The sequence below is a fragment of the Ruegeria sp. BB7 genome, assembly GCF_056539365.1.
This window is the reverse complement of sequence record NZ_JBQFUV010000007.1, coordinates 1-57,671: the sequence shown is the minus strand read 5'-3', so window position 1 is coordinate 57,671 and position 57,671 is coordinate 1. Positions and strand designations below refer to the sequence as shown.

At 57.3% G+C, this 57,671-nt stretch carries 49 protein-coding genes and 1 tRNA gene (1 of these 50 running past the window's edge); 17 read left to right on the top strand and 33 right to left on the bottom strand.

Annotation, left to right across the window (positions count from 1 at the left end):
- Positions 1-393 carry the 5' portion of a DUF4279 domain-containing protein gene (locus ACR0D7_RS12550; protein ID WP_480679314.1) on the bottom strand. 102 nt of this gene lie to the left of the window's left edge, so 393 of the gene's 495 nt are visible here — the first part of the coding sequence; its start codon is at positions 391-393; its stop codon lies off the left edge, out of view.
- Positions 394-401: 8 nt separating this feature from the next.
- The gene (locus tag ACR0D7_RS12545) at positions 402-1,481 is read right to left on the bottom strand and encodes a hypothetical protein (RefSeq protein ID WP_480679313.1); all 1,080 of its coding nucleotides are present in this window, start codon (positions 1,479-1,481) and stop codon (positions 402-404) included.
- A 271-nt stretch (positions 1,482-1,752) separates the two neighbouring features.
- Between ACR0D7_RS12545 and ACR0D7_RS12540 the strand changes: the two genes are divergently transcribed.
- Positions 1,753-3,228 carry an NAD-dependent succinate-semialdehyde dehydrogenase gene (locus tag ACR0D7_RS12540; protein ID WP_480679312.1) on the top strand — a complete coding sequence of 492 codons (1,476 nt, stop codon included), beginning with the start codon at positions 1,753-1,755 and terminating at the stop codon, positions 3,226-3,228.
- Positions 3,229-3,333: 105 nt separating this feature from the next.
- Positions 3,334-4,116: a methyltransferase domain-containing protein gene (locus tag ACR0D7_RS12535; RefSeq protein ID WP_480679311.1), complete on the top strand. Its 783-nt coding sequence runs from the start codon at positions 3,334-3,336 to the stop codon at positions 4,114-4,116.
- A gap of 103 nt (positions 4,117-4,219) precedes the next feature.
- On the opposite strand, the gene ACR0D7_RS12530 is transcribed toward ACR0D7_RS12535, so the two are convergent.
- The 6 genes from ACR0D7_RS12530 to ACR0D7_RS12505 form a co-directional block, all read right to left on the bottom strand.
- Positions 4,220-4,687: an Hsp20 family protein gene (locus ACR0D7_RS12530; protein WP_480679310.1), complete on the bottom strand. Its 468-nt coding sequence runs from the start codon at positions 4,685-4,687 to the stop codon at positions 4,220-4,222.
- A gap of 122 nt (positions 4,688-4,809) precedes the next feature.
- The gene (locus ACR0D7_RS12525; protein ID WP_480679309.1) at positions 4,810-5,625 is read right to left on the bottom strand and encodes a trypsin-like serine peptidase; all 816 of its coding nucleotides are present in this window, start codon (positions 5,623-5,625) and stop codon (positions 4,810-4,812) included.
- The gene (locus tag ACR0D7_RS12520; protein WP_480679308.1) at positions 5,622-6,413 is read right to left on the bottom strand and encodes a trypsin-like serine peptidase; all 792 of its coding nucleotides are present in this window, start codon (positions 6,411-6,413) and stop codon (positions 5,622-5,624) included. Before ACR0D7_RS12520 ends, ACR0D7_RS12525 begins: the two co-directional genes overlap by 4 nt.
- Before the next feature lie 118 nt (positions 6,414-6,531).
- Positions 6,532-7,854, bottom strand: coding sequence for a glycolate oxidase subunit GlcF (glcF, locus tag ACR0D7_RS12515; RefSeq protein WP_480679307.1), 1,323 nt, complete (start codon positions 7,852-7,854; stop codon positions 6,532-6,534).
- 4 nt (positions 7,855-7,858) lie between these two features.
- The gene (locus tag ACR0D7_RS12510) at positions 7,859-8,959 is read right to left on the bottom strand and encodes an FAD-binding protein (protein ID WP_480679306.1); all 1,101 of its coding nucleotides are present in this window, start codon (positions 8,957-8,959) and stop codon (positions 7,859-7,861) included.
- A gap of 25 nt (positions 8,960-8,984) precedes the next feature.
- The gene (locus tag ACR0D7_RS12505) at positions 8,985-10,433 is read right to left on the bottom strand and encodes an FAD-linked oxidase C-terminal domain-containing protein (protein ID WP_480679305.1); all 1,449 of its coding nucleotides are present in this window, start codon (positions 10,431-10,433) and stop codon (positions 8,985-8,987) included.
- Positions 10,434-10,514: 81 nt separating this feature from the next.
- On the opposite strand from ACR0D7_RS12505, the gene ACR0D7_RS12500 reads away from it, so the two are divergent.
- The gene (locus ACR0D7_RS12500) at positions 10,515-11,225 is read left to right on the top strand and encodes a DUF599 domain-containing protein (protein ID WP_480679304.1); all 711 of its coding nucleotides are present in this window, start codon (positions 10,515-10,517) and stop codon (positions 11,223-11,225) included.
- A 35-nt stretch (positions 11,226-11,260) separates the two neighbouring features.
- A complete protein-coding gene (locus ACR0D7_RS12495) occupies positions 11,261-11,572 on the top strand; it encodes a hypothetical protein (RefSeq protein WP_480679386.1) in 312 nt (103 codons plus the stop codon).
- A gap of 3 nt (positions 11,573-11,575) precedes the next feature.
- Here ACR0D7_RS12495 and ACR0D7_RS12490 read toward each other — a convergent pair whose 3' ends face one another.
- The 4 genes from ACR0D7_RS12490 to ACR0D7_RS12475 all read right to left on the bottom strand — a co-directional run bounded on the left by ACR0D7_RS12490 (position 11,576) and on the right by ACR0D7_RS12475 (position 14,455).
- The gene (locus ACR0D7_RS12490; RefSeq protein ID WP_480679303.1) at positions 11,576-12,061 is read right to left on the bottom strand and encodes a flavodoxin family protein; all 486 of its coding nucleotides are present in this window, start codon (positions 12,059-12,061) and stop codon (positions 11,576-11,578) included.
- A gap of 1 nt (position 12,062) precedes the next feature.
- Positions 12,063-12,533 carry a 23S rRNA (pseudouridine(1915)-N(3))-methyltransferase RlmH gene (gene rlmH, locus ACR0D7_RS12485; RefSeq protein ID WP_480679302.1) on the bottom strand — a complete coding sequence of 157 codons (471 nt, stop codon included), beginning with the start codon at positions 12,531-12,533 and terminating at the stop codon, positions 12,063-12,065.
- 53 nt (positions 12,534-12,586) lie between these two features.
- Positions 12,587-12,937: a ribosome silencing factor gene (gene rsfS, locus ACR0D7_RS12480; RefSeq protein WP_480679301.1), complete on the bottom strand. Its 351-nt coding sequence runs from the start codon at positions 12,935-12,937 to the stop codon at positions 12,587-12,589.
- 165 nt (positions 12,938-13,102) lie between these two features.
- On the bottom strand, positions 13,103-14,455 hold the full coding sequence (locus ACR0D7_RS12475; RefSeq protein WP_480679300.1) for a mechanosensitive ion channel family protein: 1,353 nt from the start codon (positions 14,453-14,455) through the stop codon (positions 13,103-13,105).
- Positions 14,456-14,697: 242 nt separating this feature from the next.
- On the opposite strand from ACR0D7_RS12475, the gene leuC reads away from it, so the two are divergent.
- The 5 genes from leuC (at position 14,698) to ACR0D7_RS12450 (ending at position 19,541) form a co-directional block, all read left to right on the top strand.
- Positions 14,698-16,101: a 3-isopropylmalate dehydratase large subunit gene (gene leuC / locus ACR0D7_RS12470; protein WP_170386693.1), complete on the top strand. Its 1,404-nt coding sequence runs from the start codon at positions 14,698-14,700 to the stop codon at positions 16,099-16,101.
- A gap of 37 nt (positions 16,102-16,138) precedes the next feature.
- On the top strand, positions 16,139-16,693 hold the full coding sequence (locus ACR0D7_RS12465) for an HdeD family acid-resistance protein (RefSeq protein ID WP_170386690.1): 555 nt from the start codon (positions 16,139-16,141) through the stop codon (positions 16,691-16,693).
- 42 nt (positions 16,694-16,735) lie between these two features.
- Positions 16,736-17,341 carry a 3-isopropylmalate dehydratase small subunit gene (gene leuD, locus ACR0D7_RS12460; RefSeq protein WP_480679299.1) on the top strand — a complete coding sequence of 202 codons (606 nt, stop codon included), beginning with the start codon at positions 16,736-16,738 and terminating at the stop codon, positions 17,339-17,341.
- Positions 17,342-17,670: 329 nt separating this feature from the next.
- Positions 17,671-18,501, top strand: coding sequence for a hypothetical protein (locus ACR0D7_RS12455; protein ID WP_480679298.1), 831 nt, complete (start codon positions 17,671-17,673; stop codon positions 18,499-18,501).
- Positions 18,498-19,541, top strand: coding sequence for an endonuclease/exonuclease/phosphatase family protein (locus ACR0D7_RS12450; protein WP_480679297.1), 1,044 nt, complete (start codon positions 18,498-18,500; stop codon positions 19,539-19,541). The genes ACR0D7_RS12455 and ACR0D7_RS12450 overlap by 4 nt, the downstream gene beginning before the upstream one ends.
- Positions 19,542-19,660: 119 nt before the next feature.
- Here the strand turns inward: ACR0D7_RS12450 and ACR0D7_RS12445 are convergent, their stop codons facing one another.
- Positions 19,661-20,188 carry a redoxin domain-containing protein gene (locus ACR0D7_RS12445; RefSeq protein WP_480679296.1) on the bottom strand — a complete coding sequence of 176 codons (528 nt, stop codon included), beginning with the start codon at positions 20,186-20,188 and terminating at the stop codon, positions 19,661-19,663.
- A gap of 91 nt (positions 20,189-20,279) precedes the next feature.
- On the opposite strand from ACR0D7_RS12445, the gene leuB reads away from it, so the two are divergent.
- On the top strand, positions 20,280-21,383 hold the full coding sequence (gene leuB / locus ACR0D7_RS12440) for a 3-isopropylmalate dehydrogenase (protein ID WP_480679295.1): 1,104 nt from the start codon (positions 20,280-20,282) through the stop codon (positions 21,381-21,383).
- 56 nt (positions 21,384-21,439) lie between these two features.
- Here leuB and ACR0D7_RS12435 read toward each other — a convergent pair whose 3' ends face one another.
- On the bottom strand, positions 21,440-23,623 hold the full coding sequence (locus ACR0D7_RS12435) for a transglycosylase domain-containing protein (protein ID WP_480679294.1): 2,184 nt from the start codon (positions 23,621-23,623) through the stop codon (positions 21,440-21,442).
- A 257-nt stretch (positions 23,624-23,880) separates the two neighbouring features.
- Here ACR0D7_RS12435 and ACR0D7_RS12430 point away from each other — a divergent pair, with 257 nt between their 5' ends.
- Positions 23,881-24,219 (top strand): P-II family nitrogen regulator, encoded by a 339-nt coding sequence (locus ACR0D7_RS12430; RefSeq protein WP_170386669.1) that lies wholly within the window; start codon positions 23,881-23,883, stop codon positions 24,217-24,219.
- Positions 24,220-24,253: 34 nt separating this feature from the next.
- Complete coding sequence (locus ACR0D7_RS12425; protein ID WP_480679293.1) at positions 24,254-25,579, top strand: ammonium transporter; 1,326 nt, start codon at positions 24,254-24,256, stop codon at positions 25,577-25,579.
- 68 nt (positions 25,580-25,647) lie between these two features.
- On the opposite strand, the gene ACR0D7_RS12420 is transcribed toward ACR0D7_RS12425, so the two are convergent.
- The 4 genes from ACR0D7_RS12420 to ACR0D7_RS12405 all read right to left on the bottom strand — a co-directional run bounded on the left by ACR0D7_RS12420 (position 25,648) and on the right by ACR0D7_RS12405 (position 28,602).
- Positions 25,648-26,832 (bottom strand): amino acid aminotransferase, encoded by a 1,185-nt coding sequence (locus ACR0D7_RS12420; RefSeq protein WP_480679292.1) that lies wholly within the window; start codon positions 26,830-26,832, stop codon positions 25,648-25,650.
- Positions 26,832-27,686, bottom strand: coding sequence for a 3-mercaptopyruvate sulfurtransferase (gene sseA, locus ACR0D7_RS12415; RefSeq protein WP_480679291.1), 855 nt, complete (start codon positions 27,684-27,686; stop codon positions 26,832-26,834). Before sseA ends, ACR0D7_RS12420 begins: the two co-directional genes overlap by 1 nt.
- A 78-nt stretch (positions 27,687-27,764) precedes the next feature.
- A complete protein-coding gene (locus ACR0D7_RS12410; RefSeq protein WP_480679290.1) occupies positions 27,765-28,061 on the bottom strand; it encodes a CBU_0592 family membrane protein in 297 nt (98 codons plus the stop codon).
- Positions 28,039-28,602 (bottom strand): helix-turn-helix domain-containing protein, encoded by a 564-nt coding sequence (locus ACR0D7_RS12405; RefSeq protein WP_170575397.1) that lies wholly within the window; start codon positions 28,600-28,602, stop codon positions 28,039-28,041. Before ACR0D7_RS12405 ends, ACR0D7_RS12410 begins: the two co-directional genes overlap by 23 nt.
- Positions 28,603-28,709: 107 nt before the next feature.
- Here ACR0D7_RS12405 and ilvD point away from each other — a divergent pair, with 107 nt between their 5' ends.
- The gene (gene ilvD / locus ACR0D7_RS12400; RefSeq protein WP_480679289.1) at positions 28,710-30,542 is read left to right on the top strand and encodes a dihydroxy-acid dehydratase; all 1,833 of its coding nucleotides are present in this window, start codon (positions 28,710-28,712) and stop codon (positions 30,540-30,542) included.
- 196 nt (positions 30,543-30,738) lie between these two features.
- Here the strand turns inward: ilvD and ACR0D7_RS12395 are convergent, their stop codons facing one another.
- Positions 30,739-31,557 (bottom strand): sulfotransferase family protein, encoded by an 819-nt coding sequence (locus ACR0D7_RS12395; RefSeq protein WP_480679288.1) that lies wholly within the window; start codon positions 31,555-31,557, stop codon positions 30,739-30,741.
- Positions 31,558-31,699: 142 nt separating this feature from the next.
- Here ACR0D7_RS12395 and ACR0D7_RS12390 point away from each other — a divergent pair, with 142 nt between their 5' ends.
- Positions 31,700-33,277 carry a DUF5928 domain-containing protein gene (locus tag ACR0D7_RS12390; RefSeq protein ID WP_480679287.1) on the top strand — a complete coding sequence of 526 codons (1,578 nt, stop codon included), beginning with the start codon at positions 31,700-31,702 and terminating at the stop codon, positions 33,275-33,277.
- A 36-nt stretch (positions 33,278-33,313) separates the two neighbouring features.
- On the opposite strand, the gene amaB is transcribed toward ACR0D7_RS12390, so the two are convergent.
- The gene (gene amaB, locus ACR0D7_RS12385) at positions 33,314-34,825 is read right to left on the bottom strand and encodes an L-piperidine-6-carboxylate dehydrogenase (RefSeq protein ID WP_480679286.1); all 1,512 of its coding nucleotides are present in this window, start codon (positions 34,823-34,825) and stop codon (positions 33,314-33,316) included.
- A 3-nt stretch (positions 34,826-34,828) separates the two neighbouring features.
- Positions 34,829-35,935, bottom strand: coding sequence for a saccharopine dehydrogenase family protein (locus ACR0D7_RS12380; RefSeq protein ID WP_480679285.1), 1,107 nt, complete (start codon positions 35,933-35,935; stop codon positions 34,829-34,831).
- Between the two features lie 427 nt (positions 35,936-36,362).
- On the opposite strand from ACR0D7_RS12380, the gene ACR0D7_RS12375 reads away from it, so the two are divergent.
- Complete coding sequence (locus ACR0D7_RS12375) at positions 36,363-39,944, top strand: flavoprotein (protein WP_480679284.1); 3,582 nt, start codon at positions 36,363-36,365, stop codon at positions 39,942-39,944.
- Here ACR0D7_RS12375 and ACR0D7_RS12370 read toward each other — a convergent pair.
- The 7 genes from ACR0D7_RS12370 to ACR0D7_RS12340 form a co-directional block, all read right to left on the bottom strand.
- A complete protein-coding gene (locus tag ACR0D7_RS12370; protein ID WP_480679283.1) occupies positions 39,941-41,104 on the bottom strand; it encodes a hypothetical protein in 1,164 nt (387 codons plus the stop codon). The two genes, ACR0D7_RS12375 and ACR0D7_RS12370, sit on opposite strands and share 4 nt — an antisense overlap.
- Before the next feature lie 16 nt (positions 41,105-41,120).
- Positions 41,121-44,384, bottom strand: coding sequence for an adenylate/guanylate cyclase domain-containing protein (locus ACR0D7_RS12365; RefSeq protein ID WP_480679282.1), 3,264 nt, complete (start codon positions 44,382-44,384; stop codon positions 41,121-41,123).
- Positions 44,385-44,501: 117 nt separating this feature from the next.
- Positions 44,502-46,211: an ABC transporter ATP-binding protein gene (locus tag ACR0D7_RS12360; RefSeq protein ID WP_480679281.1), complete on the bottom strand. Its 1,710-nt coding sequence runs from the start codon at positions 46,209-46,211 to the stop codon at positions 44,502-44,504.
- 4 nt (positions 46,212-46,215) lie between these two features.
- The gene (locus ACR0D7_RS12355; protein WP_170386631.1) at positions 46,216-47,166 is read right to left on the bottom strand and encodes an ABC transporter permease; all 951 of its coding nucleotides are present in this window, start codon (positions 47,164-47,166) and stop codon (positions 46,216-46,218) included.
- Positions 47,163-48,140 carry an ABC transporter permease gene (locus ACR0D7_RS12350; protein ID WP_170575424.1) on the bottom strand — a complete coding sequence of 326 codons (978 nt, stop codon included), beginning with the start codon at positions 48,138-48,140 and terminating at the stop codon, positions 47,163-47,165. The genes ACR0D7_RS12355 and ACR0D7_RS12350 overlap by 4 nt, the downstream gene beginning before the upstream one ends.
- Before the next feature lie 83 nt (positions 48,141-48,223).
- On the bottom strand, positions 48,224-49,789 hold the full coding sequence (locus ACR0D7_RS12345; RefSeq protein ID WP_480679280.1) for an ABC transporter substrate-binding protein: 1,566 nt from the start codon (positions 49,787-49,789) through the stop codon (positions 48,224-48,226).
- A gap of 102 nt (positions 49,790-49,891) precedes the next feature.
- Positions 49,892-51,472 (bottom strand): ABC transporter substrate-binding protein, encoded by a 1,581-nt coding sequence (locus tag ACR0D7_RS12340; protein ID WP_480679279.1) that lies wholly within the window; start codon positions 51,470-51,472, stop codon positions 49,892-49,894.
- Positions 51,473-51,858: 386 nt separating this feature from the next.
- Here ACR0D7_RS12340 and ACR0D7_RS12335 point away from each other — a divergent pair, with 386 nt between their 5' ends.
- Entirely contained in the window at positions 51,859-52,155 is a 297-nt protein-coding gene (locus ACR0D7_RS12335; protein WP_480679278.1) for a hypothetical protein, read from the top strand.
- Positions 52,156-52,272: 117 nt separating this feature from the next.
- Complete coding sequence (locus tag ACR0D7_RS12330) at positions 52,273-53,439, top strand: nucleotide sugar dehydrogenase (RefSeq protein ID WP_480679277.1); 1,167 nt, start codon at positions 52,273-52,275, stop codon at positions 53,437-53,439.
- Between the two features lie 106 nt (positions 53,440-53,545).
- Here the strand turns inward: ACR0D7_RS12330 and ACR0D7_RS12325 are convergent, their stop codons facing one another.
- The 5 genes from ACR0D7_RS12325 to ACR0D7_RS12305 all read right to left on the bottom strand — a co-directional run bounded on the left by ACR0D7_RS12325 (position 53,546) and on the right by ACR0D7_RS12305 (position 57,549).
- Positions 53,546-54,994: a mannose-1-phosphate guanylyltransferase/mannose-6-phosphate isomerase gene (locus tag ACR0D7_RS12325; protein WP_480679276.1), complete on the bottom strand. Its 1,449-nt coding sequence runs from the start codon at positions 54,992-54,994 to the stop codon at positions 53,546-53,548.
- 139 nt (positions 54,995-55,133) lie between these two features.
- Complete coding sequence (locus ACR0D7_RS12320) at positions 55,134-55,331, bottom strand: hypothetical protein (protein ID WP_480679275.1); 198 nt, start codon at positions 55,329-55,331, stop codon at positions 55,134-55,136.
- Between the two features lie 113 nt (positions 55,332-55,444).
- Positions 55,445-55,966, bottom strand: a complete 522-nt coding sequence (locus tag ACR0D7_RS12315; protein WP_480679274.1) for a hypothetical protein — start codon at positions 55,964-55,966, stop codon at positions 55,445-55,447.
- A gap of 181 nt (positions 55,967-56,147) precedes the next feature.
- On the bottom strand, positions 56,148-57,113 hold the full coding sequence (locus tag ACR0D7_RS12310) for a glycosyl transferase family 90 (protein ID WP_480679273.1): 966 nt from the start codon (positions 57,111-57,113) through the stop codon (positions 56,148-56,150).
- A gap of 359 nt (positions 57,114-57,472) precedes the next feature.
- Positions 57,473-57,549, bottom strand: a tRNA-Met gene (locus ACR0D7_RS12305).
- Positions 57,550-57,671: the final 122 nt, after the last annotated feature.

Below are 57,671 nucleotides of genomic sequence, written 5' to 3'. Positions count from 1 at the left end.
TTGCGCCAAGAGCTTTGGCGGCAGCACAAAGCCCGAACTCTGGACGGAGAAGGCTACGCATACAATAGATTGAATGCAGTGTTTCGGAAGCTCTTGCAGGCGCCCGATCACCGGTGCGACGATTTCAACAACGGCTTCAATATGGGCCTCTAAGGGTTCAGATTCAGGCAAACCGCTTTCAATTACCCATCTAGAAAAGCGTCGCGCCAACTCACGGTCGCCTCGAACAACTATTTCACCGGCATTCCAGTATCGACTTGGCTCCAGCGGGATACCACTGACGTAATTTGAAATCGGTTCGTCGGACGTCACCGCAAAGTAGGCATATTGTCGGTCCTGCGTTGAACTCAAAGCAAAATCCTGACACGTAAAGTTTTGTTTTTGTCCGCTCATCAGTGGGATTAACCACCATACAGATTCTTATCATGCTTCTCGACAATCGAGGCAAAGCGACGTGCAAAGCGTTCGTCCGCCTTGGCCTTTTTCTCCAGCACGTCGCGGGCAAAGACCATGTGGTCCTCATGCGCCTCAAGCATGTCGGCCATTTTCTGGTTGGTCGCGGTGCCGATGGCGGCCATCGCCGTCTGCGCCTCTTGGTCGGTCTGCACGCCGATCTCGTTGATACGGTGGGCCACGTCCTGTTGCTGTGCTGTTTTCAGCGATTTGGTCAGGGCGTCATACAGCACCACGCGCTGTTGTGTGTCTGTCTGCAGCTTGTTGATCAGCACCATCTGCGTCGCCGCCTGGTTCTGCAGTGAATCGACCCAGGTTTTGCCCTTTTCGATATAGCGCTCCAACGTCTGCGATTTGGCCAGCTTGACCTGCTCTTCCTGAACCTTGGCGTTATATTGCTTGTTCAGTTCGGCCAGCTCGGTCTCCAGCTGAGTGCGCGCGGCGGCGTCCTGTTCGACGCTGATCTTGTTTTCCAGCGTGATGATCGTCGGGTCCATCCCCTGAATCTCAGCCCGCAGCGCTTCCAGTTCGGCCACAGTGGCCTCACGGTCGTCCAGCGTGCCGGTCAGGTTTTCCTCGACCTTGACGCGCTGTTCTTCCAGCACGGATAGCTGACCCTCCAACAACTTCACGATGACGTCGGATTTGGCGATCAGGTCCTGCAACTTGTCGTCGATATTGGCAGTGCGCATACGCTCTTGCCGCATCGACTCGGATTTGCCTTTCGAGAAGATACCAACAAAGGTTTCCCATCCGGATTTCGAACGCATCTCGTCGAAATCCTTGGAAAACGCGCTGGTGACGTCGTCCAGACCCATGATCAGCTCGGCGATGTTGGCGTTCATCACCTCGGTATGGGCATGCACGTCCTCTAGCGTGGCATTTTCGATGTCAATATCCGCCTCGGCGGTGCCGATCTTGGCGCGCGCGGCGTCGATCCGCGACGTCAGGCTTTCAATTTGTGACTGGCTTTCGCGCACCTTGGTCTGAGTTTCTTCGATCAAGGCATCAAATTGATGGTTCGACATCTCTGCTATCCCCTTTTTTCTTTAATTACCCAATAAGATAGGGAATGTTATGATGATTTACATCCCCTTGGGTCCAATATTCCGCCAAACTTTGGCAAACTCAGCCCGAAAAAGATAGGCGCGAAATTTGCCCAATCCGGGAAGCGAAAATAATTCGCAAATTGGAGAATTTGATCAAATCTGGATTGATCCGACGGCCATTGTGGACATAGACATTCAAGACCCCACCTGATTGGGTGCGATGACTCAAATTCCTGCCGGAGGCTGACCCATGCTGGACGCGACAACTGATCTGAAATCCCTTTTGAAGAACCCCGATCTGCTAGTGACCAAGGCCTATATCGGCGGTCAGTGGGTGGATGGTGATAATGGCACCTTCGCGGTGACCAACCCCGCGCGCGGTGACGTGGTGGCCGAGGTGGCAGATGTCAGCCGTGCGCAGGTGGCCGGAGCGATCGCGCAAGCTGAGGCTGCACAAAAGGAATGGGCCAAATTGACTGGCAAGGAACGCGCAGCGATCCTGCGTCGCTGGTTCGACCTGATGATGGAAAATGCCGAGGATCTGGGCAAGATTCTAACCGCCGAACAAGGAAAACCCTTAGCCGAGGCGGTGGGTGAGGTCGCCTATGGCGCATCCTTCATCGAGTTCTTCGGCGAAGAGGCGAAACGTGTCTATGGTGAGACCATTCCGGGTCACCAGCGTGATAAACGGATTACGGTATTGAAACAGCCGATTGGTGTTGCGGCCTCAATCACCCCTTGGAATTTCCCCAATGCGATGATTACCCGTAAGGCTGCCCCAGCGCTGGCTGCGGGCTGCGCTTTCGTTGCACGTCCGGCCACCGAAACGCCCTTGTCTGCGCTTGTCCTAGCTATGCTGGCCGAGAAGGCTGGCGTGCCCGCAGGTGTATTCAACGTGGTACCATCCACACAGGCCAGCGAGACTGGCAAGGAATTCTGCGAAAACCCTGGCGTACGCAAGCTAACCTTTACCGGATCGACCGAAGTGGGGCGCATTCTGCTGCGTCAGGCTGCGGATCAGGTGATGAAGTGCTCGATGGAGCTGGGCGGCAACGCGCCGTTCATCGTGTTCGACGACGCCGATCTGGATGCAGCCGTCGAAGGTGCGATGCTGTGCAAGTTCCGCAACAACGGGCAGACCTGCGTCTGCGCCAACCGAATCTACGTGCAGGCAGGCGTATACGATGAATTCGCGGCCAAACTGAAAGCCGCCGTTGAAGCGCTGAGTGTCGGCGACGGCCTTTCCGAAGGCACCACCACCGGCCCGCTGATCAACGAAGATGCGGTGGCAAAGGTCAAAGAGCATATCAAGGACGTGACCGACAAGGGCGGCGCGGTTCTGACCGGAGGTCTGCCCCATGATCTGGGCGGTACCTTCTTCCAGCCGACCATCGTCACCGGCGTCACTCAGGACATGATGGTTGCGCAGGACGAAACCTTTGGTCCGCTGGCACCACTGTTCAAGTTCGAAGATGAGGATGACGTGATCGCCATGGCCAACGACACGATCTTTGGTCTGGCTTCATATTTCTATGCCAAGGACCTGAGCCGTGTCTACAAAGTGGCCGAAGCGCTGGAGTATGGCATCGTTGGCGTGAACACCGGCATCATCTCGACCGAGTTGGGCCCGTTTGGCGGCGTCAAACAATCCGGCCTGGGCCGCGAAGGCAGCCATCACGGCATGGAAGATTATTTGGAGATGAAATACGTCTGTATGTCGGTCTGATCACATCTAGCGGCTCCGTCTATTCGGACCGGGGCCGAAGATTTTCGAATTATCTACAAACTGTCGTAAGGTAGGCCTCGCAGAAATCATGTGACGGGGGCCGAAGTGCTTGAATTCGATAGTAACGTTACCCGAATACTCGACACCGCGTATCTGGGTGCCGACATCACACGTAGGCGCCGGGCTTCCTTCGATGCCCTGAATCCGGTGCCCCGAGACGTCATTCTGGATGTCGGGTGTGGGAATGGTCTGCTGACCGCAGAACTGGCCCGTGCTGTCGGACCAGAAGGACGTATCATCGGCGTCGATCAAAGCCGGAATATGCTGGAGCTTGGTGCTGAACGGTGCGCCGAATACCAGTGGGTCGAACTTCTGGATGGGTCCGCTGACAATCTGCCGGTTCCAGATGCCATTGCCGACAAGGCAGTATCGGTTCAGGTATTCGAATACATCAAAGACGTCATACCCGCGATTTCAGAAATGTTGCGCTGTCTGAAACCGGGGGGCCGACTGGTCATCAGCGACCTGCATTTCGGGACTCTGGTGTGGTTCAGCGAAAACACAACCAGAATGGCGAATATGTTGCAGGCATGGGAAGGCCATTTTGCAAGCGGCAATCTGCCCGAACGATTGCCGGGCGTGATACGATCCATAGGGCATCCGGTCGAAGATGTGGCAACTATCACCCTGACGGATCACGTACTTAAACCCGATGGGCTTGCGATCACGATGATGCATTTGATGAAGCAATTCGCAATCGCAAACAACCTGATCGCGCCGGAGATCGTAGAAGCATGGTTTGATGAACAACACGCACTGGCCAATTCGGGAAAGTTCTTCTTTTCGATCACCCAATTTGTCATCGTTGCGCAAAAGGCTCCATCTTAACGAGTTCCGGACCCAAAAAAACAACGCCCCGCGCCTGGAGGTGCGCGGGGCGTGCAGTCTGCGACAGTCCAGAGAGGCGGGACTATCGCCGTGTGTTTTGGCCTCAGTTCACGGCTTTGGCGTCAACCACATCCTTTTCGATGGCCTTGGCCGAAGAAATCTCGATCCGGCGCGGTTTCAAGGCCTCGGGCACCTCGCGCTTAAGGTCGATGTTCAGCATGCCGTTTTCATGGCTCGCGCCAGTGACGCGCACGTGGTCGGCCAGTGCAAAGCGGCGCTCGAACGCGCGGGTGGCGATGCCACGGTGCAGGTAGCTGCGCTCTTTGTCCTCGGCGGCTTTTTTACCGGCAACGATCAGCGCGTTTTCCTTCACTTCGACCGACAGGTCTTCTTCCGAAAAACCAGCGACAGCAACCGAGATGCGATAGGCGTCAACGTCAGTTTTTTCGATGTTGTAAGGCGGATAGCTGGGCTGAGCCACGTCATTGGTCAAAACGCGGTCCATCATGTCTGCGATCTGGTCGAAACCAATGGTGGCGCGGTGCAGCGGTGCAAAATCAAATGTACGCATGTGTCATATCCTCATGTCTGAGCGATCTGTGTTTTGCCCTCCATTTGGACGGGCGGTTCAGTGTGCCGGACCCCGTATTTGGCGACCCGGTAAAGTTCACATGGGGAGCATTTTGATCGAGTTCAAGACCCGCCTGAGGAGATGAATTTCGCGCCAGAACTGGATTTGTCAGTTCCCACCTGCAATCGGCGAATTGACGCTTGCGGCTTGGGCGCATCACGGCGCAGATCAGCCTTTAATTCCTCAATGATACCAGTCAGTTCCATGCCAAAACCGATTTTCCGGCGCCCATCGCTTCCAACCGCGGATACCACCGACAAGATTTGCCAACGCGGGCCGTTTCGAGCCAACAGGGCCGAGCCTGATGACCCAAAGGTAATGTCGCAGTTAAAGGTAATCAGCCCCTGGCGCCGTTGCAGAATACGGCAGGAACGTTCCCGCGTAATCGCCTCGGACCGACCACGCCCGTAAGAGGCAATACTGACCTCATTTCCGGCCACACGTCCGCTGTGAAGGGCAAATGGATCGGCTACGGAATGGGGAATAGGCTGCTCAAGTCGCATCAAAGCCACGTCTGCCCGGACGAAAGCAGCCGACAGGTGCGGGTGGTTGCCATAATCCGAATGCACCGCGATTTGAACAACACTACGGTCAGCCAAAGCCTTACCGTTGCTCAAACCTGCCCGGAAAGTCACTTTACCGGGCGCGAATGGCTTACCCGTTCTCTTGTCTACCGCGCAGTGAGCTGCGGTCAAAACCAGATCCCGGGCAATCAAAGTGCCGGTACAAAAACCCTGGTCGCCTATATCCAGCCGACCGATAGCCTCCCAGCCATAGAGGTCCTCGCGGTCCGTCAATTTGCGCTTGGCGCTTTGGGCATGCGACGTGGTCGACAGAAACAAAAGGCACAAAAGGATGCCCAGAAAGTACCGCGTCATGGCTTGATGAACCTCGCGCCGATGTTTCTGTTGGTCGCACCGCTGGACGGTGCTGCACGGAACCCGCGTCCAGCAGACAATTCTGCGTGCAACAGCTGCAACGACCCTTCAACCGGGGTGCCAACGGCGACGCGCTGTCCGTTAAACTCAGCCTTGGCTGCCACCACAGACACGATGCGCGGGCGGTCTTCGGCGAAAGAAAAGACCGGCGCACCGGATGAGCCGAACTCGACATCGCAAGACATCACCATAACCTCGGACCTACGGGTCATGACCGAGCAGACCTCTTGCAGCGAAGGTGCCTCAGCCCGGTCTTGCGCGTATGACACCACACCAACCTCTTCGCCCCGATGCGGTCGATTGCCTGTGTCAAAAGGAATGATGGCGGTGTTGCGAATGGGTTGCCACAGTTCGATCAAGGCAATGTCATTGCGCAACCGCGCGGCAGAGGTTTCGTGTTCATAGCGATAGTTCGGGTGAATGACGGCCTGACGTGCAGCCCGATAGGCTGACGCACGGCCCAGGCGCCACGCCGCAAGAAACTCGACCTCAGACAGATCAATCCTCTGTCCGGTCGCCTTGTCAAACAGACAGTGTGCAGCGGTCAGGACCAAAGTCGGCGAAATCAGCGTACCGGTACAAAACCCGGCCCCGTTGATGTCCAGACGGCCCACAGCCATCCAGGCGCGCCCGGCATCCGTAGTGTCCAGACTTTTCAGCCCGGTATCCTGCGCCATCGCGGCCATCGGCATGAGAGCCAACGCTAAAGCCCTGATCCAGTTTCGCAAACGGTTCTCCGACGTTGCTTTTGATCTACATTCCTACGGGCTTGGTTGGGCGAAAATAGGGCGGCTGCTCTGAATGCTGTTTCGGTTGGCTAGTGATGCACCACTGCATCAGCGGCGGCTACTTCAGTATCGGCACGTCAGACCCAAACGAATGCCCCGACTGCATTGCGCGGGGTTTGGGCCCGCCGGTGGCCCAGTCCAACAGCTCAACCGTATGCAGGACAGGAATGTCAGTTCCCGATCCGATCTGCATCATACACCCGATATTACCCGCAGCGATCACATCGGGGTTTTTCGCCTCAATCGTTTTGACTTTGCGGCGTTTCAGTTGGTTCGAAATTTCAGGCTGCATCAGGTTATACGTGCCCGCGCTGCCACAGCACAAATGGCTGTCAGCAGGCTCTAACACAGTAAAACCGGCCTTCTTCAACAGGTCCTTGGGGTGGGTTTTGATCTTTTGTCCATGCTGCAGGGAACAGGCCGCGTGATAAGCAACGGTCAAGCCCATGTCGGCGCACTTGGGCAGTTCGAGTTTCATCAACAGCTCACTTACATCCATCGCAATATCTGACACCCGCACCGCGTCTTCGGCGATCGGATCGTTCCGGAACATGTGTCCGTAGTCTTTAACGGTGGTACCGCACCCCGAAGTGTTGATGACAACAGCATCAAGTCCACCACGTTTCATTTCCGAAATCCAGGTTCTGATATTGGCTTTTGCGGCCTTATCACTGTCCTGCGCTTTTCCCATGTGGTGGGTCAGCGCGCCGCAGCACCCAGCCCCCTCCGCGATCACGACCTCACATCCTAAGCGGGTCAGCAGGCGGATCGTCGCGTCGTTGATGTCGGTGTTCAGCGCCTTTTGCGCACATCCCGTCATCAGCGCCACCCGCTTGGTACGCGGTCCCTTGGGTGCAAAACTCTGCGGGTCATCATTGCGACTGACCGGAGGGATGTGTTTCGGCGCCATGTCCAGCATCGCCCGCAGGCGTGCATCAGGCATCAAAAAACGGAACGGGCGCCCCAGCTTGGCGCCTAATAGCGCCCAGCGGAACCTCATCGGATAAGGCAGGATCTGCGCCAACACCCAGCGCAGCACGCGATCCGTGAAAGGGCGCTTGTACTTGGCCTCGATGTATTCCCGCGCGTGGTCGACAAGATGCATGTAATGCACGCCCGAGGGGCAGGTCGTCATGCAGGCCAGACACGACAAACAGCGGTCAATATGCTTGACCGTTTTCGCATCTGGAACCCGTTCATTCTCCAGCATGTCCTTGATCAGATAGATACGGCCACGCGGGCTGTCCAACTCGTCCCCCAGCACTTGATAAGTCGGGCAAGTCGCGGTGCAAAACCCGCAATGGACACAACTGCGCAGGATGTCATTCGAACGCTTGATTGCCGGATCCTGCAGTTGTTCTTCAGTGAATGTCGTTTGCATCGACCTATCCCATCAGCCCCGGATTGAAGATCCCGCGCGGGTCAAAACGCTGTTGAATTCCTTTTGTTAGAGCCTGAACTCTGGCCATCTCAGGCTGAAAGCGACCCAGAGCTTCAGTGGTCTGCACATCAGCCCGCACCAGCGTCGCGTGACCGTCAAACATCCCCAATCGGGCGCGCAGATCGGTGCCGCTGGGAACCCGCACCCAGATCAGGCCTCCGCCCCAATCGAACAAAAGCTGGTCTGCCTGCAACCGCGCGGCGATCGCAGGTGCATCGCTTGGTTTGACCGATACCCGCCAGACATCGCCATCAGTGCCACGAAACGGGCCAACATCGCGCAGTGCCTGCCACAGGCTGGATGGGTTAGGGGCGTCGGTAATCTCTCCAAATCCTGCCAGCGCTGATTTCAACTGTTTGGTTCGATAAGCCACCGATTTCGAAAACCCTTCGACCCGCACATAGGCACAACCGTCCTGCGGGTTGTATGCGGCTCCGCTGACCTCGTACGGAGAGCCCAGCGCCGCAGACATGGCCTGAACCGCTGTCTCGATATCCGCCAACTGAATAGCCAAAGTCGACATCGCCTCGGGCTTGGGCAGCACCTTCAGCGACACTTCGGTCAGAACCCCAAGCGTGCCCCAAGATCCGGCCATCAGCTTGACCAGATCGTAGCCGGTGACGTTCTTCATCACCCGACCGCCATTCTTGATAACCTGCCCCATGCCATCGACATAGCGGACGCCCAGCAGGAAATCTCGGCAGGCCCCGGCCTGAATACGGCGCGGGCCCGAAATGTTGGCGGCCACTACACCGCCAATGGTCGGCGTCCCATTGGTGCCCAGCAGCCCCCGGTAATCCATCGGTTCAAACGCCAGTTGTTGCCCTTCGGCCTCCAAAGCAGCCTCAATCTCGGCCACAGGTGTGCCCGCTTGCGCCACGAGGGTCAGCGCGCCGGGCTCATAGAGGGAAATCCCGCTCAGCCCTGAGGTCTCAAGCACCACCTCCGGCCCATCCACTCCGCGTGTACCGCCACCGGCAATCCGCACCGGTTCCGTCAGCCCCGCCACCATCTCGGCCAGTTCGGCCTCTGTCTCAGGTTTCATCGTCATTCTTCTTTGTTAGAGCCTGCTATTCCGCAGCAACCCGCACTTCCCGACGGGGTTCGGATACATCAAGAGGGAAAACTTTGGCAGGGTTCAGCAACCAGTTCGGATCAAACACATCCTTGACGGCCATCTGCGCCTCAAGGTCCGCGGGCGCGTATTGATGGGACATCAGGTCCCGCTTTTCGATACCCACCCCATGCTCGCCGGTCAGGCAGCCACCCACATCCACGCAGAGCTTCAGAATATCAGCACCAAACGCCTCGCACTTCTCAAGATCGCCGGGTTTGTTGGCATCGAACAGGATCAACGGATGCATGTTGCCGTCGCCTGCGTGGAATACGTTTCCGACAGGCAGGCCATATTCTTCACTCAACTCTCCGATCCGGCGCAGGACTTCGGGAAGCGAAGACACAGGGATCGTTCCGTCCAAACACATATAGTCGTTCATCTGCCCCATCGCGCCAAAGGCTGATTTCCGACCTAACCAGATTTTCGCGCTTTCCTCGGCGGACTGGCTTTCGCGCAGTTCAACCGGATTATGACGCGTGGCAATTTCTATGATCTTCGACAGTTGATCGTCGATTTCAGCCTCCGAGCCTTCGACCTCGACAATCAACAACGCGTGGCAATCCGGATATCCCGCATGGGCAAAGTTCTCGCAGGCCTTGATGCAGAGCGTGTCCATGAACTCGATCGCCACCGGCAGGATGCCCGACTTGATGATGTCGGACACACATTGTCCCGCGACCTCGTTGTCATCGAAACCCATCAGAACGGGCCGCGCCCCTTCGGGCTTGCGCAGAATGCGAAGAGTGGCTTCGGTTACCACGCCCAGCTGCCCTTCGGACCCGCAGATGACACCCAGCAGGTCCAGACCACCCGCATCCAAATGCGCGCCACCAATCTCGACGACGCTGCCATCCATCAGGACCATCTTGACGCCTAGCAGGTTGTTCGTGGTCACACCGTATTTCAGACAGTGGGCCCCGCCCGAGTTCATGGCGATATTGCCCGCAATCGCACAGGCCAGTTGCGAGGACGGGTCGGGGGCGTAGAAGAATTCTTCTTCCTCGACCGCACCGGTGACACTTAGATTGGTACGGCCGGTCTGCACGCGGATGAAGCGGTTGTCATAGTCGGTCTCCAGCACCTCGTTCATCCGAGCGATTCCCAGAATGACGCAATCCGCAGTCGGCAGCGCCCCGCCCGCCAGCGACGTGCCAGACCCGCGCGGAACCACAGGCACGCCTTCTTCATGGCAGATACGCAGCACGTCCGAGACCTGCTGTGTGCTGGACGGCAGGACCGCCAGCATCGGAGGGCAGCGATAGGCCGTTAGTGCGTCGCATTCATAGGCGCGCGTCTCGGCCGGGTCATGAATCACTGCATCTTCCGACAAGACCTGCAACAACCGGCGCAAAACTTCAGCTTTGCGGCGAAGGATGTCAGGGTTTGGTGTTGGCATGTCCATGGCGAGCCCCCCGTTTGGTAAATTATTATTACCAATTTCTCTGTCTGGCAAGTTCTCTCATCCACACGTAGTGTCACGACCATGACCTGGATCGAACGCGCCCTAGTGTTTTCACCGCTCGACTATGCCGCCATTCTGCTGCTGTTCTTTGCCTGGCAGGGGATCGGGTGGCGGATCGACAACCCCTCGCCTAACCGGAAATCCGTTACGATGATGATGGATGATTTCCGTCGCGACTGGATGCGCGAGATGGTGACGCGTCAACCGCGCATGTTCGACGCGCAAATGGTGGCCAGCATGCGGCAGGGCAGCACGTTTTTCGCCTCGACCACAATGATTGCCATTGGCGGCGGGCTGGCTTTGCTGGGTAATACTGAACGTCTGGCCGGGGTGGCGCAGGATCTGGCCATCGGCAGCGCCCCGGCGCTGGTCTGGGAGATTAAGATTCTGGTCGTGCTGGCATTTCTGTCCAATGCGTTTTTGAAATATGTTTGGGCGCATCGCCTGTTCGGCTATTGCGGGGTGCTGATGGCTGCCGTGCCAAACGACCATGACGACCCGCAAGCCTATCCCCGTGCTGCGCAAGCGGCCGAGATCTGTGTCACAGCAGCACGCAGTTTCAATCGCGCCTTACGCGCGACCTATTTCGCATTGGCCTCGGTCACGTGGATTCTAGGGCCTGTCGCACTTATCATCGGCACCCTCGTCACTTTTGGCGTACTGTATCGGCGGGAATTTGCGTCTCACTCACGTTCGGTGTTGCTGACCCTGCCACCCAACACAGAGTCGTGATGACGATGCCCCGCTTCGCCGCCTATGGTCTCTTTATGCGATATCTGATTCTCGGCACCCTGTTAGCCAGCCCCGCTTTTGCCGATCCCGCAGTGATCGAAAATGTCTCTACCCGTCAGAGCGGCGATACATGGCGATTTGATGTGACGATCCGGCACCCTGATACTGGCTGGGATCATTATGCCGATGGTTGGCGCGTGCTGCATCATCCGCATGAAAATGAGCAACCGTTCACCCGTTCGCTAAGTGGCGTTGTGGTCCCCGAGGGCCTCGCGCAGGTTCAAATTCAGGCGCGCTGCAATGTTGATGGCTGGAACGAAGCCACCACGGTTATTGACCTGAACTGAAGCTCAGAACACCCCGAGGCTCAGACCCGCGGCCATCGCAACACCAATCTCGCGGCATTGCTCAAGCTGCTCCTCGGGAATGGTCTTTTTAGCCAGAATCGCTTCGGGTGTCTGGGCATGGGTGCAGATAATCAGAGGCGGCTGGACCTCTTTCAATCGCCAGCCAGTGGCAATCCGCGCGGTTTGGCGGGCGGCGTTTTCTCCGTCTGACCCGGCACAGACCATCTGCGCATAGGGACGTCCTTCGATCTTACCCAAGACAGGGTAATAGCAACGATCGAAAAACTCTTTCATCAGACCCGAAATCGCGGCCAGATTCTCAGGCGCGCAGAAGAGATAGCCATCGGCGGCCAACAGATCCTCGGGCGTGGTCTGATCTGCGGTTTTTAGAACCGTTTCCGCCTCATCCCGTGCTCCTGCAGCTGCAGCCTCGGCCATTTGCCGAGAACCGCCGGTGCGCGAGTGGAAAACGATCAAAAGCTGCGCCATGTCAGACCCGGTGATAAGGACCGCCCGACAGGATGGTGGCAGCCCGATAAAGTTGCTCGGCCAGCATCACACGGACCAGCATATGGGGCCAGACCATCGACCCGAATGAGATGGAAAAATCGGCCTCGGCACGCAGCCTAGGGTCTATTCCGTCCGCGCCGCCGATGATCAGCGCCAAATCCTGCCGCCCGGCGTCGCGCCAGCCCCCTAGCTTTTTCGCGAAATCCGGCGACGACATGACCCGCCCGCGCTCATCCAGCGTGCAGATCATCGCACCTTTGGGCAACGCCTTGCGCAGCAACGCGGCCTCGGCCCCCATGCCCGCGTTTTTCTTGTCTTCGACCTCGATCACATTTGCAGGACCAAGGCCCAGCGCACGGCCGGTCCGGTCAAATCGGGTCAGGTAATCATCAAGCAGGGTCTTCTCCGGTCCGGCACGCAATCGCCCGACCGCACAAATGCTTATACGCATATTTCTCTCGCCTCCGACCTGTTAATGCAGGCCGGGATGGCGCCTCAGTTCGCCTAGGCGCTGCCGCCCTGGGGCAGCCACATCTTTTCCAGCTGGTAGAATTCACGCACTTCGGGGCGGAAGATATGGACGATCACGTCGCCCGTATCGATCAACACCCAGTCGCCGGCATCCTTGCCTTCGACCTTCGAGGTGAAACCGAATTCCTGCTTGATGCGATCCGTCAGCTTTTCCGCCATGGCCGAGACCTGACGGGTCGACCGACCCGAGGCAATCACCATGTGATCCGCAACCGAGGATTTGCCTTGCAGGTTGATCTGCACGACATCTTCGGCCTTGTCATCGGAAAGTGAGGAAAGGATGCGTTCAAGCAGCTTGTCGCTGATTGACTGAGAGTGAGCCATTACACTGGCCCGATCATCGGCGGGCAAACCCGCCTGGGTATGTAGAGACAGAACATAGTCCTCCTTTGCTGCGCGCCGCCAGAACCCCGGCGCCGGGGTATTATTAAGGTAGCAAGGGGATTGCAACAATTCAATGAACAGGCGGTTTCTGGCGGTGACGCAGGCTCACTCTTTGGCGAGTTGTTGCGCGTCTGCTTCGTCGGGCAGTATGCGCACCTCGCGCTGCGGGAAGGGCAACGAGATATCTTCTTCCTGAAACGCGTCCCACAAAGCCAGATAGACATTGCCCCGGATATTGGTCAGCCCCTTGGTCGGATCACTGATCCAGAACCGCAAAACGTAGTCAACACTACTGTCGCCAAAACCGATAATATGACAGACCGGCTCATGTGAGCCTCCGCTCAGCACCCGAGCCACCGTCTTTACGGATCTGACTGCAGTGGCGCGTACCTTGTGGGGGTCATCGCCGTAGCTGGTGCCGAAATTCAGATCAAGCCGAACAAATTTGTCTGAATGCGACCAGTTCACCACCTGGTTGGTGATCAGATCCTCGTTTGGGATCAGATATTCCCTCCCATCCCGCGTGACGACCGAAACATAGCGCGCGCCCAGCGCATTGATCCAACCGAACGTATCACCCAACGAGATCACATCGCCCGGCTTGATCGAACGATCCATCAGAATGATGATCCCTGATATCAGGTTCGATACCACCTTTTGCAGGCCAAACCCGATACCCACACCAATCGCACCAGACAACAGCGCGATACCGGTCAGGTCAAAGCCCAGCGTGCGGATCGCCGCCATGAACACCGCGCCGTAAAGCAGCACCTGAATGCCCTTGGCCAGCAGTACCTGCATCGATGGGGTGATATCGTCATTGTTCTGCAACCCCCGTTCGGCCGCACGGGTGCCGATGCGGGCCAATGTCAGCAAAACACCGATCAGCAAAACCGCCTTGATGATACCCAGCGCCGAGATGTGCAGATCACCTATGGAAATCGCCACCCCGTCCAGAAAACCGGCCACGTCGTCGGTCAGATTCAAGGCAACCAGTGTTGCGTAGATCCACATGACCCACTTGAATATCTTCCGCAGCGTCCGGTTACGCACCAGCCTCGCAACCAACGCAATAGCCAGCCACGCCAGCGCCAGAGTCGCAACCACGCCGATTATGTAGCTGCGTGAAGGCCATGTGATCTGCTGCATCAACAGATACAGTGCCCATGAGATCACCACGAAATAGACCAGCGTCAGTCGCTGCATCAGCTGCACCAGAACGCGCAGCCGCCACTTGGGCCAGCCGGTGCGCGCCCGGGCCCAGGCCTCCCATCGTCCTTGGGTCACCAGATTCAGAACATAGGCCACTGCCCACAGAACCAGAATGATGACAAGCTGGTGTTGTCGCCATCCCGGCGTCACGATCAGCTCGACAAGTTCTGCAAATTGCTCGGAAAAGCTCGCGACCATATTGTCGTAGAGGTCCGACAGCGAGCTGGGGATCAGGTCTTTATTCATATCGCCAACTTGAACACCTGCGTAGGGCGATGCAACCCTGCCGCGGTTTTGAACCTTGATTGACGGCAATGCCCGATATATCTGGTGCGCATGAGACTCACATTGGCCCCTGCACCAACATTGCAAGACCGCACGCGCCTGCGTGAACGGTTCTTTGGGGCCGCCCGCACGGTTCTGGCCCGCCTATAAGGCGCGCCCAGCCACTCGTCAGCTATTTCTCATTTAAATACGGGAGAGGACCAATGTCCCCCAAAACACTCTATGACAAGATCTGGGATGCCCATGTCGCGCATGAAGCCGACGATGGCACCTGCCTGCTGTATATCGACCGCCACCTGGTGCACGAAGTAACCAGCCCGCAGGCGTTCGAAGGCCTGCGCATGGCGGGCCGCAAGGTGCGCGCGCCGGAAAAGACCATCGCCGTGCCGGACCACAACGTGCCGACCACGCCGGATCGTGTGAACGGGATCGAAAACCCGGAATCGCGCATTCAGGTCGAAGCGCTGGACAAGAACGCCAAGGATTTCGGCATTCACTATTACCCGGTGAATGACGTCCGTCAGGGCATCGTGCACATCGTTGGCCCGGAACAGGGCTGGACCCTGCCCGGCATGACCGTTGTCTGCGGCGACAGCCACACCGCGACCCACGGCGCGTTTGGTGCGCTGGCCCATGGCATCGGTACGTCTGAGGTTGAACATGTTCTGGCCACCCAGACGCTGATCCAGAAGAAGTCCAAGAACATGAAGGTCGAGATCACCGGTAAATTGCAGCCGGGCGTGACCGCCAAGGATATCACTCTGGCCGTGATCGGTGAAACTGGGACCGCCGGCGGCACCGGCTATGTCATCGAATATTGCGGCGAAGCGATCCGCGATCTGTCGATGGAAGGTCGCATGACCGTCTGCAACATGGCCATCGAAGGCGGCGCCCGCGCCGGTCTGATCGCACCGGATGAGACCACCTTTGAATATGTCAAAGGCCGCCCGCACGCGCCCAAAGGTGCCCAATGGGAAGCCGCAATGGACTGGTGGAAAACACTCTACACCGACGAAGGCGCGCATTACGACAAGGTCATTACCCTGCGTGGTGAAGACATCGCGCCGGTCGTGACCTGGGGCACCAGCCCCGAGGACGTGCTGCCGATCACTGCCTCCGTACCGCATCCCGAGGATTTCGAAGGCGGCAAGGTCGACGCGGCCCGCCGTTCGATCGAATACATGGGTCTGGAAGCCGGTCAAAAGCTGAGCGATGTGGAAATCGACACTGTCTTTATCGGTTCGTGCACCAACGGCCGTATCGAAGACCTGCGTGCCGCGGCCGAGATCCTGAAAGGTAAGAAGATCAAGGACGGGATGCGCGCCATGGTCGTGCCGGGCTCGGGTCTTGTTCGCGCTCAGGCCGAAGAAGAAGGTCTGGCCGACATCTTCAAAGAGGCCGGGTTCGAATGGCGTCTGGCCGGATGTTCGATGTGCCTGGCGATGAACCCCGACCAGTTGCAGCCGGGCGAGCGCTGTGCCGCGACCTCGAACCGCAACTTCGAAGGCCGTCAGGGTCGCGGTGGGCGGACCCACCTTCTCAGCCCCGCCATGGCTGCCGCAGCGGCACTCACAGGACGGCTGACAGACGTTCGTGAATTGATGTAAGGTGCCCTCATATCTAGATATTTGAGGGATTGAAGACATGAGTGACTGGATCAAATGGCTCCTGCTGGGGCTTCTGTCCATAGCGTTTGGTATCTTTGTACTGGGCGCACCGGCGGTGGCATCGATTGCCGTGACGGTGGTAACCGGTGTGTTGCTGCTGATCTCGGGCGCGTTGCAAGTTGTTGGCGGTTTCACCATCGAGGGAACCGGTAACAAGATTCTGTCGCTCATCATGGGCGTTGTCATGCTGTTCCTCGGTTGGTCCTTTCTGGATCACCCGCTGCAGGGAACGGTCACATTGGCTACCGTATGTCTGATCCTGTTCATGGCAGGCGGCATCGCTCGGGTGATCCTGTCGTTCCAGATGCGTGGAACACAGTATTTCTGGGCGACGCTGATCTCGGGCATCATGTCGATCGTTCTGGCGATCCTGATCTGGCGTTTTGCCGCCGCAGAACCGGCTGTGCTGCTGCAATTGCTGGGCATCCTGCTGGGCATCGAGATGATCTTCAACGGGCTCGGCCTGGTCTTCATGGCGTTCTTCGTCAAGGACGCCCCCAAAGACGAAACTACAGAAGCGAAACAAGCTTAAACGCGGGGCATGGGCGCGGCCCTCTCCCGCAGGAGTGTGAACATGGAAAAGTTTGAAAAAGTCCACGGGGTGGCCGCCCCAATGCCACTGATCAATATCGACACAGATATGATCATCCCAAAAGTGCACCTGAAAACCATCAAACGGTCCGGCCTTGGCGTCGTGCTGTTTGATGAGATGCGCTATCACGACGACGGGCAGGAAAACGAAGAGTTTGTCCTGAACAAACCCGCCTATCGCCAAACCGAGATTCTGGTTGCAGGCGACAACTTCGGCTGCGGCTCGTCACGCGAACATGCACCTTGGGCGATCAAGGATTTCGGCATCAAGGTCGTGATCTCAACCAGCTTTGCGGACATCTTCTTCAACAACTGCTTCAAGAACGGCATCCTGCCCATCGTGGTCGAGGAAGAGCATCATGCGATCCTGATGGATGACGCCCATAAGGGCGAAAACGCCCGCATGACCGTGCATCTGGAAGATCAAAAGATCACCACATCGGATGGTGTCGAGATCGAATTCGACATAGACCCGCACCGCAAGCACTGCCTGCTGAACGGTCTGGACGATATCGGCCTGACGATGGAAAAAGACCACCACATCGACAAATTCGAGGATCACGCCAGCCAAGCCCGTCCCTGGGTGTGATTCTGGGAAAAAGTTTTGAATTACTCAACCTAATGGGGTCGCAAATGCGGCCCCATTCTCTTTCTTGGGTGATGGAACCACCAAACCACAACATATAGGCATCACATTGGGATACACGTCGGATTTGCGTCAGAAATGATGCAATACCGCACCAGTTGCGCCATCTTTTTGCCCTAAATGGCGTGTTTTCTGCGCCTTGGCTTGAGCAAAATGCCGCTTATCGTCAATGTTGGCAATAAAGAGGCAACCGTCAAAAACAAACGCGGCGGGCACAAGTTGGAACTAGGTCGGCAAAGATCGACTAATCCGGTTTGGAAAGGGTTCGGATAGTGATTGCGCGCACAACTGGGGCGACGATTCGTGGAATATTGGTCGCACTGATGGTGCTGACACCCGCGTTGTACCTGCCCGTATCGTCAACGAATGGCACCGAGATCGTCGTCTTTCTCGCCATTCTCGCATTCTTTCTGACCTTCGCTGAATATAACTCAGCCTTCCCCAGCTTTATCGAATTCCGCGATGCACCGCCTGTGAACCGGCTCCGCTTTGTCGGGCTGATGACCATGGTCACGTTCCTGACGCTGATCTGTAAAAACATATATGCACCGACCGATCTGACCGCTGCGATTTACGCCATAGGGCTGGGAGTCGCCAACATAGTCGATTTCCCCTATTCACCGGTCCGGCTGATCATCCTGATGCTGCCATCAGATGCCAGCCCGTCTCTGATTGAACTGGTCCGTATCTCAGCCAGCGCGGCCTATGTAGCGGCGCTGGTGACGATTGTCAGCTTTGCCTACGCGGTAAAGATACGCGGTTGGCCCACTGGCAACGGCGCCTTTAATGTCTGGACGAACCTGCCGTTGTTCGATCCGACCAATGGTGGTGACGTCGTTAATCGCCTGCAGCGTGACGGGCGCTTGAACATCTCGATCGGGGTGTTGCTGCCATTCCTGATCCCGGCACTGATCAAACTGATGACGATTTACGCAAACCCGATCTCGCTGAGTAATCCTCAAACCCTGATCTGGACCTTAAGCGCTTGGGCCTTTCTGCCCGCCAGCATGATCATGCGCGGTATGGCGACATTGCGCATCGCAAATCTGATCGTCGAAAAACGCCGCGCTTATTCCACGGCTGAGTCTACACAGGTCGCATGATCCGCATCCTTCTGCTGTTATTGCTGCCGGTCATAGCGCAGGCAGAAACAGTTCGTATCGCCACCTATAACACGGAACTCAGCCGCGATGGGCCGGGCCTTTTGCTGCGCGACATTCGGCGTGGTGATGCTCAGGTGCAGGCGGTCGTTGATGTGTTAGTGGGCGCGCATCCTGATATCCTCGCACTGCAGGGCATCGACTGGGATATGGATGGTTTGGCCGTGACGGCTCTGGTCAGGCGGTTGCAAGCGGCTGGGTTGGATTACCCTTACCACTTTTCCGCCCAGCCCAATGCTGGTCTTGAAACGCCGCTGGACTTGAATGGAGACGGGCGAGTTTACGGCCCGGCCGACGCACAGGGCTGGGGCCGCTTCACCGGCCAAGGCGGGCTTGCGGTGCTGTCGCGTTACCCAATTCACGCCGCCGACGTGCAGGACTTCACCGGGTTACTCTGGCGTGAGCTTCCGGGCGCACAATTGCCAGCCACCGAGGACGGACCATTCCCTTCGGAGGAAGCCCAGCGCATTCAGCGCCTGTCCGCTTTGTCCCATTGGATCGTGCCTGTAGACACGCCTATCGGCGTTTTAAGCCTTATGACATTTCATGCCGCGCCACCGGTATTTGACGGGCCGGAAGATCGCAACGGACTGCGCAACCGCGATGAAATCCGCCTCTGGTCTTTGGTTCTGGACGGCAAACTGGGGCGCAGGCCCACCGCCCCGTTTGTGATCGCAGGGGACGCAAATCTGGACCCTGAGCGCGGAGAAGGACGTAGAGAAGCAATTCAGACCCTGCTGGCCGATCCACGCCTGCAGGACCCGATGCCCGCTGATTCCTTAGGTGCGCTAACCACAGTGGACTGGAAAGCTGTGGGGGAAATGCGGGTGGACTATGTTTTGCCTTCTGTCGGGCTGCAGATCACGGATGCAGGCATATTTTGGCCCGAACAGGGCTCATCCATGCACACGGCAGCTTCGCAGGCCAGCAGACATCGGTTGGTTTGGGTCGATGTGGCCGTACCCGACAGACCTTTGAATTGACCCTTCAGACCTCAACGCCAATTGCCTCCGGTCTGACTGACCACTCCGCACCCTTTGCGTCAGACCCGTTGCATGCGCTGGGTCTGACATTTGTTAAACTAAGGGCTGAAAGATGGCCCTCAAAGCGCGCCAGTATATGTCCCGCGTGGCGGATAATTGTTGCCCAAAGTGAACTTCAGGCCGCCGACAATGTCGGACATTGCGGGCCGGGCAAAGGGGGTTGTCTGTTGCCACGCGTAGTACAACGTCCGCTCGGGAGAAATGAAGAAATGCCCGGGTTCGGCAAACAGGGCGGGCTCGGCACTGCCTTCGCGCGCAGTCGAGATAAGCAGCCCCCAATCCTCGCGCGCTGTCGCCAGTGGCAAACTATGGCCAACGCGCAACCGCGCTACCCCGGCCTTTTCGACCGTTTCTGCAGCGCGGTCTGCCGTATCGGTGGTAACCATGATCACTTCGATCCCCAGCTCTGCGAAATCGTCCAGCGCCGCTTCGACCTCTTTCATCTGCCGGATACAGATCGGGCAGTGCAGACCACGGTACTGAATCACCAGCGTGCCGTTCTCGCCCTTGTCAGCGTCAAGATCGAACGTTCCATGGCCCACGGTTTCGATTTTTAGCGCAGGGACAGGATTTCCCGGTATCAACATGTGTTTTCCTCGTGAATTGGCGGGTTCGTCTCATTGACCCGATGCGGCGCAGACGCTAGGGCCTTTGCGACGAAACGCAAGGAGACCGTTCATGTCCAACCCCTCGCTCCTCATCCTGCCCGGAGACGGAATTGGCCCGGAAGTCATGGCAGAAGTGCGCAGAATCATCGACTGGTTCGGCGAAAAGCGCGGCCTTCACTTTGACGTGAGCGAGGATCTGGTCGGTGGCGCCGCCTATGATGCGCACGGAAAACCGCTGTCGGATGAAACCATGGCCAAGGCGCAAGAAGTGGACGCTGTTCTGCTGGGCGCGGTCGGTGGTCCAAAATACGACGATCTGGATTTCAGCCTCAAGCCCGAGCGCGGCCTGCTACGCCTGCGCAAGGAAATGGACCTGTATTCCAACCTGCGCCCGGCACAATGCTTTGACGCGCTGGCGGATTTCTCGTCGCTGAAGAAAGACATCGTCGCCGGTCTGGACATCATGATCGTGCGCGAGCTGACCTCGGGCGTCTATTTCGGCGAGCCGCGCGGTATCTTCGAAGAAGGTAATGAACGCGTGGGTATCAACACCCAGCGCTACACCGAATCCGAGATCGAACGCGCCGCGCGCTCGGCCTTTGAACTGGCGATGCGTCGGAACAAAAAGGTCTGCTCGATGGAAAAGGCCAATGTGATGGAATCGGGCATTCTGTGGCGCGAGGTCGTGGAACGCGTGGCGAAGGATTACCCTGAGGTTGAGCTGAGCCATATGTATGCCGATAACGGCGCGATGCAGTTGGTGCGCGCGCCCAAGCAGTTTGACGTGATCCTGACCGACAACCTGTTCGGCGACATCCTGTCGGATTGTGCCGCGATGCTGACCGGTTCGCTGGGCATGCTGCCCTCGGCGTCTCTGGGCGCACCGATGGCCAATGGCCGCCCCAAAGCGATGTACGAGCCCGTGCATGGCTCGGCCCCCGATATCACGGGTCAGGGCAAGGCCAACCCGATCGCCTGTATCCTCAGCTTTGCCATGGCGCTGCGCTACAGCTTTGATCAAGGCGCTGAGGCAGACCGTCTGGAAGCCGCGATCGAGAAGGTTCTGGCCGATGGTGTCCGAACCAGCGATCTTCTGGCCGATGAGGGTGTCACACCAGTGTCGACCACCGAGATGGGCGACGCGATCCTGGCAGCGTTGGATGGCAGCCTCTGATCGTGCACCGCACTAAAAAAGAAGGGTGGTGCCCGGTGCACCGCCTTTTTTGTTGATCAGTTTCCGAAGATATTGTTCAGCAGATTGTTGATGGCGTTCTCGAACCCACCCTGCCTGCGGCGTTGACGTTTCGGCTGCGCCACCTGCTTCGGCGGGTCCGGGGCCAGCATCGGCAGCGGCGTCGGGGTCATCCCTTCGGTCACACGCAGCATGGTTTCCTTCCAGATTTCGGCGGGCAGGCCACCACCGGTCACTCCGGACAGAGGTGTGTTGTCGTCATAACCCATCCAGACACCGGCAACATAATCCGCAGTAAACCCGATAAACCACGCATCACGCGCCGCCTGAGTCGTGCCGGTCTTACCCGCCACCTGCCATCCCGGCAGCTGAGCCCGTCCACCAGTACCCTCGGACACCACGCGCTCCATCATCCAGGTCAGTTGCTTAGCCGCCTTGTCGTTGATCACCCGCTCGCCAATACCCGTGGTCGTCACCATCAGCGGCGCCTCATCGCCCAGAAGCTTCAGCTCGGTCAGACCATAAGGCTCCACCGCCGAGCCACCGTTGAGGATACCCGCATAGGCCCCGGTCATCTCGATCAGTGTACTTTCCGACGCGCCAAGCGCCAGCGCTGGGCCTTCGGCCAGATCGCTTTCGATGCCAAACTCACTGGCCACTGTACGGACATTGTCCAGCCCGGCGACCTCGGCCACCTTCACCGCTGGGATGTTCAGCGAATTCTTCAACGCATCTGCCAGCGTGACCCGGCCATAATACTTGTTGGTATAGTTCTTGGGGCACCACTGCCCGGATCCGGGGATGTTGATGCAATAGGGTTCGTCCATCACCGTATCCAGCGGCGAATACCCCAGTTCCAGCGCCGTCGCATAAACGAAAGGCTTGAAGGACGACCCGGTCTGACGCAGCGCCTGTGTGGCCCTGTTAAACGCGCCCGACACCCGCGTCTTGCGACCGCCGACCATGGCCCGCACGGCACCATCGGCCGACATCACAACGATAGCCGCCTGCGCCTTAGAGCCTTCGCGCACCTTTTCCTGAAAAATGTATTTCAGCGCTTCTTCTGCCGATTTCTGAAGGCGCTGGTCCAGTGTGGTGCGGATCACCACATCATCGGTGGTGTCGGAGCCGAAAAAGCTGGGCAGTTCGGTGATGACCCAATCGGCGAAATATCCCCCGGCCCGGGCGGCTGCGGCCTCTGACAATTGCGCCGGGTTGCCGCGCGCCTTGCTGGCCTGCGAGGCTGTCAGATAGCCCTGCGCCTCCATCAGCCCGATGACCAGCCGCGCCCGATCTTGCGACCGTTGCAGGTTGTTCGTCGGCGCATATCGTGTCGGTGCCACCAGAAGACCGGCCAGCATAGCCGCCTGTGACGGGTTCACCTCGGCCGCAGAGATACCAAAATACCGTTGGCTTGCAGCCTCAAAGCCGCGCGCACCCGCACCCAGGAAGGCCCGGTTCAGATAGATGGTCAGGATCTCGTCCTTGGAGTATTTCACCTCCATCGCCATCGCGTAGACCGCCTCTTTGGCCTTGCGCCAAAGCGAGCCTTGACGGCAATCGGATTCATAGGCGGCCTCGGAGTCCCATTCGCTGGGCACATAAGGAACCCCAAGACACAGCAGCTTGGCCGTCTGCTGGGTAATGGTCGAGCCTCCGTGGCCGGACAGCGGCCCGCGCCCTTCGCTCAGGTTAATACGCACGGCGCTGGCGACACCACGGGGGCTGACACCGAAATGGCGGTAGAACCGCTTGTCCTCGGTGGCAACGACAGCATTCTTGAGATGGGGTGAGACTGTGTCCGCGGTAATTACACCACCGAACTGATCCCCGCGCCAGGCAAACACTTTGCCATCACGGTCCAGCAAGGTGACCGAACCACGCGCTCGGCCATCCAACAGGGCATCAACATCAGGCAGCGTAGTGTAGACAACCCCGACCGCCAAAGCGAGCAATACGCCGACGACCGCACCCACGCGCCATGTGATGCGCCAGATCAAACGCCATATCCAACGGAACAGGCGGCGAAAAAACCCACCTCCGTTACCGCCAGATTTCTTACGGGTCTTCTTCCGCGTCGTCTTGCGAGTCGTCGTTTTACGCGCGGCCGCCTTCTTACCCGCGGGTTTCGCCGTGCGTTTTGTCGTCTTGGGTTTGCGCCCTTTCGACGGGTATCTTTTATCCGCAACAAGAGGTGTCTTGCGGCGCCTGGACTCAGTCATGCTCAAACTCTGCCCGGTTTTCGTTTTGACGCACCATACCCTGTCGTGCGTGTGAAGTAGAGGTATGATTTTCCCGTAAGCGGCCTCTCCGCATTGCTCATTTTTTAATCGAATACGTTAATTTGTGCAAAAATTGTGCACCCCAGCCCTGTTTACCCCAACATTCGACCCTCTGAATCGTTCCTTACTGACCTCAGGCACGCTTTTTTCTGCATGTGCAAAATACCGGCCACGCCGAAGCAGAAGAGGGGAAAGACGTGAAACTGATTATTGCGACTATCAAGCCGTTCAAGCTTGAGGAGGTGCGCGAAGCACTGACCGACGCAGGCATACGCGGCATGATGGTGACCGAAATCAAGGGCTTTGGCTCGCAGTCGGGTCACACCGAGATTTATCGCGGCGCCGAATACGCCGTAAACTTTGTACCCAAAATCAAACTGGAAATCGTGGTGCCAGCCGCGATGGCCGACCAGATCGTCGAAACCATCACCACAACTGCCAAAACCGGAAAGATCGGCGACGGCAAGATTTTCGTCCTCGATGTCGAGCAGGCCATGCGCGTGCGGACCGGGGAAACGAACGAAGAGGCGCTGTAAGGCGCCCCCACTCACAATCATTCGAGGACTGACAATGAACCTGATGAAATCTCTCATCCCTGCCGCCGCGATCGTCGCGTTGCCGCAGATGGGTCTTGCGCAAGAGGCCGCCAGTGGCGAGACCGCGCAGCACACGCAATTTATCCTGACCTCACTGCTGTTCCTGGTTGGCGGTTTCCTGGTGTTCTGGATGGCCGCAGGCTTTGCCATGCTCGAGGCCGGTCTGGTGCGTTCGAAGAACGTCGCCATGCAGCTGGTCAAGAACATGGGCCTGTTTTCGTTCGCCGCCATCATGTACTGGCTGGTCGGCTATGGCCTGATGTATCCCGGCGATGGCTGGATGATCCCCGGCGTTCTGGGCGCAATCGCCCCTGCGTCGCTTGAGGCCGTGGGTCTGGACGGCGTGAATGCCGACCTGTCCTATGCAACTGTCGGCTCGGACTTCTTCTTCCAGCTGATGTTCTGCGCCACCACCGCCTCGATCGTGTCGGGCACCGTGGCCGAGCGGATCAAGCTGTGGCCCTTCTTCGCCTTCGTGATCGTGCTGACCGGTATCATCTACCCGATCGAAGCGTCCTGGCAGTGGGGCGGCGGTTGGCTGTCCGAGATGGGCTTTAGCGACTTCGCAGGCTCGACCCTGGTGCACGCCGCAGGTGGTTTCGCAGCGCTGGCCGGTGCCATCGTGCTGGGTCCGCGGATCGGCAAGTACAACAAGGACGGCAAAGTGGTTCCGATCCCCGGTTCGAATCTGGCACTGGCGACCTTGGGTACGTTCATCCTGTGGCTGGGCTGGTTCGGCTTCAACGGCGGCTCGCAACTGGCCATGGGCACGATTGGTGACATCGCCGACATCAGCCGCATCTTTGCCAACACCAACATGGCCGCTGCTGCCGGTGCCGTTGCCGCTCTGATCCTGACGCAGCTGATGTTCGGCAAGGTCGATCTGACCATGGTCCTGAACGGCGCACTGGCCGGACTGGTCTCGATCACCGCCGAACCTCTGGCGCCGTCTCTGTTCCAGTCGCTGATCATCGGTGCCGTAGGTGGTGTGATCGTGGTCTTCGCTGTTCCGATGCTGGACCGCATGAAGATCGACGACGTTGTTGGCGCGATCCCGGTTCACCTGATCGCCGGTTTCTGGGGCACATTCATTGTCGCCTGGACCAACAGTGACGCATCTTTTGTGACCCAGATCATCGGCTTTGCAGCCATCGGTGCCTTTGTCTTCGTGGTCAGCTATGTGCTGTTCTCAGTCATCAAGGCCACGGTCGGCCTGCGTGTCGGCGAAGAAGAAGAGATCAACGGTCTCGACATGGGCGAACTTGGCATGGAAGCCTACCCAGAGTTTTCGAAGGGCTAAGCCGCAACCCATCCAACAAAAAAACCCGGGCGTTTGCGCCCGGGTTTTCTTTTTTTTCACAAATTGGTTCAGACACCGACGTCGACAATTGCCTTCGCCAGAATCGGAACAGTGGTCGCGTTCAGACCGGCGATGTTCAGGCGGCTGTCACCGACCATGTAAATGCCGTGATCAGCGCGAAGCTTTTCGACCAGTTCGGGCGCAGCACCCAGACGCGAGAACATGCCACGATGCTGGGCCACAAAGCCAAACCGATCCGAGCCGGTCAAGCGCTGCAATTCATCGGCCAGTTGCTGACGCAGACCCAGCATGGACAGGCGCACCTCTTCCAGTTCAGCGGCCCAATCAGCGCGCAGCGCGTCGTCAGTCAAGATCGTGGTCACAACCCGCGCACCGTGATCCGGCGGGAACGAGTAGTTCTGGCGGTTCAGAAACGCCAGCGTCGCTTGGTTCAGAGCAGTCTGTCCGGCGTCGGCGCTGATAGCCATCAGCAGGCCGGTACGCTCGCGATAGACTCCGAAATTCTTGGAACAGGACGCCGCGATCAGGCATTCCTTGACGGATGAGGCCACCAGGCGCGCGCCCTGCGCATCCTCTTCCAGACCATCGCCAAAGCCCTGATAGGCAATGTCGATCATCGCCACGAGGCCTTGCGCGTTAATCAGGTCCACGACCTCCTGCCACTGTACCATATTCAGGTTGGCACCGGTCGGGTTGTGGCAGCAGCCATGCAGCAGAACCACGTCGCCCGCCTTGGCGGTTTTCAGATCCTCGACCATACCGTCAAAATCGACGCCACGGGTCTCGCCATCGAAGTAACGATACTGGACCGTCTCCATCCCCAGATAGTTCAGGATCGACAAGTGGTTCGGCCAAGTCGGATTCGACACGAACACGCGCGCCGAGGGGTTGGCCATGCGGATCATCTCAAACGCCTGGCGACAGGCACCGGTGCCGCCCGGAGTCGCCACGGCGGCAATGTTTCCCCGTGCCACGGAGGTACCCAGGATCAGGCTGATCATGGCGTCCGAATATGCCGGATCACCCGCCAGACCTGTATAGGCCTTGCTTTCCTGTTCTTCCCAAATGCGCTGTTCGGCGGCTTTTACCGCGCGCATCACCGGGGTTACGCCCTTGGCATTCTTATAGACACCGACACCCAGATCGATCTTTTGATCGCGCGGATCGTCGCGGTACATTTGCATCAGCGCCAGAATCTTGTCGGCGGGCTGCGGTTTGAGATGTTCGAACATCAGTTCTCTCCGGTTGCGACGGGCAGGGTCGGGAAGGCACCCCATTCGGCCCAGGAGCCGTCATAAAGCGAATGATCTTTCTTGCCCATACGCTCAAGCGCAAGGCTGAGGATTGCGGCGGTCACACCGGATCCGCAGGATGTGATCGCGGGCTTCGACAGGTCCACGCCTGCGGCCTCAAACACGGCACGGCAGTCGTCGGGCGATTTCATGGTACCGTTCTTGTTCAGCAGTTCACCAAAAGGCACGTTGCGCGATCCCGGAATACGGCCCGAGCGCAGCCCTTCGCGCGGCTCCGGCTCGGTTCCGACAAAGCGACCGGCAGGCCGGGCATCGATGATCTCATGATCAGCCAGTTTGGCGGCGGCTGCGACCTGTGTGACATCCCGCACCAAATGATTCTGCACGCGTACCGTCATGTGGCGGTCGCGGATGACAGGGGGCAGATCTTCGATCCCTCGGCCCTCGGCCTGCCATTTTGGTAATCCACCATCCAGAACGGCAATGTTTTCCAGTCCCATCAGGCGGAACAGCCACCAGACACGTGCGGCGGACATCAGCCCGGCACCATCATAGACCACCACCTGATGACCGTCTCCTACGCCCATCGCCCGCATCCGCGACATGAACTTTTCAACCGGAGGCGCCATATGAGGCAGATCCGAGCGCAGGTCGGAAATCTCATCAATATCGAAAAAGCGCGCGCCCGGAATGTGCGCCGCGTCATATTCCGCCTTGGCGTCCCGCCCCTGTTGCGGCAGATACCAGGACCCATCCAGAATTCGCAGGTCCGGATCCTTGATATGAGCTGCAAGCCATTCGGTTGAAACGAGGGTTTTCGGATCGTCCTTCATCAAAGCCTCCCCAAAGCGCTTGATCTGTCCCTATACGCGCGGACATGCGGGTTCAAGGCTGGAAGGGGTCTTACGGGGCTATCGCGTGCTTCTCAGCCGGAAAAACTGGATGATCCCGATCAGACTGATCAGAATCCAGAACCCCTCGATCAGCAGCGAAGCCAAATTGAAATTCTGCAGCAGCGAGTAAACAATCAGAACCGACCCGGCGAGGTTTAGCACCGGAAAGGCCAGATCCTCGGAATTCATCATCCGCATCTGAGTGGCGAAATAGGCGGCCACAACGATCAAAGCCCCAAAAGACCCGATGGCATCGGCCAGTGTCAAATTATTGAGAAACGCGGCCATGGTCTCAGCCAATCGCGGCCAGCGCATCAAGCTGTGCATAATGATGCATGTTCAGAAACGCCGCGCCCTTTTCGCCCGCGCGGTAGCCATGCGGCAGGTCCGCCGCAAACCTCAGTCCCTGCCCGGCCTGCAGCGGCACCCATTCGCCATCCCGCAGAATCTCGAGCGAGCCTTTCAGAACAAAGACCTCCTCAGTCACACCGGTGGCATGGGCAGCGGATTCATGGCTTTGGTTCGGCGCAAGATCGACGTGGAAGGTTTCGGCCCTCAGGGCGGGATCAAAGGGAAAGACGATCTTGACCTCGATGCTGCCGGGAAAGGTCACGGTGCGGAACACGTCCGGTGTGACCGTATCGCGCAGGGTCTCCGGACCGATCAATGCGCTCAGGGGCAGTTGGAACCCTTTGGCGATTTTCCACAGCGTCGCGATGGTCGGGCTGGATTCGCCGCGCTCGATCTGACCCAGCATCGCTTTGCTGACTCCGGTCATCTCGGCCACCTTGGACAGGCTCAACCCCGAGGCTGCCCGTACATCTCTCAACTTCAGTGTAATATCGTCCGGTGCCATACCAATCGTCTTTCGAATCCCCTTGTACGTTATAGCGCACATGTGGTACGTGCGCTATAACGCACACATCCCGCATATCGCAACCGGGGCAAAAGGGAAACAGCATCATGCCAATGTACCGATCCAGAACCTCCACCCATGGCCGCAATATGGCCGGTGCCCGCGGCTTGTGGCGCGCCACCGGCATGACCGAGAGCGACTTCGGCAAGCCGATCATCGCCATTGTCAACTCGTTCACCCAGTTCGTCCCCGGCCACGTCCACTTGAAGGATCTGGGCCAGATGGTCGCGCGCGAAGTTGAGGCCGCAGGTGGCGTCGCCAAAGAATTCAACACCATCGCGGTGGATGACGGCATCGCCATGGGACATGACGGCATGCTGTATTCGCTGCCCTCGCGCGAGGTGATCGCGGATTCCGTAGAGTATATGGTCAATGCGCATTGTGCCGATGCGATGGTCTGTATCTCGAACTGTGACAAGATCACCCCTGGCATGCTGATGGCCGCCATGCGCCTGAATATCCCGGCGATCTTTGTTTCGGGTGGTCCGATGGAAGCCGGTAAAATCGACATCGCAGATCTGGACGTCAAGAAAATCGACCTTGTCGATGCGATGGTCGCTGCGGCCGATGATCGCTATACCGATGAGCAGGTTCAGCACATTGAGGAAAACGCCTGCCCCACCTGCGGATCGTGTTCGGGGATGTTCACGGCAAACTCGATGAACTGTCTGGCTGAGGCGCTTGGCTTGGCCCTGCCGGGCAACGGTTCGACCCTGGCCACGCACGCGGACCGGAAAGACCTGTTCCTAGAAGCTGGTCGTCGCATCGTCGAGATCACCAAACGCCACTATGAATTGGACGAAAAGGGTTTTCTGCCGCGCGAAATCGCAAGCTTTGACGCGTTTGAAAACGCGATGAGCCTCGATATCGCCATGGGCGGATCGACCAACACGGTTCTGCACCTGCTTGCCATCGCCCATGAGGGCGGCGTTGATTTCACAATGTCCGACATGGACCGCCTCAGCCGCAAGGTGCCCTGCTTGTGCAAGGTCGCGCCCAATACCGAGAACGTACATATGGAAGACGTCCACCGCGCTGGTGGCATCTTCTCGATCCTTGGCGAGCTTGGCCGCGCAGGCCTGTTTCACAACCATTGCAGCACTGTTCATACGCCTACGATGGGCGAAGCAATTGCCAATTGGGACATCAAGATCGCCAACAATCCCAAGGCGCAGGAACTGTTCAAGGCCGCCCCGGGTGGTGTGCGCACCACGCAGGCCTTCAGCCAGTCGAACCGCTACAAAGAGCTGGACATCGACCGCGAAGGCGGCGTGATCCGGTCCAAGGAACACGCGTTTTCACAGGATGGTGGTCTGGCGGTTCTGTTCGGCAACATCGCCCGAGACGGCTGTATTGTGAAAACCGCGGGCGTGGACGCCAGCAGCCTGACCTTCACCGGTTCGGCCTATGTCTGTGAAAGTCAGGATCAGGCCGTAAACGACATCCTCACCGGCAAGGTGAAAGAAGGTGACGTGGTGGTCATCCGCTACGAAGGCCCGCGCGGCGGACCGGGGATGCAGGAAATGCTGTATCCGACTTCGTACCTGAAATCCAAAGGGCTAGGCAAAGCCTGCGCCCTACTGACCGACGGTCGTTTCTCCGGCGGTACGTCGGGTCTGTCGATTGGCCACGTCTCACCCGAAGCGGCTGAGGGCGGCGAAATCGGACTGGTCCGCCAAGGCGACAAGATCGAGATCGACATCCCCAACCGATCTATTCATCTGGCCGTGTCCGACGAGGAACTGGCCGCTCGACGCGAAGAACAGGACGAGAAAGGCTGGGTGCCAGCCGAGCCACGCAAGCGCAAGGTGTCCACGGCGCTTAAGGCCTATGCCAAGCTGGCCACCAGCGCGGCGAAAGGGGCTGTGCGTCAGGTCTAACCTGTCGAGGTAGGCTAATCCCAAAGCCTACCTTTCCAAATCCGAAAACGCTCCCGCGTCCGAAACACACCATCGGCTTCGCCGATACTATGTTCGAACTTGGGCCCGGCGCCGCGCATTGCGCGGCGCCGGGCCCAACCAGAGGAGATGTCTCGTCAGAGACATTGACGATGTGCGGGAGTATCTGCCTTGCGGATTAGTCTCCCAACTTGGCGTGAACTTCGTCCAGATCAATTTCGCCAATCGGCATCTTGTTTGCAGGATTTTCGAAATCGTACCGGAACAGATCAAAATCCTGTTTGTAAATTTCATACACCAAATGCATCGACAGATCGTCGAAGTAATCCTCAACCGGATGCGCGCGCTTGGGGCCATGGCCTTCGGACTCGTTGAACCGAGGAATCTCTGACAGGTTCACGGCATGCGGTGTGTCCAGATTGTCCAATACACCCTGCATCCCATCATTGAATTGTTCGGTCCAAAAGATGCGGTCATACCGCCCGCCATTCACGATGAAGGTGGACACGTGGCCTGACATTGCCGACCAGTGAATGTCGGGGTCCATCGGCCTGCGCCACCGGATCGTGTCCCGGGCGAATAACAGGAACCGACGGAAACTGGCGATCTGGTCAAATTCGCTTTTGCCGTCATCTCCGCCGACTTCGATCCCATAGTTGTAGATCAGTGTCGGCACCAGGTTACCACGATAACGCTTACCGTTACGCTGAATGCCGCAGATTTTGTCAAAAAACGAACTCAGAATCCGGGTGTAGGGATTGCGCACGCAGGTGAAGGAATAAGAGCTGTGGTTGCGCACATTTTCCGATATCGGGTCTTGGCTGTCGCCAAAGGCCCATTTGTGCATCCCATTCTGAGCATCGTGGATATCGCCGTCATAGAATTGCCCGTGATCGGAAAAATACATGATTTGCCCAATGGTCGAACAGGCGCATTTCGGCACGACACGGTAAACCATGCTTTCACTTTCGGTCATCCATGTACCGGGAAAACCCATATGCTGCGCCTCCTTAACGGATCAGAACTCAATAAACACAATCGCCTTTGCCCACACAGAACCAAAAATATTCTGTTTATTCAATCGCTCATCCTCAGTATCACGTTTGGAATCAGGCAGAAACGGATGTCGAAGAAACATAATGGCAAAAATTGCCTATATTCTATTGTGCCATAAAGATCCTGACGCGATCATCGCGCAGGCCGAGCAATTGACCGCCGCAGGTGACTGCATGGCGATTCACTTTGATGCCCGTGCCAGTGCCTCGTCCTATGACCGCATTCGCGCCGCTCTGAAAGACAATCCCAATGTGGCATTTGCGGCCAAACGCATCAAATGCGGATGGGGAGGATGGTCTCTGGTACAGGCAACGCTGAACGCCCTGAAGGCCGCCGTGGACGCATTTCCACGAGCCACACATTTCTACATGCTGTCTGGCGACTGTATGGCCATCAAGACGGCCGAATACGCCCATTGGTTTCTGGACCAGAACGACAAGGATTTCGTCGAAAGCCACGATTTTTTTGCCAGCAACTGGATCAAGACCGGGATGAAGGAAGATCGGCTGATATATCGTCATTTCTTCAACGAACGCACCCAGAGCAAACTGTTCTATGCCTCATACGACCTGCAGAAACGCTTTGGCCTGACACGAGACATACCAAAGGATATTCAGGTCATGATCGGCAGTCAGTGGTGGTGCCTGCGCCGCCGCACGGTCGAGATGATCCTAGATTTCTTGAAGCAGCGGCCCGATGTAGTCCGATTTTTCTCGACCACATGGATCCCCGACGAGACTTTTTTCCAAACCCTTGTCCGGCACCTGATCCCGAAGCTTGAGATTGAGAACCGCACGCCTACTTTCCTGATGTTTTCGGATTACGGGATGCCGGTCACGTTCTACAACGATCACTACGACATGCTACTGGGGCAGGATTATCTGTTTGCCCGCAAAATCAGCCCCGAAGCGCATGAGTTGAAAGAACGTCTGGGCAAACTCTATGCCAGCGAAGGGGTCGAGTTTAAAATCTCGAACGAGGGTCGCAATCTTTATGGTTTCCTGACCGGGCGCGGGCGTGTCGGTCGCCGCTTTGGGCAACGGTTCTGGGATGCGGGCAATACACTTGGTCCTGAACGCGAGATTTTCATCATTGCCTGTAAGAAATGGCACGTCGCCAAGCGGCTGGTCGATCAGATCGTTTCCGAAACCGATATTCCCTGTGTCGAATACCTGTTCAACGAAGAAGAAACCCCGCTGCCCGATCTCGGTGGGATCGAGACGACTCTGCTCAAACGGTCTCGTCACCGGCGCGCGGTGGTGCGGATGTTGTTCGACCATTTCCAAACAGACCGGTTGGTGATCTGCGTGGATCCCGCCAATCTGGATATCATTCAGGATTTCTGCTCGGACCAAGCCAAAGCCCACGTGCTGGAGATCGACTGCGAGTATTCCGATGACTACCTGATCGGCCACGCGCGTCGAGTCGGACTGGCCGGTGAGAATAGCCCAACAGATACTGTGGCGCGACTTGTGCCGACGCTGCGCAATTCGCTCAGCTACGAATCCGAACTGATCCGCGGGGCAGGATTTGATGGGTACTTAAGCATCCGGGAAGCCAGCTCAAGGGCCGAGAATGAAACCGCATTGGCGGAATTTTTAGGCGTGTCGCAGGACAAGGCTCAGGCCGTGATGCAACTGGACTACCTGTTCGCAGACTGAATCGGCGGCATCCGTTGATGCCGCCGGGAGAATCGATCAAATATCGAACTTCACACCTTGCGCCAGCGGCAGTTCGGCAGAGTAGTTTACCGTGTTGGTCTGACGACGCATATAAGCTTTCCACGCGTCCGAGCCGCTTTCACGCCCGCCACCGGTTTCCTTTTCACCACCAAACGCACCACCAATCTCGGCCCCTGAAGGCCCGATATTGACGTTGGCGATGCCACAGTCGGACCCAGCCGCGGTCAGGAACTGCTCGGCCTCGCGCATGTTCAGTGTGAACACGCACGACGACAGGCCCTGCGGCACATCATTCTGTATCTCAATGGCGTCATCGAAATCGTCATAGCCCATGACGTAAAGGATCGGGGCAAAGGTTTCGGTTTTCACCACCGCAGTCTGGTCGGGCATCTCAACAATGGCGGGCTCCATATACACGCCTGCCGGGACGCCCTCGGTCACGCGATTACCACCAAACACGGTGCCGCCTTCGGCTTTGGCGGCCTCTAGCGAAGCGGTCATTGCTGCGCCCGAAGCCTCGTCTACCAGCGGACCAACCAGTGTGCCGTCAACCAGTGGATTGCCGATGGGCAGGCCGGTATAGGCCTTTTTCAGACGGCTCACCAATTCTTCGCGGATCGAATTGTGCACGATCAGACGGCGCAGCGTGGTGCAGCGTTGTCCTGCGGTGCCCACAGCTGAGAACACAATCGCCCGCACTGCCATTTCCAGATCCGCCGATGGTCCAACGATCATCGCGTTGTTGCCGCCCAGTTCCAGAATGCATTTGCCAAAACGCTGCGCCACGATGGGGGCCACGGCGCGGCCCATTCGGGTTGATCCTGTGGCCGAGATCACTGGCACATCTTCGCTGGCCACCAGCGCCTCGCCCAGCGCGGCACCACCGATCAGCGTTTGCAGCAGGTGGTCGGGCGCGTCGCCAAACCGAGCCAGCGCGCGTTCGAAGATCTTCTGGCATGCCATGGCGGTCAGCGGAGTCTTTTCGGACGGTTTCCAGATCACCGGATCGCCGCAGACCAATGCCAGCGCCGCGTTCCACGACCAGACGGCGACGGGGAAATTGAAGGCCGAGATCACACCAACCGGACCTGCCGGATGCCAGGTCTCCATCATCCGGTGACCGGGGCGTTCGGATGCGATGGTCAGGCCATAAAGCTGCCGCGACAGACCTACGGCAAAGTCGCAGATGTCGATCATCTCCTGCACTTCGCCCAGACCTTCCGACGTGATCTTACCGGCCTCCCAGCTGACCAAAGCGCCCAGATCGTTCTTGGCGGCGCGCAGCTCTTCTCCCAGCAAGCGTATCAACTCTCCCCGACGAGGGGCCGGGACGGTGCGCCATGCCTTGAACGCGGCTTTCGAGTTGGCAAAGACGGTCTCCATCTCGGCGGCGGACGTCTCATGAATTTCGGCCAACACAGACCCGTCGATAGGCGAGGTCACTTTCAGGCTTCCCCCCGTCAATTCGGCCTCGGTCAGATCCAGATTTGCGAGGGTGGTTTGTGCAGTCATAACGATGTCTTTCATAATTCAGGCCGCCTTGTTCTGTTCGGTTACGTCACCAGCCCGATAGAGCCGGCCAAATTCGGTGTTCAGGAAATCGGGCAGGTTCACCTGTTCTTGCCGCACGAACCCTTTTGCGGGCAGCGCGCCGGTGCGCATAAGATCGACCACACCCAGAACACCCGCGGCGGTGGTGACCTGAATGGCGCTCCAGACCTGTCCGTTGATGGTGCGCGCAAAGCTTTTATTGATCAGCGATTTCTCACGCAGCGCACCGTCGATCATGCCCTTTGCGGTACAATAAACCAGCACAACATCCTGATCAGTACGCGGCAGCGCCGTTTCGAAGATGTCCTTCAGCAGGTCACGACGACGTTCCAGCCCCAGATCCTTGAGCAGCAGCTTCAGGATATCGCAATGGCCCGGATAGCGGATCGAGCGATAGGACACCGCCCGCGCCTTGCCTTCCAATGTTTCGGGCAACGTGCCCAACCCACCGGACGTGTTAAAACACTCGTACTCCACCCCGTCATGGCCCAGCACTTCGTAATCTTCCAGCGGCGCGGTTTTGACCCGTTCGCCATTCACGATGGCATCGCACGGGTTGCAGTATTCATTGATCAGCCCGTCCGTCGACCAAGTCAGGTTGTATTTCAGCGCATTGGTGGGATAGAGCGGCAATGCCCCTACCCGCATATGCAGACTGTCCAACTCGTCGAATTCAGCCGCCAGCGATGCACCCGCAATGCCAACGAACCCCGGTGCCAGACCACATTGCGGCATAAAGGCGGTATCACTGTCCTTGGCCAGTTCACGCACGGCATTGGTGGCCGCAACATCTTCGGTCAGGTCAAAGTAATGCGCGCCCGCCGTCTTGGCGGCATTGGCAATCTTCGGTGTCAGAAAGAACGGAGCCGCCGAGATCACAGCATCGAATCCAACCAGTCCCTGGGTCAGCTGCGCCTCATCCCCCACATCAATCTGCCGGGTCGCGATCCCCTGCTTGTTCAGCACAGACAACGCCGCCAGATCGCGATCGGCCACTGTAACTGAATAGTTCGACGATCCTTGTAGCAGGCTGGCGATCATCTGACCGATCTTGCCTGCGCCTATCACACAAATGTTCCAGCTCAAAACGCGCCTCCTCTTTCGTTTAAGGAAAGTATGAGGGGTGGGCTGTTCGATCTGCAGGGGTATTCTTGACGAAAACGCGGGAAGTTACGTCATTATGACGACTTTTCCGTCATGTCGTCGTGTCTTTTTCTTGAGGCAACCAAAGCATGTTCGACACGACGGTCATTACCCAAAAACACAAGGGACGTGGAACTCATTTAATCAAAACAAGACCATCGGTGATTTTTGCGCCCAAATACGATACGGTGCGATCAATTGGGCCAATATGTTCGCACCAATTCCTGCGACCGTTCGGCCCGGCCAGCGCAGAATGCCCCGTCGGGCCGGTCTTGGAAATTAGTTTGACCGAACAATGCCTGACGCCTGCAACACAATTCAGCGTTGGTTCTTTAACCAAATTGACGTTGAAGTTCAGGGGGAAACAGACGTGCCTAAAGATCCAATTGAAAACACCATTTCCTATGATCCCACCAAGGCTGACTGGGCGCTGATACACGAGATCCTGCCCGCAGATGATCCTTCGAATATCCAGCCACATTTCGAGTGTTTCGAGGTGGCCGAGGATACAGTTCTGCCATCGAAAGGCATGTATGTGGTCCTCAGCGGTGTCGTTCAGTTGCGCCAAGAAGGAACAGTTTTAGCAACGGCCGATACGGGCGACTATTTCTACGAGGAACACCTTGAGATTTTCGACATTCCCGTCAGCCTCGAGGCGCTGGCCACGCCGGGAACAAAGCTGGCCTACCTTTCCAGTAACCAGTGGTTCGAAATCCCGACTAGGATTCGCGAAGGGTGCTACGCCACCCTGTTCGGCGATCTGGTCAGTGTGCATCTTCAGAACTTTCAGCAACCCATCAACTGCTGCAGCGTGACGGCGGCGGCGCTGAGCATGTCGGCGCTGGGGTTCAGCTGCGAGGTCAACGACATCTTCCGCGAATGCGCCCTGCCCACGTCTTTCGTGGTCAATGACGGCATTTCGCTGGGTGAACTTTACGACGTCGCCTGTACCTTCATCCACACGCAGGGCCTGCGCGATCGGGTACAGGTTCAGGCTTACTTCATGGACGAGGCTACGACCTCGGTCGAATTGCTGCTTGAGGCAATCGACGAATCCAACCGTCTGGGCGGGGACAACGACATTCTGGTGGCGAATTTCCAGGTCGGTGTCGCTCACGGTAATCCAACCATGCCCGGCGGTCACTTTGCCATCATCGCCAAATGTAACCCCAGCACCGGTCTGGTGCATATGATGGATGTGCACCCCGAGAAATACGGCAAACTGTGGGTTACCACCATCGACCGGCTCTGGGCCGGGATGTCGGACCGCGACGGAACCTCGATGCGCTCACGGGGCATTCTGCGGTTTTCGGCGCGCGAGGCGGTAAAGACCAATCTGCAGACCCTTCAACAGGACTGCAACTATGTGGACAGCACCTTGTATCTGGCCAAAGACCCCAAGAAACGGCGCAACCTGTTCCGGCGGGCCAGCCCGAACATGAACTCGCTGGGGGTGCTGGCTGAAAGCCTTGCGATTTTGGGGGACGAGCAGGTCGATGAAGACAAACTGCTGATTGCCACGCAGGCCAATCTCACCGACGCGCTCAGCCGCGTATCCACGGCAAAGGAAATGCACAATCTTGCGCAACGGTATCTGAGCCAGACACCCCATGTGCATCTGGGCAGCACTTTCCACAGTTACGCCTTGCGACCTGACCCCGAGGAGATAACCCCCGAACGATGGTTTCGTGATCAATTGCACTTGCTGAACAGCGATGATGACTGCCACCTGATGATCAACATCGACTTTAACCGCGTGCTTGGGTTCGAAGTCATTCGTCCGCCCGAGAATGTATATCGCGAAACGGCCTTGCTGGAAGAGTTCTGGTGTCTCTGTATCGCGTATGACGAGGACACCGACCTGGTGACCGTGGTGGACATGAGCCCCGCGACCTCGCAGGTGTGGCAGGCCCCAAGCGGGCATATCTTCCGCGGTTTGCGCGATCTGGAGAACCCGGCCATGCTGGTGATCGAGGAGCATGAGCCCCCCGAAGACCCCACCGACGTGGCCCGGATCGTCGCGACCAACCCGATTGTGCTGTTTTACGCGGATGAGGATCCGTGGTCCTACATGTTGCGCAGTATTCTGGCGAATATCGGCATCACCAGTGTCAAGCTGATCGACATCGAAGGGCACGGTGCCAATGTCATGAAGATGCGACGACAACTGAACGTTCTGACCGGCAAAGAAACCGCCCCCTACTTGTTTTTCCAGGGCGAATGTCTGGGTCGGCGCAAAGACATTGTCGATATGATCCTTGAGGGTCGTCTGCAGGACCGTGTGCACGAGGCCGGGCTTCCCGTTTTGCTGCGTCATGAATCCCCGAGCTTGGACAAGAACATCTTTGGCTATCCCAAGGGTGGACTGACTGATGCCCCGACCGAAAAACGTAACGTATTGCTGTGTGCCTGTGGGTCTTCAGCCGCCGATAAAGTGCCGGAACTGGTCGAACGCATCACGGCGGCTGGGCATAACGTCAAGCTGATCCCATCAGTCTCGGCCGAAAAGTTCTTTCGCGATTTCGGCGCTGAACGGATCGAGAAATGCATCTCGCACAACGACTATTACCGAGACGACGACGAATGGAACTTCCGGTATATCGAGTTTGGCATGCCCCTACGCGCCTCACACCTTGCGCTGTGCGATTGGGCCGACTGCGTGATCGTTGCCCCGGTGACCTGCAACACGATGGGCAAGATCGCCAACGGGATCGCTGACAACCTGCTGACCTCGGTCTTTGTGGCCTGGCAGTACCGGAACAAGCCGGTGATCCTCTGCCCCGCGTGCAACACGAATATGTGGAACAATGTCACCACCCAGAACAATGTCGAGAAACTGCGCGATCTGGGCATTGATCTGGTCGGCCCCCGCAAGGGGCGGCTGTCCAACGGCATGATGGGGATCGGTATGATGGCCACCCCGGATCAGATAATGGAGGTTCTGGACGAAGCCTTCGAAGAACTGGCCGATCAGGAACATAATATCTGCAAATGGGCGCAGGAAGCTGCGGCTTCGGACGAGTTCGCCCAATGGGGTCGCGTGTTCCAGGCCATCGATAATGGCATGGCCGGGATCGACATCGTGGATGACAGCAATGGTGATACACTGCTGCACTATGCGGCGGGCGGCGAAGGAGAGCTGCACGAAAACGGTCAGGACCTTGGCAAACCCGATCTTGAAGCCGCCCAAGCGCTGATCGACCGGGGCATCAACGTCAACGCCACCAACGATCACGGCTTTACCAGCCTGCATGTGGCGGTGATGAACAACTCGGCCGAGATGGTGAAAATCCTGCTGGGCGCCAAGGATATCGACGCCAGTTCCTGCATCCACTTCCTGCAAAGCGCCAGAGACGCCAAGGTCTCGGAAGAAATACGAGCGATGCTTGAGGATTGGGCGAACACCCATACCCTGACCGAGATCGAGGAAGAGGGTGAAGATGACCTGATTGAGGATCGTGAGAAAACCTATCTTTACTTTACCTATGGTTCGCTAAAGCGGGGTTTCCCCAATCACGACGCCCATGCCGAAGTGCTGGATGATTTCGTGGGCGAGGCTACAACCCGCCAACCGATGCCTCTGATCGTTCCGCACGAGCCCCATTGCGACAACCCCAATTGCGGCTTTCTGCACCGGATGGCCACATTGGTCGATCAAAAGGGTCGCGGCACACCAGTTCGGGGTGAGGTCTATCGTGTCTCATCCACGGGAATGAAGGAACTGGACAAGCTTGAAGGCTATCACGGCCCCAACTCGCCCGAAAATGTCTATGTCCGCAAGCGGATCAACGTGCTGATCGACGGCGTGAAAAAACCCGCCTACACTTATGTGATCGCGCATCCCACCAAATATCTGGATCAGTGGGAGGAGGGTAGCTCCGGAATCGTCGCGGAGTACACGTTGGACATGGCTACCGGCACCCCAAAGCCGGGGTTTCAGCCGCCCACCTAATTCTGCACCTCGATCACGGTCTCATCTTCGGGATCAGCCTTAAGGCTGAGATTATAGGCCGTGATCGCCACCATGCAGAGCAGGACAAAGGGCCAGAACGCGGCTTTTGGGATCAGATTGTCCTTGTAGTGAACAAAACGCAGCGACGGCACTGCCTCGGAGGCGAACAGGTAGGTGTTCACCGACACCGCAAGCAGCAGGAAATACATCAGGAAAAAGAACGATTCCATATAGATAACAGGCGATCCGGCAAATCCTTCGCGTAGCTGCACATGCGCCAACAGAATTACGAAGAACAGGACCGAGCAGGTGCCGATCACGCTTGAGGTGCTGAAATCATGTCGTTCGACCAGATCGGGGCGGCGGGTCACGGTCATCACCGCCCCAAACAACAGCATCGTCACCACGATCAGCGGGATCATGTGAACGATGAAAGCATTCCCGAAATTGCGCTTGATAACAAAGTTGTAATGCAGTTCGGGCAGGTTGGTCTGGAATTTGGCGTCGCGGATACCCAGCGTTGTACCTAAATCCGACAGCCGGTAATCGAAATAGGTGTTCTCACGCTCCCACGTGCCCATGACGATGCGGTTGTCGATACCGAAAATGTCATCTGGGCCGGTGGCAGGATAGGATTTGAAATCGGGAATCAGCGCGACCGCCACATCAAATTCTCTGGGCCAGAACCGGACCCAGACGGTTTTATGGTCAAAGGGATAGCTGGTGTAATCAAAACTTTGGCGCAAGGTTTGCTCGAAATACCAGCCGATCAGTTCCGAACCGCCCTGATCTATGCGATATGCCTCTTCGATCACGCCGTTCGCCGCGTCCACGGCTTCGGGCATGATGAACCCAACCTCACCGTCGACCGGTTTGATCGCGTCATGCACGCCGTCCTCGTAATGCTGCCAGACATAGCCGGTGACATACACGTCGCTTGCGCCGGTAAAGCTGAAGGACTTTATGAAAATACCGGTTTTCACCTGATACTCCGGCACATTGCCTAGCCTTGACAGATAATCATCGACCGCGGCCTGATCAGGCAGTTGCGTCGGGTCCTCTTCGAAATGGTTCAATGCCACCCACAGATTGAACAACAGCACGGCGAGGATCAGCGTCACGACACCCGAAATCCACCAGACCTTCTTTTCGATGCTCATTCTGCTCCTCACCTGCCTAGTCCAGTCGCCCGACCAACGTCTGCGTAATTCCCATTTCCCGGAACCGGGCGCCCAGTTGCTCGAACCCTTCATGCGCGGTCACGGGTATGCCCCAGCCACCACATTCGGCCAGAACCCGCGCCTGCTGTATGGACAGATCGACCATCGGCAGGGGTTCATCCGCGGTGAATTTGGCCAAAGCTTCTGCATATTCGGAGGCCCTGTCCCATTCCTGCCGCCCTAACATGACGGCAATAGCATCAGGATAGAAATGCAGATGGCTATGGCCCACGCAGCCTTCGGAAATGATCTGCGTTCCCAGCTTCAGGTGACGGTCCTGGGCGTCCGGGTCTGTTTCGGCCATTGCCAATGCAGACAATGCTTTGGGTCCCACGAAATTCCGGCCATGTTCCAGCGCGATTTCTACCGCGTGTCGTCCGGTTTCTCGGGCCTGATCCAGTTGCCCGGCATATACCTGCGTACGGGCCAGATGCTCAAGAGCCTGCGCCTCAAGCCGCTTGGCACCCACACGGTTGGCGATGTCCGCAGAAATGGCGAAGGTTTCCAGCGCCTGATCCAGTTCCCCCAGAAACGTATGCGCCACGCCCAGACAAGTCTGGGCCACGCATTCCGGCACAAAGGCAAAGTATTTCTGAGATACCTCGATGGCTTCCTCCGCGTCCCGCTTCCCCTGCGCCACATCGCCGGTATAGCTGCGCGCTACACTGAGGTTATGGAGGTTCGCGGCCAGATCACGGACCAGACCCTTTTCCCGGGCACGTTCCACGGCCTGTGTGTAGAACTTGGCCGCCGTCTGCATCGTCGCGTTCATGAAATTGGCATCGCCAAACCCGCTCAGCGCCCCGACCTCCAGCCGCGCCGATTCAAGTTTGCGCGCCAGTGTCAGAGCCTTTTCGTTGCTGTGCAGCGCATCTTCGACCCGGCCCAGCGGGAAATAGATGTTACCCCGCACGTAATTGATCTGTGCAACGTCACGCTCTGACCCGCTGCGTTCTGCTGCAACCTCAGCCTGATCAAGGCTTTCCAGCGCCTCACTGTACAGGCTGGCCTGCCGTGCGGCTTGCGCCAATCCGATATGCGCCCGGCTGATCTGTTCATCTGTATCGGCAAGCTCGGCAGCCTCTTTAAACTCGCGGAGCGCGTCATCTGACAAACCCTGCAGCCGATGGGTTTCGCCACGGGCACACAGCAAACCAAACCGCACACCAGAGGGAGCAGGCAATTCCAGTGCCCGCTCGATCAGGGGGCTGGCCTCATCAAACTGAAAGGCCTGGATCAGTTTCTCGGCCGCTTCCAGATAGGCTTGCGCAGCATTGGTGGCACCGGCCCGATCAAGGTGTTGTGCCCGCAGAGTTGCGTCGCGATCTTCAAACCATTTCGCGGCCTGCCGGTGTAACCGCGCACGTTCCGATTTCACCAGCGTTGCGTAAGACCCGTCGCGGATCAGCGCATGAGCAAACATCAGATCACTGCCAGCCTCGCGGATCAGGGCCGTTCGGATCAAGGCCGAGACATCCAGATGCCCCTCACCTAGCAAAAAGTTTAACACATCGGGTGAAAACCGCTGCCCCAGAACGGAAGCCGCCTGAATCGCCGACCGGCTTGGTCGATCCAGCGCGTCCAGCCGCGACTGCACAATGCCTTGAATGCTGCCTGGAACGGATTCCCGTTTCAGCACGTCGATATTGCGCAGAAGCTGTTCTAGAAACAGCGGGTTACCTCCGGCGCGCTTCACACAGGCATCCAGTAACTCTGGATCAATGCCGGTGAACTCCTCGACCAGCTTGCGGGCCTGATCTTCGCCCATCGGTGCCAGTTCCAGTTTCGAAATCAGCGCCCCATCGGTGCCCATTTGCCATTCGCGGTCGATCGGGTCGCCTTCGACCCGGCTGGTCATCAGCAGCACACAAGGCAGATCGCGCGTAGTTGCGGCGATATGAGCGCAAGCTGTCAGGATTTCGGGGGCCGCCCAGTGAATATCTTCAATCTGGATCAGCATCGGCGCTTCGCGACTGCGCGCCTCGATCAGTTCGTCAATCACCTGACGCCGTCCACGCAACCGCGTTGCGTTATCCATAACCGCGTATACTTCGGCCAGACCCGGGTCCTGTTCAAGCTCAAGCAGCGCGTTCAGATGGGCCGCGTTCGAGGGCGATACCCAACCCTTTCCAACCGCCTGTTTCGCCATTTCGGCGCAAGTGGCCGCATCAGCCATCGGCTCTAGCCCCAGAATGCTGCGGGCAACGGATTGAATGGCCGAATGCCCCTCGCGCGTACCGAAATCCATGACCACGCCGTTGTGGGTCGAATAGCCTAATCCAGCAGCCATTTCGGCCACCTGCTCGGACAGGTGCGTCTTACCGATCCCCGGTTCACCCAGAATGATATGAACTTCACCCTTGCCATGTTGCTGGCACCTGTCGAACGTGGCTGAGAACAGCGACATTTCCCGTTCGCGCCCGACAAAGCGGTGCCGTCGCGACCGTATGTTGCGGGCCATGCGGTCCAGCCGCCACAGCTCGACCGGTTCGTTTAGGCCCTTGATCGCCTTTTCACCCATGGATTCACCAACAAATAGCGGCCCTAACGCACGCTGAATGTCGTGTGACACCAGAGTTTCACCGGGCACCGCCATGTTGGTGATACGTGAGGCCAGGTTCACGCCATCGCCGGTCACCGTGTACTCTGTGTGCGCCTGGCTGCCCGTCGTGCTGGCAATCACCTGCCCCGAGGCAATGCCGATATGGCAGGATACCGGCGGGTTCAGGCCGGGCAGCACCGAGTGGATTTCCAGCGCCGCCCGCGCCGCACGTTCGGTGTCGTTGGTATGAGAGATCGGCGCGCCGAACACCGCCATCACGGCGTCACCGATATGTTTGTCGATGCGGCCACCGAATTTTTCGACCACATGGTCGACCTTGGCGAAAAACGCGTTCAGCAACGCGTGCATGTCCTCGGCATCCAGCTCACTGGTCAGTTTCGTAAAACCGGTGAGGTCGGCAAACATGACCGTGACCTGCCGTTTGGCAGGTTCCGACGGGGTTTCGGGCTCATAGGGTTGAACAGCTTCGACAGTCTCAAGCTCGGCAATCGCGCGCAACAGCCTGCGGCGGTCACCGACGGCGGTTACTCCGATTTCGATCAGGTCTTCGCCCGTCAGATCGGGCAAAATAGCGAAATCAATCTTGTTATCCAAAAAGGCTTGCGCATAGTCAGACAGACCCAGTGCGCCCAGCCAGTCTCTTATATCCTGAGACATGTCGCCCCTCTGAAGCCCCCAACTTCAGCAACAGTCCTAGCACAACAGACCCGCATGAGTCTGCAATGCTTAACAAAATTAATACTTATGTTCGCGCAAATGCCCGAAATTGCGGCATCAAATCTCGGGGCTCAACCCTTCGGTCGAGAGATCATCCAGCTTGGGCATCAACCGCAGCAATTCACGTGCATAGTCAGTTTGCGGGTTGGCAAACAGGTCGTTGGTGTCCTGCAACTCGACCACCTTGCCTTGTTTCATTACCGCGACCCGGTCGCACATCTGGCGCACCACCGGCAGGTCGTGGCTGATAAACAGCAGTGTCAGGCCCAGATGCTCCTGCAGGTCCTTCAGGATGTTCAGAATCTGCGCCTGAATGGACACATCCAGCGCGCTGGTCGGCTCGTCACAGATCAGAAACCGCGGCTGCGTCGCCAAAGCACGAGCTATCGAAATGCGCTGACGCTGTCCGCCCGAGAATTCATGCGGGTATTTCATCCCCGCCTCGGAACCCAGCCCGACCTGATCCAACAGCTCATCAACGCGGCGCTTGATATCCGCACCATCCATCAGCCGGTGATGGCGGATTGGTTCGGCCACGATATCGTCCACCCGCATTCGGGGGTTGAGCGAGGAATACGGGTCCTGAAAGATCATCTGGATGTTCTTGCGATAGTTATCCAGCGCGGCCTTGTTGGTCAGATCGCTGACCACCTGCCCCTGAAACGTGATGCTGCCGCCATCGACCGGGTACAGCCCCGCAATCATCCGTGCGACGGTAGACTTGCCCGAACCGGATTCGCCCACGACGCCAAACACCTCGCCTGCGCGGATATCAAAGCTGACATCGTCAACAGCTGTGAAATATGTGCGGTCCCACGGCAGAAGTCCGCGCTTTTGCAGGAATTTCTTGGTCAAGTTGCGGATTTCGAAAACGGGCTTGCTGGTGTCGTTGTCAACCTTGGGCCAGTGCCGCGCCATGTCCTCGATCGCAAAGCGCGTCTCGCGCCCGCCATAGCTGATCTGCGGAAAGCGGTGCAGCTTTAGCGTCGGGCGCGGTACAGCGGCGATTAGCGACTTGGTGTATTCATGGCTGGGCTGGCCCATCACCTGCGCGGTCGGGCCGGTTTCCACAACCTTGCCCGCATACATCACCGTCACCTTGTCGGTGGTGTCGGCGATTACCCCCATGTCGTGGGTGATTAGGATGACGCCCACCTGTCGTTCGGTCGCCAATTCCTTGATCAGGTCCAGAATCTGCGCCTGAACCGACACATCCAACGCCGTGGTTGGCTCATCCGCAATGATCACGTCGGGCTCGGTACACAAGGCCAACGCGATCACTACCCGCTGCCGCATCCCGCCCGAGAACTGGTGCGGGTACTGATCCAGCCGCGTGTCGGGATCGGGAATACCTACCCGGTCGATCAGATCACGGGCACGTCTGTTCGCCTCGGCGTCTGACCCACCCAAATGCGCCTGAATGGTCTCGACCAGTTGCTCTCGCACGGTGAACAGCGGGTTCAGCGAGGTCAGCGGATCCTGAAAGATCATCGAGATTTTCTTGCCGCGCAGACCACGCATCGCCTCGGCATCCAGACCGCTGATTTGATCACCGCTGAGTTTGATCATACCGCTGGCAATCCGGCCGGGGCGGTCCAGCAGCCCCATGATCGCGGCACCGATGGTGGATTTACCGGCACCGGATTCGCCCACCAACCCGTGGATTTCACCCGGCTCAACCGACAGGTCCACATGATCCACAGCGGTGAACAGTTTGCGGCGGGTGGGGAATTCGACCGTCAGGTCATTGATCGTCAGAAGGCTCATGAAATCACCGCAGCTTGGGGTTCAGCGCATCGCGCAGCCAGTCGCCCAGCAGGTTCACAGACAGGGCCAGCGCCAGAAGGGTGCAGGCCGGGAAGAACAGGATCCACCACTCACCCGAGAACAGGAAACCCTGCCCGATGCGGATCAGCGTACCCAGCGAGGGCTGGGTCGGGGGTGCGCCCACGCCAAGGAAGCTCAGCGTCGCCTCGGCAATGATCGCTAGTGCCAATGAGATCGTGGCGATGACCAGAACCGGGCTGAGGACGTTGGGCAGGATGTGGCGGAACATGATCGGGAACGACCCGCGCCCGATCAGGCGGGCGGCCTGGACGTATTCCTTGTTTTTCTCAACCAGCGCCGCGCCGCGCACCACACGGGCAAATTGAACCCAGTCGGACAGCGCAATGGCGACGATCAGGACGTAGATCGCCATCTCATCGCGGTATTCGGGCGGGGTGACGCCCTTTGCGATACCAAAGATCAGCATGGCGACCAGAATAGCCGGGAAGGTCAGCTGCACATCGGCAACCCGCATGATCACCGTCTCGATCCAGCCGCCGAAATAAGCCGCGACCAGCCCAAGGACGATGCCGATGATCAAAGCCAGCAGCACCGCCGCGGCCCCCACGAACAGGGAAATCCGCATCCCGTAAAGGATGGTTGAAAACACGTCACGCCCCTGATCGTCGGTGCCCAGAAGGAAGGTTTCTTGCGTGAAGGCGTTGGGTGTTCCGGGCGGCGTAAATCCGTTCATCAGGTTCAGCGAGGCCGGGTCGAACGGGTTATAGGGCGCAATGAGCGGCGCAAAGATCGCAGACAGCACCAGAATGGCCACGACCAGAGTCGCGATGATCGCCACTGGCGAGTGCCGGAAGGACCATGCAAAGTCACTGTCCCAGAACTTGGCGAACCGCGATTTTTCGGGGGCTTTTGGAGTATCGAGAATATCGGTCATGTGGCCCTCGCGTCGACACGCAGGCGCGGGTCAATGGCATAGTATAGAAGATCGACAATCAGGTTGATCGACACGAACATGACCGAGATCAGCATCAGATAGGCGGCCATGACAGGGATATCGACAAACTGGATCGCGTTGATGAACAACAGACCGACGCCCGGCCACTGGAATACCGTCTCGGTGATGATGGCAAAAGCGATGATCGAGCCCAGTTGCAGACCGGTAATGGTGATCACCGGCACCAGAGTGTTTTTCAGCGCGTGGCGGAAATTGATCACCCGGTCTGACAACCCTCGGGCGCGGGCGAACCGGACGTAATCGGCGCGCAGCACCTCAAGCATTTCCGACCGCACCAACCGCATGATCAGCGTCATCTGATACAGGCCCAGCGTGATCGCCGGAAGGATCAGCGCCTTCAGCCCCGAGGCCGTCAGGAAGCCTGTTGACCAATTGCCAATCATAACGGTTTCACCCCTCCCGAAGCTGGGGAGGAGGTCCAGTTCGACCGAAAAAATGTAGATCAGCAATATCCCGATCAGGAACGTTGGCAGCGACACCCCAATTAGCGACACGGTCATGATGATGTTCGCCGCGACCCCTCGTCGCCGGATAGCCGTAAACACACCCAGCGCGATACCCATGGTTATGGCCAGAAAGCCCGAGACAAAGGCCAGTTCCAGCGTTGCGGGCGCGCGTTCGGCAATAATCGTTGAGACCGGGCGCCCTTGGCGATACGAGACGCCAAAATTGCCCTGCACTGCGCCTTGCAAGAACTTGAAGTACTGAACCGGGAAAGGCTTATCCAATCCAAGCTCACCGCGCAGCCGGTCAATGTCGGCCTGTGTGCGTTCCTGCCCCAGCATGTTGTCGATCGGATCGCCGACAAAACGGAACATCGAAAATGCCACCAGACCCACGACCAGCAACACGATCACGGATTGGAACATCCTTCGGACGATATATGCGAACATTCGTTTCCCTCGTTGATCGGTCTCTCTAGGCTGGCTTTGACCAGATGGTCAAGGTATCGCTAACAGACAGACGCGACGTTCCATCAGTTCACCGTTACCCAGCGCAGCAGAAAGAAGTTGTCCGGGCGCTGAGTCAGATCGACATTGCTGCGCGTACCCCAGACCAAGGGCTGCACGTAGAGCGGTACATAGACCTGCTCGTCCTGAATGATCTGCGTGACCTCGTCCAGCATGGCCTGACGTTTGGTTTCATCCAGTTCCGACTGGATCATCGGCAACAACTCATCCATCCGCGCATTCGAGAAGCCACCGAAATTCCAGCTGCCCAGTTTCTTTTCCTCATTGGGTGTCGCCACAAGGAACCGCACCGGATGTTCAGCATCGAATGTGCCGGGGCTCCAGCCCAGCAGATACATGTCGTAATTGTCCTCGCGCAGCTCGGGCCAGTAATTGCGCACGGGCATGGCGTCCAATTCGGCTGTGATACCGACCTGAGCCAACATAGAAACCACTGCCTGACAGACGGCCTCGTCATTCAGATAGCGGTCATTTGGACATTTCAATCCGAAGGAAAAGCCGTCTGCATACCCCGCTTCAGCCAACAATGCCTTGGCGGCCTCGACATCGTAGGCTGGGCGATCAGCATGGGCCGAGGAATAGCCGCTCATCGCGGGGCTGACCAATTGCGAGGCCGCCTCTGCATTGCCCCGCATGATCGTGGCAAGAATGGCATCAACATTTACCGCCTGTGCCACGGCTTTGCGCACGCGCGGATCGCGGAACGGGTTGGGTTTGCCCGCATCATCGGTGTTTTTCAGCGTTTCCGCCTGATGATCAAACCCCAGCATGATAACGCGCGCCTCGATCCCCTGAATGACATCCACCTCATCGTTGCCTTGCAAGCGCGCCACGTCCTGAATCGGCACCGGGTTGATCATGTCAACATCGCCGGACAACAGCGCCGCGACGGCGGTGGCCGAGTTCTGAATCGGCGTAAACTCAGCTCGGGTAATGTTGTGTTCTGGTTCACCCCACCAGTCGCTAAATGGCTCAACAACCGTGCGCAAACCGGGCTCACGCGCGGTGATTTTGAATGCGCCGGTGCCGTTGGCATTCAGCGTGGCGTAATTGCCGGCCTCTTTGTCCGGAACGACGGCATCATTAGCCTCAGCCCAGCCCTGATCCATGATCATCCAGTTGGCGATGGACGACGGAAACAGAGGGTTCGGCGCGGTGGTCATAAAGTCGACCGTGTAGTCATCGACCACGATCACCTCGCTGATTGGTGCGAACCAGCTGCGCGTATCGGCGGCCTCGCCCGAGGCGCGCTGGTAGCTGAACAGTACGTCCTGAGCGTCAAAGGTGCTGCCATCATGGAAGGTTACGCCTTCACGCAGGTTGAAACGCCAGCCTTCACCATCGCCGATCGGCTCCCAACTGACCGCCAGTGCTGGTTCGACCTGCATGTCCTTGTCGCGGCGGACAAGCCCTTCGTAGACGTTATTGAGAAAACCCAGAACCGGGGCCGAGTTAACTGCGTGCGGGTCCATCGTCTGCGGATCGGTGGTCGAGGCCCATTTGAACTCGGCGGCATGTACGCTGGTTGCAGCCAACATTGCCAGACCAATGGCACTGTTTCTAAGGATCATGGCGAAATCTCCGTGAGTGTCCCGCACAGGGGCGGTGTTGAAGGATAACGCAAAAGGCAGGGCGTGAGGATCGCGCCCTGCCAAGTCACTGAACTAGTTACTTCAGTTCATCGTGAAGTATTTGACCTTGGGCTGGTCTTCGGCATCCACTTCGATGCCCACACCTTCGGCCATGCCCCAATTCAGAACCTGGTGGTGAATGGGGATGTAAAGCGCTTCGTCCTGCACCACACGCCAGATATCGGCGATGTCGGCATTCCGAGCATCAAGATCGGTATTTGAGGCAAGCGATTTGATCTTTTCATCCAGCGCATCGTCCTGATAGCCGGTGCCGTTCCATGTGCCGATATCGTCCTCGCGCCCATGCACAAGGAAGTTGAAAATGTATTCCGAGTCGTATGTCGGCACACCCCAACCCAGCATGTAGAAGTCTGTCTTGCCATCGGTGATCAGCGGGAAGTGCTGCGCCTTGGGCTTGGCGTCCAGATTCACAGTCACGCCAATCTGGCCCAGCATACCAACGGCCGCCTGACAGATCGCTTCGTCGTTGATGTATCGATCATTCGGGCAGTCCAGCCGAAGCGAGAAGCCATCGCCGTATCCTGCCTCGGCCATCAATGCCTTGGCCTTTTCCAGATCGGTCGAGGATTCGCCATCCATGTCGGCGGTCCAGCCGTTCACGAAGGGCGGAGCGATCATACCCGCAGGCTGCGACTGGCCGCGCATCACGATCTGCTTGATTGCATCACGGTTGATCGCCATCGACATCGCCTGACGCACACGCACATCAGCCAGAGGGTTCTTGCCATCAACGTTGTCCGCTTCGATGTCATCAGCCCCCTGATTCATACCAAAAAAGATCACGCGGTTCTGCGGAGCCTGCTTAACCATCAGACCATCGGCACCATTAACGCGCTCAATGTCCTGCACCGGCATATCCTGAAGGAAGTTCACCTCACCCGACAGCATCGCGGCCACGCGGGTCGCAGCGTTCTGGATCGGGGTATAGACAATCTCGGTCACTTCCATGGGGAACTGGTCGATGCCCCAATAATTGTCGTTGCGTACCATCACCGTCTTGACGTCAGGCTCGCGGCTTTGAAGGATATAGGGGCCCGTACCGTTGGCATTGGTGGTGGCATAGGTGATTTCGCCGCCTTCGAAATCCTGAACATTTACGGTGTTGTTCGCCTCAGCCCAACCCTTGTCCAGAATGAACAGGTTGGTCAGGTTCGACGGCAGGATCGGGTTCGGACCATCCGTGACAATCTCGACGGTGTAATCGTCAACCGCACGCACTTCGACAATCGAGCCGATCAGCTCTTTCATGTCGGAATTCGGTTGCTTGGCCCGTTCAAAGCTGAACACCACATCTTCCGCATTGAAATCCGCACCGTCGTGGAACTTTACGCCCTCACGCAGTTTGAAAACCCAAACGTTCGGATCGTCGGCCTTGGGACCCCACTCGGTCGCCAGCGCAGGCTCAAATGCACCAGTCACGTCGCGGATGATAAGCGGCTCGTACATCTGGTGGCGAATGGTGTGTGACGGACCTTCGTTTTGCGAGTGCGGATCCAGTGTCAGCGCATCACCAGCCCGCGCCCAGCGCAGGGTTTCAGCCGATGCGCCAGCCGCCATCAGTGCCGTCGCACTGGCGGCAATCATCAGATTTCTTAGGTTCATTTATTTCTCCCCAATTATTGTTAGCGCCGTCATTGCAACGGCTGGCCGCTTGCTGCGACCGTGGTGCACCCGATCATCCAGATCATTTTGACCGTTGCAACACTAGATTGTGAACTGGCGCGACGACCTAAGGGAAAGTTAGGGCCTCCGGCATGGGGTAAACGAAAGGTGGCTTCAATTTTTTCTGCGATTTTCCCGGCCAGCAATGTCAGCCGTTCGCATTAGTCTGTCCCGTACGTTTCTGATGCGCGGTCGATCACTTCTGCCGGGATAAACTTTTTTCAAAGCTGCTCGCGAAGCGAAATCCAGCTCGCAAAACCTTCTGACGCGTTGCTCGAATTGCCCACGGCCTTCACATCGCATAGGACTGCGACATTCAGGGCCTTGTGAATACGCCTGTCGCACGTTGCTCGTCAGGCGGTGACGGTATCGCCAAAGAAACTGCCGACACTTCTGAAGTCTACATCCTCCGCGCAGCTCAGGACCCCCGCGAGTTCGGAGCCGTCACCGCATGGCACCTCGACACCCGTAATGCCGCGCAACTCACCCTTGCAGTACAATTCGAACTGCGCGACAACGACATCATATTCATCGCCGAGAACCCCGTCACACGTTGGGGTCGTACCATCAGCCAAATCACACCATCCCTCATAACAACACCGGTCAACGCTGCCGTGAACTGAACAATTTCAATCTGCCCAAGCGTAGGGCCAAGATGTCACACGCAGCTTATCAGTCTGCAAAAACATGGTTATGTTCACTCCGAATGCACGGACCCTTAAGACAAAAGGAATTTTAATATGAAGATTGCGATAGCCGGGATCGGATATGTGGGATTGTCCAATGCGGTCCTGTTGGCACAAAATCACGAAGTGGTTGCCTTGGACATTTCCGCGGAACGTGTAGCCCTGATCAACCAGCGCCAAAGCCCGATCCAGGATACCGAGATCGAGGATTTCCTGGCCAACCGTACACTCGATCTAAAAGCTACAACCGATGCCGAGACCGCATTTCAGGGCGCGGATTTCGTGATCGTGGCCACCCCCACCAATTATGATCCACGCAGCAATTATTTCGACACCAGCTCGGTCGACGCCGTGATTGAACAGGCTACTGCACTGAACCCCAACGCTGTCATCGTCATCAAGTCAACCATTCCGGTTGGCTTTGTGGCTGATGCACGGAATCGTTTCGGAACCGACAACGTCATTTTCTCGCCGGAGTTCCTGCGCGAAGGTCAGGCGCTCTACGATAACCTGCACCCCAGCCGGATTATCGTCGGAGAACGGTCGGATCGGGCGAAAGTCTTTGCCGATCTACTGCTGGAAGGCGCTCTGGAAAAGGACGTGCCGGTGCTGTTCACTGATGCGGATGAAGCAGAGGCAATCAAGCTGTTCGCCAATACCTACCTCGCCATGCGGGTGGCCTTTTTCAACGAGCTCGACAGCTATTCGCTGTCGGGTGGCATGGATTCGCGCCAGATCATCGAAGGTGTCAGCCTCGATCCACGCATCGGCGCCCACTATAATAACCCGTCATTCGGCTATGGCGGCTATTGCCTGCCCAAGGACACCAAGCAACTGTTGGCCAATTACAGCCACGTACCCCAAAACCTGATCCGCGCCATCGTCGACGCCAACCGCACCCGCAAGGATTTCCTCAGCGACCAAATCCTGATGAAAGGACCAAAAACAGTCGGCGTCTACAGGCTGGTCATGAAGGAAGGCAGCGACAATTTCCGCCAAAGCTCAATCCAGGGCATCATGAAACGGATCAAAGCCAAGGGCATTCAGGTCATCGTTTATGAGCCAGTGTTAAATGAGGACCACTTCTTCCACTCACCGGTGATCCGGGATCTGGAAACTTTCAAACAGAAAGCCGACCTGATTGTTGCCAACCGCCTGGCAGACGAGATCAAGGATGTAAGCGAAAAGGTCTTCACCCGAGACCTGTTCGGTGCCGATTAAAGCGAACCCGTCAAAAGTTGCGTATGGCAAACGCCATCGACAGAAATCAACAAAGCCCCTTTAAACAGGGGCCTTGTTCGACATCAATTCAACCCTGCATCGGTAATCAGCCTTTGGCTCCCTGACCACGTGCGTATTTATCTTCGTATCGAACAATATCGTCCTCGCCTAAATACGTGCCCGTCTGAACCTCGATCAATACCATTGGAACCTTACCCGGGTTCTCCATCCGGTGCGTGGCCCCTACTGGAATATAGACCGATTGGTTTTCCGTCACCAATTGCTGATGATCGTCGATGGTCACACGGGCGGTGCCCTCGACAACGATCCAGTGTTCGGAACGGTGCACATGGCTCTGTAGGCTCAGCGACGCGCCGGGGTGAACATGGATGCGTTTCACCTGGAACCGATCACCGATCACCAGACTTTCGAACCACCCCCACGGACGGTGATCCTTGGGGAAATCGGTGGCCTGAGGGGCACCCTTGGCCTTTAGCGCGGCCACGGCCTTTTTGACGTCTTGCGCGCGTGTGGAATCCGCCACCAGAACCGCATCGTTCATCGCTACGGCAACGATGTTTTCCAGACCGATCCCAACAAGTTCCATCTGATCACTGTCCGACCGCAAAAGAGTGTTCTGACATTCAATCGCAGTTGCACCGCCGCTGGTTACGACGCCATCGGCATCCGGCCCGCTTTCGCGCCAGACCGCATCCCAGCCGCCCAGATCGGACCAGGCCGCATCAAAGGGAACAACCGACAGGTTTGTCGCCTTTTCCATGACAGCGTAGTCGATCGAGATATCGTCGGCCTGCGCCCAGGGTTCCGGGTTCAAACGCAAAAAGCCCAGATCGGGCGTGGCTGTTTGAACTGCCGCTTCCACCGGCGCTATCAGTGCGGGCGCATGCGCCTGAAAAGCGGCAATCATGTCCGAGGCACGGAACAGGAAGATCCCCGCGTTCCACTTGAAATTTCCGGCCTCCAGCATTTCGGTTGCGCGCGCCAAATCCGGTTTTTCAACGAATTGCTTCAGTGCAACAGGTGCGCCATCCTTGCCTGCCGCACGGGTCAGTTCAAGGTAACCATAGGCGGTTTCCGGGTGCGTCGGCGTGATCCCGAACGTCACCAAATGCCCTTGCGATACAGCCTCAAGCCCGCGGGCGATCGCCGCATGAAAAGCCGCTGCATCAGGCACAACATGATCGGATGGCGCAACCAGCAAGACCGCGTCCGGGTCCTTGGCCGCAACGCGCAGAGTTGCCGCTAGAACTGCGGGCGCGGTATTGCGCCCCTCGGGCTCGATCAAAATGGCACCGGGGTCAATTCCAACTGCTTGCAACTGTTCCACTACGATAAAGCGGAAATCAGAATTGGTCAGAACCACAGGCGACGCAAAGTCTAAACCTTCGCCCCCACCCGACAACCGACGCGCAGAGGCCTGAAAAAGAGTCTCCTCCCCAACAAGGGGAACAAATTGCTTGGGATAACTCTTTCGGGATAACGGCCAGAGACGCGTGCCAGACCCTCCGCACAGGAGAATGGGAGTAATCAACATAGTAAGCTCGACATCCGATCTATTTAGAAAAGTCCTATTAAAAGCACAGTACCGTGGCAAGGTATTGCGGTGATTTACCAAGAATAACGAAGCCACGCCACCTCGCCACATCAAAGCTTGCAGCAGCGGGCTACGAAGTTCAGGCTTGTGCGGTCAGCACTTCGGTCGCGTAAGCGCCTACCAACAAAATGCGATGATCCTGCGGCACCAGGGCCAACAACTTTTCCAGTTGGTATATGCAGCCGTGAACGTCTCCGATTACGCAAAGCGGGCCGTCCGGGCTCGGCGGTAGGAATGCGTCGCGCTGCTGAAACCGTCTGAAAAGCGAGGTAAACACAATAAGCTGGTCTCCTGCCCAGTTGGCCACGATGCAATCTGTTTCTCGCGCTGCGGTTCTGATCTTAGTTCAACGCTTGATACATTTGGGCTGAAGTCCGGGCAATACCCGGCTCATGCGGTTCGGCAAGCGGGCACACCCATTCGTATTAGTTCGCTGCCTTTTACTTTGAATACGCCATTGATTCGATTGCGGGCTTTTTTCATGAACCAAGTTTTCAGAGGTTCCGGGTAGTGGTCGGCCATAATCTGACTAAAGTAATCAAAATCTTCTTCGTCCAGGCGGCGGCCACTGCGCGACGGGCCGTGAAACCCAAAAATTGTATCTGGACTTACACAAGTCTCGGGCAACCCCAGAAACATTGTGCAAGTGGAATAACAGACGCGCCCACGAATTTCGACCTGAACACCATTTCGCTTCAGTTCCTCAAGTTCGTTTAGACGATCATGCAAATAACCACCACGGTCGTTGCCAATGATGTAGAACTGCTGAGCATCCGCGCGTAAGGGTACAAAAAGCGTCCAACTCAATACAGCTAAGACCCAGACGATAGCCAAAAACCAATGGGTCGAACCGGTAAGCACGCTCCAAACATTAACTTGTTTTTTGAAAATACAGTTGACGAAAGTTGGCATAGCCCAATCTCCCGATCCAGTGATCGGTCTGGATCAGGTTTGGGGACCCGCAATGCCTCGTCTACGCGCTACTTGTGTTGAAAATTGGGAATAAACCTACGATTTAAAGGTGTTTTTATTTATCTTTTTAGTCCCAACTCGCACGGAACATCTCGAATGTCTTTGGTGGCAACCTGGTACGTCAAATCTGGCCGGACAGGAGGAAATACTTCTGCAGCACTCTGGCACCTATCATTCTCTCCTTCAATGGGTCGGAGAATTGGTCAAGCCACCTATGGGCCTCGGATATTATGGCCTCTGCCGCTTCCGGGTTGTCATTATAATATGCAACTTTGTCTTCAAGATCGCTGAAATCGTCGCGCAACAAGACAAAGTGCTTGTCCGGTTGTAACCGCCCTTCCATGAACCAAGTTTCGTAGTGCAGCCGAGGCGACATCACCAACATATTCGATGCCATACCCCATTTTAGGTTCGTAGCGACTTCATTGCCCTCAAGAGAAATGAAATATTTGAATTGCTTTTGCTGCCCATGTGTCAAAGCGCCCTTGGGCCGACGACCGCTAACTTCTTTGCCGGTGTGGCCGATATCGAATTCAGGGTGATCATAAAACTTATCCACTAGAATTCGGCGAGCCTTTGTTCGCGCGGTCCCGCGCCAAACTGCTGCCGGCTTTTTGTCACGAAATGGAACAGGGTCGGGCGTCCACGAAAAATGCCTGTTCTTGTTCAGATTGAGGACTACGGAATTTTCATTGGAGTCGGAGATCGGTCTCGATTTGACAATCTTCGGCACGGGTGGGACCAGCTTGATGTCACCGAAAAGATAGTTCAGCCGACGATCCGCGCCAAAACCTTTCGCGTGCTCAATGAGATCAAGAAAATATCGGCCTCGTTCACTCTCTATTCCTGACACAAGGGGGGCATCGGACGCATCAAAGGGCAATGACAACTTGTTGTAATAGGCAACACGTTCTTCGATGTCGTGCCAATCCGGCCGCGACTTCACGTCCCTTAACAGTTTTTCTGTTTGCCGGCTACACAGAGCATAAGGAGTCATCCAATGGAAAATGCCACGCGCGTAATAGGTGAGACGATCCGCATGGCGCGACCACTCCATTAAGTAATTGACTTTGCGCCGGTGCTTCATCCGTTTTCCATATAACTATGTGATATTTGCCCCAATTACCTATAGCGAGGAAGTTGGTCAATCTTAGGCGAATCAAGAATTCTACTCGAGCATTGCAAGCAAACATTCTCCATTGGGCGAGCCGCATGATGAAGGACTGTTCATAAACAGTTCTGAAAAAAGGTTATAAATAAAGACTAGGCGACTCGAATCGGTTGGACCTGAGTGCGCCGGTTGACACATCCCGAGTGCTAAAGCTGAAAAGGAAGGTTCGGCTCAGGTGTTTTTGCTCAACTGCCGCGCCCTTTTTGCAATCAATAGCGTCCCGGCACTACAGTGCAAATACAAAAGCCGCCCTAGGGTAGCTGGTTCGACAGTGCTGGTTGCGGGAGCAGGATTTGAACCTGCGACCTTCAGGTTATGAGCCTGACGAGCTACCGGGCTGCTCCATCCCGCGACACTTTGCGTTGGTCTACCGCCTATTCGGCTACTTGAGACCATTGTTGGCCTATCGCTTACGCTACTTGAGGCCGGGTAGTGTTCTTTTCATCGTTAGAGAGATAAGGGGGATTTTTCTAG

Bases quoted from the DNA above. Each gene is read 5' to 3' on its own strand.
- ACR0D7_RS12545 (WP_480679313.1), bottom strand. From the start codon at position 1,481: ATGTCGAACCATCAATTTGATGCCTTGATCGAAGAAACTCAGACCAAG.
- ACR0D7_RS12540 (WP_480679312.1), top strand. From the start codon at position 1,753: ATGCTGGACGCGACAACTGATCTGAAATCCCTTTTGAAGAACCCCGAT.
- ACR0D7_RS12530 (WP_480679310.1), bottom strand. From the start codon at position 4,687: ATGCGTACATTTGATTTTGCACCGCTGCACCGCGCCACCATTGGTTTC.
- ACR0D7_RS12525 (WP_480679309.1), bottom strand. From the start codon at position 5,625: ATGACGCGGTACTTTCTGGGCATCCTTTTGTGCCTTTTGTTTCTGTCG.
- glcF (WP_480679307.1), bottom strand. From the start codon at position 7,854: ATGCAAACGACATTCACTGAAGAACAACTGCAGGATCCGGCAATCAAG.
- ACR0D7_RS12510 (WP_480679306.1), bottom strand. From the start codon at position 8,959: ATGAAACCTGAGACAGAGGCCGAACTGGCCGAGATGGTGGCGGGGCTG.
- ACR0D7_RS12505 (WP_480679305.1), bottom strand. From the start codon at position 10,433: ATGGACATGCCAACACCAAACCCTGACATCCTTCGCCGCAAAGCTGAA.
- ACR0D7_RS12500 (WP_480679304.1), top strand. From the start codon at position 10,515: ATGACCTGGATCGAACGCGCCCTAGTGTTTTCACCGCTCGACTATGCC.
- ACR0D7_RS12495 (WP_480679386.1), top strand. From the start codon at position 11,261: ATGCGATATCTGATTCTCGGCACCCTGTTAGCCAGCCCCGCTTTTGCC.
- ACR0D7_RS12490 (WP_480679303.1), bottom strand. From the start codon at position 12,061: ATGGCGCAGCTTTTGATCGTTTTCCACTCGCGCACCGGCGGTTCTCGG.
- rlmH (WP_480679302.1), bottom strand. From the start codon at position 12,533: ATGCGTATAAGCATTTGTGCGGTCGGGCGATTGCGTGCCGGACCGGAG.
- rsfS (WP_480679301.1), bottom strand. From the start codon at position 12,937: ATGGCTCACTCTCAGTCAATCAGCGACAAGCTGCTTGAACGCATCCTT.
- ACR0D7_RS12475 (WP_480679300.1), bottom strand. From the start codon at position 14,455: ATGAATAAAGACCTGATCCCCAGCTCGCTGTCGGACCTCTACGACAAT.
- leuC (WP_170386693.1), top strand. From the start codon at position 14,698: ATGTCCCCCAAAACACTCTATGACAAGATCTGGGATGCCCATGTCGCG.
- ACR0D7_RS12465 (WP_170386690.1), top strand. From the start codon at position 16,139: ATGAGTGACTGGATCAAATGGCTCCTGCTGGGGCTTCTGTCCATAGCG.
- leuD (WP_480679299.1), top strand. From the start codon at position 16,736: ATGGAAAAGTTTGAAAAAGTCCACGGGGTGGCCGCCCCAATGCCACTG.
- ACR0D7_RS12450 (WP_480679297.1), top strand. From the start codon at position 18,498: ATGATCCGCATCCTTCTGCTGTTATTGCTGCCGGTCATAGCGCAGGCA.
- ACR0D7_RS12445 (WP_480679296.1), bottom strand. From the start codon at position 20,188: ATGTTGATACCGGGAAATCCTGTCCCTGCGCTAAAAATCGAAACCGTG.
- leuB (WP_480679295.1), top strand. From the start codon at position 20,280: ATGTCCAACCCCTCGCTCCTCATCCTGCCCGGAGACGGAATTGGCCCG.
- ACR0D7_RS12435 (WP_480679294.1), bottom strand. From the start codon at position 23,623: ATGACTGAGTCCAGGCGCCGCAAGACACCTCTTGTTGCGGATAAAAGA.
- ACR0D7_RS12425 (WP_480679293.1), top strand. From the start codon at position 24,254: ATGAACCTGATGAAATCTCTCATCCCTGCCGCCGCGATCGTCGCGTTG.
- ACR0D7_RS12420 (WP_480679292.1), bottom strand. From the start codon at position 26,832: ATGTTCGAACATCTCAAACCGCAGCCCGCCGACAAGATTCTGGCGCTG.
- sseA (WP_480679291.1), bottom strand. From the start codon at position 27,686: ATGAAGGACGATCCGAAAACCCTCGTTTCAACCGAATGGCTTGCAGCT.
- ACR0D7_RS12410 (WP_480679290.1), bottom strand. From the start codon at position 28,061: ATGCGCTGGCCGCGATTGGCTGAGACCATGGCCGCGTTTCTCAATAAT.
- ACR0D7_RS12405 (WP_170575397.1), bottom strand. From the start codon at position 28,602: ATGGCACCGGACGATATTACACTGAAGTTGAGAGATGTACGGGCAGCC.
- ilvD (WP_480679289.1), top strand. From the start codon at position 28,710: ATGCCAATGTACCGATCCAGAACCTCCACCCATGGCCGCAATATGGCC.
- ACR0D7_RS12395 (WP_480679288.1), bottom strand. From the start codon at position 31,557: ATGGGTTTTCCCGGTACATGGATGACCGAAAGTGAAAGCATGGTTTAC.
- ACR0D7_RS12390 (WP_480679287.1), top strand. From the start codon at position 31,700: ATGGCAAAAATTGCCTATATTCTATTGTGCCATAAAGATCCTGACGCG.
- amaB (WP_480679286.1), bottom strand. From the start codon at position 34,825: ATGAAAGACATCGTTATGACTGCACAAACCACCCTCGCAAATCTGGAT.
- ACR0D7_RS12370 (WP_480679283.1), bottom strand. From the start codon at position 41,104: ATGAGCATCGAAAAGAAGGTCTGGTGGATTTCGGGTGTCGTGACGCTG.
- ACR0D7_RS12365 (WP_480679282.1), bottom strand. From the start codon at position 44,384: ATGTCTCAGGATATAAGAGACTGGCTGGGCGCACTGGGTCTGTCTGAC.
- ACR0D7_RS12360 (WP_480679281.1), bottom strand. From the start codon at position 46,211: ATGAGCCTTCTGACGATCAATGACCTGACGGTCGAATTCCCCACCCGC.
- ACR0D7_RS12355 (WP_170386631.1), bottom strand. From the start codon at position 47,166: ATGACCGATATTCTCGATACTCCAAAAGCCCCCGAAAAATCGCGGTTC.
- ACR0D7_RS12350 (WP_170575424.1), bottom strand. From the start codon at position 48,140: ATGTTCGCATATATCGTCCGAAGGATGTTCCAATCCGTGATCGTGTTG.
- ACR0D7_RS12345 (WP_480679280.1), bottom strand. From the start codon at position 49,789: ATGATCCTTAGAAACAGTGCCATTGGTCTGGCAATGTTGGCTGCAACC.
- ACR0D7_RS12340 (WP_480679279.1), bottom strand. From the start codon at position 51,472: ATGAACCTAAGAAATCTGATGATTGCCGCCAGTGCGACGGCACTGATG.
- ACR0D7_RS12330 (WP_480679277.1), top strand. From the start codon at position 52,273: ATGAAGATTGCGATAGCCGGGATCGGATATGTGGGATTGTCCAATGCG.
- ACR0D7_RS12325 (WP_480679276.1), bottom strand. From the start codon at position 54,994: ATGTTGATTACTCCCATTCTCCTGTGCGGAGGGTCTGGCACGCGTCTC.
- ACR0D7_RS12315 (WP_480679274.1), bottom strand. From the start codon at position 55,966: ATGCCAACTTTCGTCAACTGTATTTTCAAAAAACAAGTTAATGTTTGG.
- ACR0D7_RS12310 (WP_480679273.1), bottom strand. From the start codon at position 57,113: ATGAAGCACCGGCGCAAAGTCAATTACTTAATGGAGTGGTCGCGCCAT.